This is a genomic window from Streptomyces sp. NBC_01320, from assembly GCF_035974375.1.
Lineage (GTDB): Bacteria > Actinomycetota > Actinomycetes > Streptomycetales > Streptomycetaceae > Streptomyces > Streptomyces yanii.
Genome location: NZ_CP108390.1, coordinates 11,788,098 through 11,844,959, shown reverse-complemented (window position 1 = coordinate 11,844,959; position 56,862 = coordinate 11,788,098). Strand labels below are relative to the sequence as shown.

The 56,862-nt window shown below is 67.2% G+C and carries 51 protein-coding genes and 6 pseudogenes (2 of these 57 running past the window's edge); 32 read left to right on the top strand and 25 right to left on the bottom strand.

The genetic code is table 11. The annotated features are described in order from the left end of the window. The 4 genes in view from OG395_RS54910 to OG395_RS54895 are tightly spaced (at most 53 nt apart) and all read left to right on the top strand, a layout consistent with a single transcriptional unit that may run on beyond the window. Positions 1-71: the final stretch of an ABC transporter ATP-binding protein gene (locus OG395_RS54910; protein WP_326793522.1), read on the top strand. 691 nt of this gene lie to the left of the window's left edge; only the last 71 of its 762 coding nucleotides appear in the window; the start codon falls outside the window, past its left edge; it ends in the stop codon at positions 69-71. Then, complete coding sequence (locus OG395_RS54905; protein ID WP_326793523.1) at positions 68-949, top strand: branched-chain amino acid ABC transporter permease; 882 nt, start codon at positions 68-70, stop codon at positions 947-949. The genes OG395_RS54910 and OG395_RS54905 overlap by 4 nt, the downstream gene beginning before the upstream one ends. Beyond that, positions 946-1,923: a branched-chain amino acid ABC transporter permease gene (locus tag OG395_RS54900; RefSeq protein WP_326793524.1), complete on the top strand. Its 978-nt coding sequence runs from the start codon at positions 946-948 to the stop codon at positions 1,921-1,923. The genes OG395_RS54905 and OG395_RS54900 overlap by 4 nt, the downstream gene beginning before the upstream one ends. Before the next feature lie 53 nt (positions 1,924-1,976). After that, complete coding sequence (locus OG395_RS54895) at positions 1,977-3,152, top strand: ABC transporter substrate-binding protein (RefSeq protein WP_326793525.1); 1,176 nt, start codon at positions 1,977-1,979, stop codon at positions 3,150-3,152. Here OG395_RS54895 and OG395_RS58940 read toward each other — a convergent pair. Continuing rightward, on the bottom strand, positions 3,129-3,929 hold the full coding sequence (locus OG395_RS58940) for a transposase (protein WP_442818487.1): 801 nt from the start codon (positions 3,927-3,929) through the stop codon (positions 3,129-3,131). The two genes, OG395_RS54895 and OG395_RS58940, sit on opposite strands and share 24 nt — an antisense overlap. A gap of 45 nt (positions 3,930-3,974) precedes the next feature. Beyond that, positions 3,975-5,372: an IS1380 family transposase gene (locus OG395_RS54885; RefSeq protein WP_327241114.1), complete on the bottom strand. Its 1,398-nt coding sequence runs from the start codon at positions 5,370-5,372 to the stop codon at positions 3,975-3,977. Between the two features lie 202 nt (positions 5,373-5,574). Between OG395_RS54885 and OG395_RS54880 the strand changes: the two genes are divergently transcribed. Continuing rightward, positions 5,575-6,753 (top strand): IS701 family transposase, encoded by a 1,179-nt coding sequence (locus OG395_RS54880; RefSeq protein WP_442818717.1) that lies wholly within the window; start codon positions 5,575-5,577, stop codon positions 6,751-6,753. A gap of 173 nt (positions 6,754-6,926) precedes the next feature. Here the strand turns inward: OG395_RS54880 and OG395_RS54875 are convergent, their stop codons facing one another. Further along, on the bottom strand, positions 6,927-7,985 hold the full coding sequence (locus tag OG395_RS54875; protein ID WP_327241115.1) for an IS630 family transposase: 1,059 nt from the start codon (positions 7,983-7,985) through the stop codon (positions 6,927-6,929). 104 nt (positions 7,986-8,089) lie between these two features. Between OG395_RS54875 and OG395_RS54870 the strand changes: the two genes are divergently transcribed. Beyond that, positions 8,090-8,710, top strand: a complete 621-nt coding sequence (locus tag OG395_RS54870) for a plasmid pRiA4b ORF-3 family protein (protein WP_327241116.1) — start codon at positions 8,090-8,092, stop codon at positions 8,708-8,710. A gap of 488 nt (positions 8,711-9,198) precedes the next feature. Here OG395_RS54870 and OG395_RS54865 read toward each other — a convergent pair whose 3' ends face one another. The 3 genes from OG395_RS54865 to OG395_RS54855 form a co-directional block, all read right to left on the bottom strand. After that, complete coding sequence (locus OG395_RS54865) at positions 9,199-9,615, bottom strand: CBS domain-containing protein (RefSeq protein ID WP_327241117.1); 417 nt, start codon at positions 9,613-9,615, stop codon at positions 9,199-9,201. A gap of 56 nt (positions 9,616-9,671) precedes the next feature. Then, a complete protein-coding gene (locus OG395_RS54860) occupies positions 9,672-10,151 on the bottom strand; it encodes a hypothetical protein (RefSeq protein ID WP_327241118.1) in 480 nt (159 codons plus the stop codon). 73 nt (positions 10,152-10,224) lie between these two features. Continuing rightward, positions 10,225-10,776, bottom strand: a complete 552-nt coding sequence (locus OG395_RS54855) for a hypothetical protein (RefSeq protein WP_327241119.1) — start codon at positions 10,774-10,776, stop codon at positions 10,225-10,227. 293 nt (positions 10,777-11,069) lie between these two features. Between OG395_RS54855 and OG395_RS54850 the strand changes: the two genes are divergently transcribed. The 4 genes from OG395_RS54850 to OG395_RS54835 all read left to right on the top strand — a co-directional run bounded on the left by OG395_RS54850 (position 11,070) and on the right by OG395_RS54835 (position 13,623). Next, positions 11,070-11,672: a hypothetical protein gene (locus OG395_RS54850; RefSeq protein WP_327241120.1), complete on the top strand. Its 603-nt coding sequence runs from the start codon at positions 11,070-11,072 to the stop codon at positions 11,670-11,672. A gap of 219 nt (positions 11,673-11,891) precedes the next feature. Further along, positions 11,892-12,125 (top strand): hypothetical protein, encoded by a 234-nt coding sequence (locus OG395_RS54845; protein ID WP_327241121.1) that lies wholly within the window; start codon positions 11,892-11,894, stop codon positions 12,123-12,125. A gap of 735 nt (positions 12,126-12,860) precedes the next feature. After that, positions 12,861-13,016: a DUF6131 family protein gene (locus OG395_RS54840; protein WP_266749788.1), complete on the top strand. Its 156-nt coding sequence runs from the start codon at positions 12,861-12,863 to the stop codon at positions 13,014-13,016. Positions 13,017-13,176: 160 nt separating this feature from the next. Beyond that, positions 13,177-13,623: an SRPBCC family protein gene (locus OG395_RS54835; RefSeq protein ID WP_327241122.1), complete on the top strand. Its 447-nt coding sequence runs from the start codon at positions 13,177-13,179 to the stop codon at positions 13,621-13,623. 91 nt (positions 13,624-13,714) lie between these two features. Here OG395_RS54835 and OG395_RS54830 read toward each other — a convergent pair. Next, positions 13,715-14,115, bottom strand: a pseudogene (locus tag OG395_RS54830) (IS30 family transposase); the annotation flags it as partial. Positions 14,116-14,623: 508 nt separating this feature from the next. Here OG395_RS54830 and OG395_RS54825 point away from each other — a divergent pair. The 3 genes and pseudogenes from OG395_RS54825 (at position 14,624) to OG395_RS54815 (ending at position 16,629) form a co-directional block, all read left to right on the top strand. Next, positions 14,624-14,867, top strand: a pseudogene (locus OG395_RS54825) (gas vesicle protein GvpG). A 7-nt stretch (positions 14,868-14,874) separates the two neighbouring features. Further along, positions 14,875-15,612, top strand: coding sequence for a histone protein (locus tag OG395_RS54820; RefSeq protein ID WP_327249213.1), 738 nt, complete (start codon positions 14,875-14,877; stop codon positions 15,610-15,612). 6 nt (positions 15,613-15,618) lie between these two features. After that, complete coding sequence (locus OG395_RS54815; RefSeq protein WP_327241123.1) at positions 15,619-16,629, top strand: SRPBCC family protein; 1,011 nt, start codon at positions 15,619-15,621, stop codon at positions 16,627-16,629. Positions 16,630-16,705: 76 nt separating this feature from the next. Here the strand turns inward: OG395_RS54815 and OG395_RS54810 are convergent, their stop codons facing one another. After that, positions 16,706-17,956 carry an IS110 family transposase gene (locus OG395_RS54810; protein WP_327241124.1) on the bottom strand — a complete coding sequence of 417 codons (1,251 nt, stop codon included), beginning with the start codon at positions 17,954-17,956 and terminating at the stop codon, positions 16,706-16,708. Positions 17,957-18,547: 591 nt separating this feature from the next. Here OG395_RS54810 and OG395_RS54805 point away from each other — a divergent pair. Beyond that, on the top strand, positions 18,548-18,949 hold the full coding sequence (locus OG395_RS54805; protein ID WP_327241125.1) for a hypothetical protein: 402 nt from the start codon (positions 18,548-18,550) through the stop codon (positions 18,947-18,949). A 141-nt stretch (positions 18,950-19,090) separates the two neighbouring features. On the opposite strand, the gene OG395_RS54800 is transcribed toward OG395_RS54805, so the two are convergent. Then, entirely contained in the window at positions 19,091-19,966 is an 876-nt protein-coding gene (locus tag OG395_RS54800) for an aldo/keto reductase family oxidoreductase (protein WP_327241126.1), read from the bottom strand. 139 nt (positions 19,967-20,105) lie between these two features. On the opposite strand from OG395_RS54800, the gene OG395_RS54795 reads away from it, so the two are divergent. The 5 genes from OG395_RS54795 (at position 20,106) to OG395_RS54775 (ending at position 23,677) form a co-directional block, all read left to right on the top strand. Next, positions 20,106-20,531 carry a winged helix-turn-helix transcriptional regulator gene (locus tag OG395_RS54795; protein ID WP_175262200.1) on the top strand — a complete coding sequence of 142 codons (426 nt, stop codon included), beginning with the start codon at positions 20,106-20,108 and terminating at the stop codon, positions 20,529-20,531. Between the two features lie 409 nt (positions 20,532-20,940). Further along, positions 20,941-21,102 (top strand): hypothetical protein, encoded by a 162-nt coding sequence (locus tag OG395_RS54790; protein WP_327241127.1) that lies wholly within the window; start codon positions 20,941-20,943, stop codon positions 21,100-21,102. 396 nt (positions 21,103-21,498) lie between these two features. Next, positions 21,499-21,972, top strand: coding sequence for a lamin tail domain-containing protein (locus tag OG395_RS54785; RefSeq protein ID WP_327241128.1), 474 nt, complete (start codon positions 21,499-21,501; stop codon positions 21,970-21,972). Positions 21,973-22,246: 274 nt separating this feature from the next. Then, a complete protein-coding gene (locus OG395_RS54780; RefSeq protein ID WP_327241129.1) occupies positions 22,247-22,624 on the top strand; it encodes a nuclear transport factor 2 family protein in 378 nt (125 codons plus the stop codon). Between the two features lie 75 nt (positions 22,625-22,699). Next, entirely contained in the window at positions 22,700-23,677 is a 978-nt protein-coding gene (locus OG395_RS54775; RefSeq protein ID WP_327241130.1) for a transposase family protein, read from the top strand. A 487-nt stretch (positions 23,678-24,164) separates the two neighbouring features. Here the strand turns inward: OG395_RS54775 and OG395_RS54770 are convergent, their stop codons facing one another. The 3 genes from OG395_RS54770 to OG395_RS54760 are packed head-to-tail and all read right to left on the bottom strand — an operon-like array spanning position 24,165 to position 25,761. After that, positions 24,165-25,037, bottom strand: a complete 873-nt coding sequence (locus OG395_RS54770) for a hypothetical protein (RefSeq protein WP_327241131.1) — start codon at positions 25,035-25,037, stop codon at positions 24,165-24,167. Next, positions 25,034-25,603 carry an RNA polymerase sigma factor gene (locus OG395_RS54765; protein ID WP_327241132.1) on the bottom strand — a complete coding sequence of 190 codons (570 nt, stop codon included), beginning with the start codon at positions 25,601-25,603 and terminating at the stop codon, positions 25,034-25,036. The genes OG395_RS54770 and OG395_RS54765 overlap by 4 nt, the downstream gene beginning before the upstream one ends. Further along, positions 25,600-25,761, bottom strand: coding sequence for a hypothetical protein (locus OG395_RS54760; RefSeq protein WP_327241133.1), 162 nt, complete (start codon positions 25,759-25,761; stop codon positions 25,600-25,602). Before OG395_RS54760 ends, OG395_RS54765 begins: the two co-directional genes overlap by 4 nt. Before the next feature lie 614 nt (positions 25,762-26,375). Here OG395_RS54760 and OG395_RS54755 point away from each other — a divergent pair. Then, entirely contained in the window at positions 26,376-27,455 is a 1,080-nt protein-coding gene (locus tag OG395_RS54755; RefSeq protein ID WP_327241134.1) for a hypothetical protein, read from the top strand. 200 nt (positions 27,456-27,655) lie between these two features. Here the strand turns inward: OG395_RS54755 and OG395_RS54750 are convergent, their stop codons facing one another. From OG395_RS54750 to OG395_RS54735, 4 genes are all read right to left on the bottom strand, one after another. Beyond that, entirely contained in the window at positions 27,656-29,137 is a 1,482-nt protein-coding gene (locus OG395_RS54750; protein ID WP_327241135.1) for an aspartate ammonia-lyase, read from the bottom strand. 290 nt (positions 29,138-29,427) lie between these two features. Beyond that, positions 29,428-29,589, bottom strand: coding sequence for a hypothetical protein (locus OG395_RS54745; protein ID WP_327241136.1), 162 nt, complete (start codon positions 29,587-29,589; stop codon positions 29,428-29,430). Positions 29,590-29,875: 286 nt separating this feature from the next. Beyond that, positions 29,876-30,883, bottom strand: a complete 1,008-nt coding sequence (locus OG395_RS54740; protein WP_327241137.1) for an arginase family protein — start codon at positions 30,881-30,883, stop codon at positions 29,876-29,878. A 21-nt stretch (positions 30,884-30,904) separates the two neighbouring features. Continuing rightward, positions 30,905-32,263, bottom strand: coding sequence for an MFS transporter (locus tag OG395_RS54735; protein ID WP_327241138.1), 1,359 nt, complete (start codon positions 32,261-32,263; stop codon positions 30,905-30,907). 248 nt (positions 32,264-32,511) lie between these two features. Here OG395_RS54735 and OG395_RS54730 point away from each other — a divergent pair, with 248 nt between their 5' ends. From OG395_RS54730 to OG395_RS54720, 3 genes are all read left to right on the top strand, one after another. Beyond that, complete coding sequence (locus OG395_RS54730; protein ID WP_327241139.1) at positions 32,512-33,303, top strand: FCD domain-containing protein; 792 nt, start codon at positions 32,512-32,514, stop codon at positions 33,301-33,303. A 207-nt stretch (positions 33,304-33,510) separates the two neighbouring features. Continuing rightward, on the top strand, positions 33,511-33,873 hold the full coding sequence (locus OG395_RS54725) for a hypothetical protein (RefSeq protein WP_327241140.1): 363 nt from the start codon (positions 33,511-33,513) through the stop codon (positions 33,871-33,873). A 161-nt stretch (positions 33,874-34,034) separates the two neighbouring features. Beyond that, positions 34,035-35,042, top strand: a complete 1,008-nt coding sequence (locus OG395_RS54720; protein WP_327241141.1) for a DNA-directed RNA polymerase subunit alpha — start codon at positions 34,035-34,037, stop codon at positions 35,040-35,042. Positions 35,043-35,190: 148 nt separating this feature from the next. Here OG395_RS54720 and OG395_RS54715 read toward each other — a convergent pair whose 3' ends face one another. Continuing rightward, a complete protein-coding gene (locus OG395_RS54715; RefSeq protein ID WP_327241142.1) occupies positions 35,191-35,910 on the bottom strand; it encodes an IS6 family transposase in 720 nt (239 codons plus the stop codon). Positions 35,911-35,947: 37 nt separating this feature from the next. Between OG395_RS54715 and OG395_RS54710 the strand changes: the two are divergent. The 4 genes and pseudogenes from OG395_RS54710 to OG395_RS54695 all read left to right on the top strand — a co-directional run. Continuing rightward, positions 35,948-36,207: pseudogene (locus OG395_RS54710) on the top strand (IS6 family transposase); the annotation flags it as partial. Positions 36,208-36,532: 325 nt separating this feature from the next. After that, a complete protein-coding gene (locus OG395_RS54705) occupies positions 36,533-38,158 on the top strand; it encodes a hypothetical protein (RefSeq protein ID WP_327241143.1) in 1,626 nt (541 codons plus the stop codon). A gap of 631 nt (positions 38,159-38,789) precedes the next feature. After that, positions 38,790-39,953, top strand: coding sequence for an ISAs1 family transposase (locus tag OG395_RS54700; RefSeq protein WP_327241144.1), 1,164 nt, complete (start codon positions 38,790-38,792; stop codon positions 39,951-39,953). A 437-nt stretch (positions 39,954-40,390) separates the two neighbouring features. After that, positions 40,391-42,277: an NACHT domain-containing protein gene (locus OG395_RS54695; protein WP_442818488.1), complete on the top strand. Its 1,887-nt coding sequence runs from the start codon at positions 40,391-40,393 to the stop codon at positions 42,275-42,277. Here OG395_RS54695 and OG395_RS54690 read toward each other — a convergent pair. The 7 genes and pseudogenes from OG395_RS54690 to OG395_RS54660 all read right to left on the bottom strand — a co-directional run. Beyond that, positions 42,228-43,415 (bottom strand): annotated as a pseudogene (locus OG395_RS54690) (IS110 family transposase); the annotation flags it as partial. The gene OG395_RS54695 and the pseudogene OG395_RS54690 overlap by 50 nt on opposite strands. Before the next feature lie 489 nt (positions 43,416-43,904). Then, positions 43,905-45,947, bottom strand: a complete 2,043-nt coding sequence (locus OG395_RS54685) for an alkaline phosphatase family protein (RefSeq protein ID WP_327241145.1) — start codon at positions 45,945-45,947, stop codon at positions 43,905-43,907. A 132-nt stretch (positions 45,948-46,079) separates the two neighbouring features. Further along, positions 46,080-47,030: an endonuclease/exonuclease/phosphatase family protein gene (locus OG395_RS54680; RefSeq protein WP_327241146.1), complete on the bottom strand. Its 951-nt coding sequence runs from the start codon at positions 47,028-47,030 to the stop codon at positions 46,080-46,082. Between the two features lie 468 nt (positions 47,031-47,498). Then, the gene (locus OG395_RS54675) at positions 47,499-48,584 is read right to left on the bottom strand and encodes an integrase core domain-containing protein (protein ID WP_327249214.1); all 1,086 of its coding nucleotides are present in this window, start codon (positions 48,582-48,584) and stop codon (positions 47,499-47,501) included. 90 nt (positions 48,585-48,674) lie between these two features. Beyond that, a pseudogene (locus OG395_RS54670) lies at positions 48,675-49,448 on the bottom strand (AraC family transcriptional regulator); the annotation flags it as partial. A gap of 330 nt (positions 49,449-49,778) precedes the next feature. Further along, positions 49,779-50,591, bottom strand: coding sequence for a phytanoyl-CoA dioxygenase family protein (locus tag OG395_RS54665; protein ID WP_327241147.1), 813 nt, complete (start codon positions 50,589-50,591; stop codon positions 49,779-49,781). Positions 50,592-50,977: 386 nt separating this feature from the next. Continuing rightward, positions 50,978-51,727 carry a carbohydrate ABC transporter permease gene (locus OG395_RS54660; protein ID WP_327241148.1) on the bottom strand — a complete coding sequence of 250 codons (750 nt, stop codon included), beginning with the start codon at positions 51,725-51,727 and terminating at the stop codon, positions 50,978-50,980. 154 nt (positions 51,728-51,881) lie between these two features. Between OG395_RS54660 and OG395_RS54655 the strand changes: the two genes are divergently transcribed. The 3 genes from OG395_RS54655 to OG395_RS54645 all read left to right on the top strand — a co-directional run bounded on the left by OG395_RS54655 (position 51,882) and on the right by OG395_RS54645 (position 55,288). Next, positions 51,882-54,056: a DUF3289 family protein gene (locus tag OG395_RS54655; RefSeq protein WP_327241149.1), complete on the top strand. Its 2,175-nt coding sequence runs from the start codon at positions 51,882-51,884 to the stop codon at positions 54,054-54,056. A 13-nt stretch (positions 54,057-54,069) separates the two neighbouring features. After that, positions 54,070-54,642 carry a hypothetical protein gene (locus OG395_RS54650; protein WP_327241150.1) on the top strand — a complete coding sequence of 191 codons (573 nt, stop codon included), beginning with the start codon at positions 54,070-54,072 and terminating at the stop codon, positions 54,640-54,642. Between the two features lie 70 nt (positions 54,643-54,712). Further along, positions 54,713-55,288: an amidohydrolase family protein gene (locus OG395_RS54645; RefSeq protein WP_327241151.1), complete on the top strand. Its 576-nt coding sequence runs from the start codon at positions 54,713-54,715 to the stop codon at positions 55,286-55,288. Between the two features lie 78 nt (positions 55,289-55,366). On the opposite strand, the pseudogene OG395_RS54640 reads toward OG395_RS54645, so the two are convergent. Next, positions 55,367-55,522 (bottom strand): annotated as a pseudogene (locus tag OG395_RS54640) (sugar ABC transporter permease); the annotation flags it as partial. A 392-nt stretch (positions 55,523-55,914) separates the two neighbouring features. Here OG395_RS54640 and OG395_RS54635 point away from each other — a divergent pair. Together OG395_RS54635 and OG395_RS54630 are read left to right on the top strand one after the other, a co-directional pair. Next, positions 55,915-56,490 (top strand): hypothetical protein, encoded by a 576-nt coding sequence (locus OG395_RS54635; RefSeq protein ID WP_327241152.1) that lies wholly within the window; start codon positions 55,915-55,917, stop codon positions 56,488-56,490. Positions 56,491-56,632: 142 nt separating this feature from the next. Next, positions 56,633-56,862, top strand: the start of a protein-coding gene (locus OG395_RS54630; RefSeq protein WP_327241153.1) for a hypothetical protein. Its footprint extends 256 nt past the window's final position; the window shows 230 of its 486 coding nt (coding positions 1-230); its start codon is at positions 56,633-56,635; the stop codon falls past the right edge of the window.

The following is a 56,862-nucleotide window of genomic DNA, read 5'->3' as shown; positions in this document are numbered from 1 at the left end:
GCCTGATCAGGCGCGCATACCTGGGCGGCAGCACTGAGGGTGGCGCGGAAGCGATCGGAGTCAAGCAATGACAGAACTGCTCCAACAGATGGTGGACGGGCTCAGCTCGGGACTGGTCTACGGCATCCTCGCGCTCGCGCTCAGCGTCGTCTTCCAGGGCACCGGCATGCTCAACTTCGCCCAAGGCGAGATGGCGACCCTCTCCGCCTACCTTACGCTCGTACTCCTCACTGCGGGCCTGTCCTTCTGGACGGCGGTGCCCCTGATCGTCGTCCTGTCCGCGGCAGGTGGAGCGCTCGTCGAGCGGGTGCTGGTCCGGCGCGTCGAGGGCGCGGGCGAGCTCCCGCTGCTCACCCTCAGCGTCGCCCTGCTGCTCGGTCTCAACGCCCTGATGACGATCATCTGGAGCACCAACCCGCGGACCTTCCCGAGCCCTTTCGGCAAGGGACTGATCGAGTTCGCGGGACTGCGGATGACAGCCCAGCAGCTGGGCTCGCTCCTCACCCTGCTCGCCGTCATGGCCGCCACCTCGCTCCTGTTCAACCGGACCAGCGTGGGCCTGCGGCTGCGCGCCGTTGCGCAGAACCCCGCCTCCGCCACCGTGCTCGGCCAGCACCAGGGGCTCTGGCTCATGATCGGCTGGGCCGTCGCCGCGGGCGTCGGCGCCTTCGCGGCCGTCGTCGCGGCCCCGGTCCTCACCCTCACACCGGGGATGATGACCTTCCCGCTGCTCCTGGCCCTGGCCGCTGGCACGCTTGGCGGCCTGTCGAGCCGCGTGGGCGCGGTCGTCGGCGGTGTACTCATCGGCATCTCCAACGGACTGGCCGGCCGGTACGTGCCCGGCCTCGATGGCGACCTCGCGGTCGTCGCCCCCTTCTTGCTGACCGCCGTCGTCGTGACGCTGCGGCCGGCCGGGATCTTCGGCAGGACGAGGACGGTACGGGTATGAACACGCTGCGCCGCTACGCCGTCCCCACAGGCTGGAGTGCCGCCCTCCTGACCGGACTCGTCGTCCCCTTCGTCGTGTCCGACTACGACCTCCTCGATCTCACCCGCGTCCTCACGATCGCCATGGCCGTAGCCGGACTCAACCTCCTGCTCGGTCACTCCGGCCAGATCAGCGTCGGCCACGGCGCCGTGTTCGGCCTCGGCGGATACGCGGCCTTCATCGCCGTGGCCGCATACGACTGGCCGTGGGCGGCCGCCGTGCTCCTCGCCGGTGTCCTGTGCCTGGTGTTCGGTCTCCTGATCGGCGTCCTCGCCCTGAAGATGGGCGGCGCCAATCTTGGACTGCTCACCATCGCCGTGGCCGCCGTCTTCCCCCTCGTCCTCATCCGACTGAAGTCCCTGACGGGGGGGACCTTCGGCCTCTCGCTCGCGCACTCCGGCATCGAGCCGCCCGCCGGACTCGGCCTCACCGCGGCGCAGTTCGGGTTCCTCGTCTGCCTGCTCATCCTCGCCCTGACGCTGCTCGCCCTACACAACCTGGTGACCGGACGGACCGGCAGGTCGCTGGCCGCCGTTCGCACCAGCCCCCTGCTCGCGGCGGCCAACGGCGTGAACGTCAACCGGACGAAGCTCATGGCCTTCGCCGTCAGCTCGGCCGCTGCCGGAATCGGTGGCGCGCTCTACGCGCTCGTCACGGCGATCGCCGTGCCGGACAGCTATCAGATCACGCTGTCCATCACCCTGCTCGCGGCCAGTGTCGTCGGCGGCAGCCGGACCTGGGCCGGCGCGGTCGCCGGCGCAGCGATCGTCGTTTACCTGCCCACACTCGCCGAGAACGTCGCCGGCGGCGAGACCGCGGGCAACTGGGCCCAACTCGTCTACGCCTGCGGTCTCGTCCTCGCCCTGGTCCTCGCGCCGGCCGGCCTCATCGGCGGCCTCACGGGCCTCGTCCGCCGGATCTCGCGCACCCACTGAGTGTCCCCACCTTCGATACGAATGGAAGTTCAATGAGGAACTGCCGAACGAGAGTGATCGCCTTCGTCGCCGTGGCCGCGGCCACCGCCTCGGCCTGCTCCGGCCGCTCGGCCGGTACGGAATCCGACACCGGCGACATCGTGATACGCGCCAGCTACCCCCTCAGCGGCGCTCTGTCCTCCGCGGGCGTCTCGGCCGATGGTGCCGCCGCGTACTTCAAAGCCGTGAACGCGGCGGGCGGCATCAACGGTCGGAAGATCGATTTCAAGGTGGAGGACGATGCTTTCGACCCCTCCCGGCTGGTCTCCAACAACACCCAGTTCGTCAAGCGCGACCACGCCACCATCGTCGTCAACTTCGGCGGTATCGCGGTCGCGGCCCGGCCACAGCTCAACGCGGCTGGCGTGGCCCAGATCGTGCAGGGCGGCGAAACCGTACTGAGCGACATCAAGAAGTTCCCCGAAACCCGAGCCTTCGTCCCAGACATCTCCTGGGAGGGCGAGCTCCAGGGCCGCTACATCGCGGAGAAGACCCCGAAGGCCGTCGTCGGCTTCATGGGCTTCAACAACGAGTTCGCCGACAGCCAGCTCGCGGGGCTGGCCAAGGCGGGCGCCCACCCGGTCAAGTCCCTCAGACTCCCGCCCGGCCAGGGCGACGTCGCCTCACAGGTGACGGAGCTCAAGGCGGCCAAGGTCGACACGCTGGTCGTCACCCTCAGTCCGCCCACTCTGGGCGCGCTGCTCACCTACATGGGCCAGATCCACTACAAGCCCAAGATCTTCATCGGCAGCGCCTACGCGGACTTCGCCAGCACCGTGAATCCCGCCGGCACCGCCAACGTCAAGGGCGCCCTGTCCTACCAGTGGTTCAAGGACCCCCAAAACCCGGCGGTGCACGACGACAAGGCGCTGGTGAAGTACCGCGCCGACATGGCGAAGTACGCGCCCAAGGCGGACGCGAACCAGTCGTTCGCGCTGACCGGCTACGGGCTGGCCGCTGCGATCGTTTCCGCCCTCAAGGAGACCAAAGACGTCACCAGCGGCAACTTCCTCTCTGCCTGGGACTCCCTGTCCAAGACAGCGAACCCGCTCCTGATCAACGGAGCGACGCTCACCAGCGAATCGGACGGCCGACTCGTGCACGAGTATCAGCTGCATGAATTCGACGGCACGAGCTGGGTGCCGCGCGGTGACATCATCAACGTCTCAAAGACCGGCATCACCGGCTGAGGCGACCAGTGCGACCGGGGCGCGATTCAGAGCCCGATCCGCCCCGGTGGGCCCGGCTGACAACGATAGTTGAGCGGTGCGGAGATGCCCGCGAGCCCGGCGGGTGGTGACGCAGCGTGTCCGTAGGCGCTGGTGGTCGGCGTTGCGGAAGCCGAACGCGTTGCGAGCGACGAGCTTGATCACACGGTTGACACCCTCGCTCTTGGTGTTGCTGTGACCGGTGTTGATGAACGCTTCGATCTCGGGCCACCAGCGGCCGGCGGTGGTGGCGAGCTGGCGGACTTCGGGGATGCCGGAGTCCGCGCAGCAGGTGAGAAACCTCCAGCGAGCCTGACCGATTTGGTAACGGTCGGCGCCGGTGCGGGCGCACGCGAGGAGGTTGCGGAGGTTCCCCTCGGCGAACCAAGCCGTCAGCAGTGTCTGTCCGATCTTTCCCTTGTCTAGCAGAGCGTTCCACAGCGTGGCGAACTGCTCGTTGGTGAGGCCCTCGCGGTTGCGTAGCAGGCGCCGCCTGGCTTTCCACTCCCGGTCACTGGCACGTCCGCGCCAGCCGCGGGTCTCTGCTGCATTGGATCTGCACCCAGAAGCAGACGTGGAACCCAGTCGGCAACGGCCTGGGCTTCCCGACCGACGATCCCCATGCGAGTGACACCAGGGCCTTAGCCTGAATCCACCGGCTTGGATTGAAAAGGATCTTCTAACGGTTTTCTGAGCTGGTGCCGGGTCGGTGCTCGGTTTGGGGCAGGTGGTATCTGCTGGTCTGCCCAGCTTTTCCACGGGTTCGGTTCCGGTCGGGCCTTGAGGGCGGGGTGGACAGGGGTGTCAGATCAGTCCCGGTGGGCCGTGCGTGATGGCGAACATATGCGTCCAGGCTTGCTGCCAGGGCCAGTTGTGGGGCAGGTGCAGGGTGATGCGCCGTGCTGAGCGGGCGATCCGGGCCGGGACGTGGACCAGGTGGGCCCGGAGTGTGGCGGTGGTCGCCTTGGCGTGGAAGGCCGAGGTGTGTGCTCCGACGGCCCGCAGCAGGTTGTAGGCCATCGCCCACAAGATGAGCCAGGCCGAGTTGGCGTGGAAGTGCCCGGAGGGCAGGTGGGCCAGAGCTCCGGCTTTGCTGTCCGCGATGACCTGTTCCACCACCGCGTGGTGGCGGTGTTCTCGTTCGGCCTGGAGTGTCCCGGCGGGGTTGTCGGTGAAGAAGGGGTGGTAGCGCCAGACGGGAAACAGCTCGCCCTGTTCTCCCACGACGGCGGGTTTGGCCAGGTCACGGACCCGGCGCACGATCAGCCGGGCCGTGACGCGCTCACTCTTGTTGCGGCTGGCGAACGCGGTGTATGCGGGTATCTCGGCGACCTCGGCGTCCGAGATGAGATCACCGGTGTCTGGATCTTCCACCGCGTTCGGGTAACTGATCTTCTGCCATGCCTGGTTGGGGATGCTGAGGACGGCCCGTTTGATGGACGGGTTCATGCCGGTGGTGATGGAGAAGCGGGCTCCGGCCCGGCGGCAGGCTGCGATCACACCGGCGTTGTAGAACTGTGAGTCCGCCCGCAGGATCCGCATGCCGGTGCAGCCCGCCTCGGCGGCGGTGGCCAGGGCCTCGCTCACGAATTTCGGGGCGCCTCGGGAGTCTGCTGCCTTGCCGCGTCGCATCCGGACCGCGGCGATCACCGGCCGGGAGTGCGGGGTGCAGATCGTGGCGAGCAACGGGTGCAGAGTGCGGATGCCCTTGAACCGGCCGTACTCCGCGCCCTGCTTGGCCCGCCCGTAAACCCGTTTATGAGTGGAGTCGACGTCGATGAACGCCGTCACACCGGCGCCCGGCAGCAGTGGCGTGTGTGCGGCCAGCGCGCCGAGGAACCTGCGGTGCACGGCGTGGAGTTGGAGAGCATGACCGTGGGTGAACGCGCGCAGGAACGTGCCCAGCGTGGACGGGGCCCGGATACCGTCGAACACGGCCGGCATCGCACCGTGCCGCAGCAGGCGAAGGTCGTCGATGCTGTCCGCGCCCGCGGCCATACCGCCCACGATGCTGGTGACCTTGGCGTCCGCCGCCGCACCCGCGCCGTTGCCCGCCCCGGGCAGCTTCACCTTCTCGGCCACCAGGCGCGAAAGACCGCACCGCTCGGCCAGCCGCATCACCGGGACCAGCCCCGCATACGCGATCAGATTCCGGTCATCGAACGCAGCGGAGACCGCCGCCGGGGTGTGAGAAACTTTCATCTACGAGGTGCCTTGCTGATAGCGCGTGATGGTGGTGTGGTAACTCCCATCTTCGCAGGTCAGCAGGCACCTCTCTTCATTTCTCTATCCACAGGACCCGGGACAGCCGGTGGATTCAGGCTTAGCCTTGGGCTAGTACTGCAACCGCATCTGCCGTGACAGGTGGCGGAGTGGCTCGTTGTTCCGTCTGTGCGATGAATCGTTGACGGTTGAGCAGGTCGAGTCGTGGTCCGAGGGGATAGCCGGGTTCCATGCCCGGTTCGCCCATCGTTTCGGCAGGTCGGAGCCCCGCGAGCGGGCGTCGGACTACCTGAACGGGTTGCTCGCGCCGCTTGAGAAGAAGAACGGGTGGACGCTGTCGGAGCAGGTCGGGCAGTTGCGCCCCGACGGCGTCCAGCGGCTGCTCAACCACTCCGACTGGGACGAGAACGCGGTCCGCGACGATGTGCGGGACTTCGTCGTGGAGACCATCGGTGCCAAGGACGCGGTGCTGATCGGTGACGACACCGGCTTCCTGAAGAAGGGCACCAAGTCCGCCGGCGTCCAGCGTCAGTACACCGGCACGGCCGGCCGCACGGAGAACAGCCAGATCGGAACATTCCTGGCCTACGCCTCCGCCAGGGGGCGGGCGTTGATCGACCGCGAGCTCTACATCCCTGTCTCCTGGACGGATGACCGTGACCGCTGCCGCGCGGCCGGGATCGACGACGGAGTTCCCTTCGCGACCAAGAACGAGCACTTCAAGTGGATGCTGCAACGCGCCATCGACGCGGGTGTCCCGTTCGCGTGGGTCACCGCTGACGAGGCATACGGGCAGGTCAAGCACCTGCGCGTGTGGCTGGAGGAACGTCGGGTCGCGCACGTGCTGGCCACGAAGGTCAACGACACCGTGATCACCGCGCGCGGAGCGGACGCGCGGGTGGACCAGCTGGTCGCCGTGCTGCCCCGCCAGCGGTGGAAACGGATCTCCGGCGGGGCCGGCGCGCACGGTGAGCGGATCTACGACTGGGCGCGTGTCGCGATCCGCCCGTACTGGGAGAACGGCTTCGGGCACTGGGTACTGGCCCGACGCAGCGTCAGCGACCCGAGCGAGATCGCCTACTACGTCTGCTACGGCCCGGTCGCCTCCCGACTGAAAGACCTGGTCAAAGTGGCTGCCGCGAGGTGGGCCGTGGAGGAGTGCTTCCAGACCGCGAAGGGAGAGTGCGGTCTGGACCACTACCAGGTACGGCTCTACCGGGCCTGGTACCGCCACATCACCCTGGCCATGGCCGCCCTCGCCTACCTGACCGCCATCCGCGCCGCAGAAGCCACAAAAGGGGCACTCTCGACGACGAGCAAGACCTCATACCCCTCAGCGTCCCGGAGATCCGCCGGTTGATGGGCCACATCGCCGTCACACGCCACTGCCACACCAACGAACACCATCTGCACTGGTCACGCTTCCGACGACGCAGCCAGGCCCGAGCCCGCCGCTCCCACTACAAACGCCGAGGCCACATTCTCCAGATGCGGTTGCAGTACTAGTGCAGCGCCGCACTGATCCTGCGGGGGTCAGGTGGCCTTGAGTGGGGTGCCGTCGTAGGTCCATCGGAAGGGGCGGGCTTCCTTGTCGTAGGCGAGGGTGAACTCGCGGATCTGGTCGATGAGGTCCTGGCGTGAGGTGAACTCGCCTCGTCGCAGCAGTCGGCGGGCCAGGATCGAGAAGAAGATCTCGACCTGGTTCAACCATGAGGCGTGCTTGGGCGTGTGGTGGACGGTGAACCTCGGGTGGGCCGCGAGCCAGGCCCGCGTGGCCTTCGAGACGTGTGACGATCCGTTGTCGAGGACCAGATGGATCGCCAGGGCAGGGTCGATACTCCCGTCCAGCAGTCGCAGGAACCGGATGAAGGTGACGGAGTCGTTGCGGGCGATGTCCTCGACCAAGACCTGTCCGCTGTGCACGTCCAGGGCCGCGACGATGGACGCGGTGCCGTGGCGTCGGTACTCGAACTCGCGGCGCTCGGCATGGCCGGGCCGTACGGGCCTGGTGGGGTGGCGACGCGAGCGGGCCTGCATGGCGGTCTTCTCGTCCACGCTGAGCACGACCGACCCGGGCGGGCGATGCAGGTAGAGGGCGCACACCTCGGCGGCCTTGACGTGGAAGTCCGGGTCGTCGGGGCGGGTGAGCCAGCCGCGGACGAGGTGGGGTTTGAGGTCCAGGTCGGCCAGGATCCGCCCGACCTGGGAGGCGGAGATCTCGTGGGCAGCAAGGGACTTGGCGATCGACTTGTGGGTCCATTGACTGTCGGGGGCCGGTTTGGCGGAGGTGACCGTGGCGACGATCGCAAGGTGCACCTCGGGCCCGTACCGACGCGGGCGGCCCGGCCTCCTGCGGTCGTCCAGAGCGGCCATGCCCTCGTGGTGGAACCGCTTGCGCCAGCGTCGCACGGTGGCGATGTGTAACCGGTGGCTGCGAGCGATGGCCGCGTTGGAGACACCGTCGGCGGCGGCCAGGGCGACCTCGGCTCGCTGGATGCGCCGCAGCGGCGCGGTGCGCGAGCGGGCCAACTGCTCCAGAACCGCGCGCTGGCTCTTGTCCCAGACCACCGTGAACGGGCTGTGCGCTGGCATGACCCCACCCCTGGATTCGACGAGCGGCGGTCATTGTCGCGCGGACGAACGGGGTCAGCGGCGGACGGCCTCGCGGGAAGGGGGCCGGTGGCAGGATGACGGCCATGGCGAATACCAGGCGCGCGAAGCCGATCTCCCGCTCCCGGACGGCACCCGGAAAGGTCGTCCACAAGATCAAGGTCACCCTGCGTGGCTCCCGGCCCCCGGTCTGGCGCCGCCTGGAAGTGCCGTCGGGCACCACGCTGCAGCAGCTTCACCACCTCATCCAGGCGGCCTTCGGCTGGGAGGGCTACCACATGTGGGCCTTCGAGACCCCGCAGGACCGCTATGGAGTCGCCGACCGTGAGTTGGGGATCCGCAGCGCGGCATCCAAGCGACTTGACCAGGTCGCCCCGAGCGTCGGCGACAAGCTCAGCTACACCTACGACTTCGGCGACGACTGGGAGCACGACATCCTCGTCGAGGCCATCACCGACGCCGAAGCGGGTACCCCCTACCCACGCTGCCTCACCGGCCGCCGTGCCTGCCCGCCCGAGGACTGCGGCGGGATGTGGGGATACGAGTACCTCATCGAGATCCTCGCCGACCCCGGCCACGAAGAACACGACGAACGGCTCGAATGGCTCGGCCTCGACACCGCAGACCAGTTCGACCCCGCCGCCTTCGACCTGGCAGAGGTCAACAGCGCACTGTCCGGCTTCGCAGCCATCCTGATCGAGAACTGACGCTCCACCATGCAGCATCGATCGCCCCAGCCACCACGGCAGGGGCGATCCTGACCCTCGCAGGATCAGTGCGGCGCTGCACTAGGCCTGGTCGATCGTGCCCGCGACTTCATCACCGGCCGCGGCGAATGAAGGCACCACGCGCAAACCAGACCGGTCCCGGCCGCGAAACAGTCTCCGCGTGGTTGAAGGGCGACGAGGTATCCCCGGTAGGCGGCCGCGGGGAAACTTGCCGGCGCCTTCAGATTTCGTGATCGCCTTCGCAGCTCAGGTGCCGTTCCTCCTCCCGCCAACAGGCTTGGGTTCGGTAGGAGGGTGTGGCGGCGGGGGAACAGGGTCCGGTGGAGAGGGCATTGGGCCTGGTACCGGGTCCGGCGGGCTCGGCACAGGGCCAGGCGACGGAGGGACGGGCTCGGGGTGCGGGCCGGGTGGTCCCGGCGGTGGTGTTGTCACAAGGCCTCCTCGATTGGCGCACAGCCCAGAATTGGTCAGGCGGCGGATAGTGCTTCGAGGAGGTCGCCGACGGCCGGATCGGGCAGTGCCCGGGCGACATCGGCCTGGGCGACCATTCCGACCAACACGTGTCCGTCGATGACCGGCAGTCGACGCACCTTGTGTTCACTCATCGTGCGGAGAATCTCCGACGCATCGTCGTCCGCGCCGATCGTGACGGCCTCACCCTGCGCCAGCTCGCCCGCCTTGATCTCAGCGGGGTCCTTGTCCGCCGCAAGCACCTTGATCACGATGTCACGGTCGGTGAGTACGCCCTTGAGACGTTCGTCCGCTCCGCAGATAGGCAGAGCACCCACGCCCAGTTCGGCCATCTTGTGGGCGGCCAGGAGCGCGGATTCGTTCGCGCCGATGCACTCGGCGTCCGGCGTCATGATGTCGCGCGCCGTAGTCATCACACACTTCCTTTCCGATGGATTTCGGTTCGGACACTGGTGTGGTCTTCCCGCGGTCAGGTGGTGAGCAGGCGGTTGAAGAACGAGCGGTAGCGCTGAAGTGCTATGCGGAGATCCTCGGTGAGGACCTCCTCGCCCCGGCCCCACTGGCTTTCGAGCCCTTCCTTGCGGGATGCGAACGACCCGGCCAGCGTCTGCATGACCTCGGCGACCAACGCGTCGGCCGCACGGACGGCTTCCTGCGGATCGTCGACGAAAGCTGTCTGGACGGCCTGCCATTTGGACTGGAAGGCCTCGGCTTCCTCGGGACCGAGAAGCGGCTCGTTCGCCTGGGTGTCTTCCGGCGCCGATCCATGCGGTGCGCCTGCCGCCGGCTCCTGGGACGCCGCGTCCGCAGTGGCACCCTCGGCGGACGGGGGAGCGTCATCCGCCGCTGCCGGCGCCGTCCCACGATCTGCGTCCTGGTCCTCCCGGGGCCGGGCAAGATCCTCGGTGCTCAGGCCCATGTCGCCCGCTTCACTGTGTTCGCGCTGCATGCTTGTCCACCTCGTCCGAATCAATTTCGGCGGGCTCTTCATCCGCGGCCCGCCGGCATACGCGGGGTCCGGGTCAAGCGCGTTGCTGTCCCGGCCTGTCGCCGTTGGTGAGCAGGTCGTCGAAGAGCGCGCGGTAGTGCACCATCGCCCCCCGCAGTTCCTCGGTGGTCGTCTGCCGGCCGCCGGCTCGTGCATTGACTTCGTGGGCGGCGCGATAATGCTCCAGCGTGCGCCCGTGCTCGACCGACAGGTCCTTCACCTGCTGCTCGTACCCCTCGGTCGGGTAACCACGTTCCTTCATGAGCCGGGTCACCAGCTGGTCCGCCTCACCGACCGCCTCTTGCGGACGGTCCACGAAGTGCTCCTGCACGCTGTTCCAGTCCTGCGCGTACTGCTGACGGGCAGTCGAGGCCAGCGGCTTCAGATCGAGGTCGTCATGCCGTTCCTCGCGGGCGCGCAGATCACGTTCTGCCGCCCTGTGACCACCCTCGGCTTCCACCGCGCGCTCGTACTCGGCGCCGAAACGGTCCCTCAGGTGACGGCGACGAACTGCCGTCCACAAGCCGATCGCGAGGACAATGACGACGACCGCGACAATGATCGCAATGACAATTCCTGACGACATCGCACGCCTCCCTTGATGTCGCTGCTCAGATCCCTGTCATCCGGCCCCAGGCGCGCGGCAGCCCGGGAGGCGATTCCCGCGCCCCGCACGCCTTGCCGGGCCGCCGCATGCACTCCACCCATACGCCCCCAACGCCCCGCCCGCCACCCGGGACAGCGCGGTGAACACACAGGGCACCGGACCAGAAGCGGTGGGTAGTGCGGCTGCGGGCACTGCTGACGGTCAACAGGGCAGACCCAACCAATCACTGCCCACGCTGCGCGACAGCCCGGCGCCGGCGCAGACTGGGGAGCATGAACCCCTGCGAGGGGCTGGCCACGGTGGAGCGCACGGACGGGACCCTGGTCCGCGTCTGGGCAGAGGTCACCGTCGCCCAGGAGCACAGCCCGGCAGACACGGACCGGCCCTGGACGGCCCGGCTGACCGCACCCGGTGGCGAAGCACTCCTGCTGCGGGGCACCGTCACCCTGGTCCTCGACTCCGGGACCCGCTGGCCCGCCGAGGTCACCCACACCCAGTTGTCGTCCGGACCGCACTCCCCGAACTGGACCGAGATCAAGGGGACCGGGCCCGCAACCACCCGGCCAGACGCGATCACCGGCAGCCACGCCGAACGCGGAGACGGACCACAGCCTGGCATCGCCGGCCCCGGCGAACGCAGAGGAACAGTTCACCGGCCCGAACCGGACCACGACCACAACCACGACCACGACCACGACCACGACCACGACCACGACCACGACCAAACCGTCGAGCACCCGAACCAAGGCCGCATATCGGGCATACAATTTCGGGGATGCGGGACATCCGAGGAATCGCCGAGTACACCCGAAGGTCGCCGCAGGGATATCCCGCACCGCCACGCAGACGGCCCCCGGCACGCGGCATTTTTTTGACTGAGTGCCAGGGGGCCGCCGCACAAGCGGGCGTCCACAGAACAAACGCCCACCCCGCCACGTCGCCGCGCAGCTCACCCGTGCCTGGGTGCAGGAAAAGCGGCACACCCGCTGGTCTGCGCACACGGCGCGGGCATCTGACCCGATGGCCGATGCCGAGCCTGACCGCCCGATCGTTGAGCCTCACGCTGAAACCAGGAACAAGAGAAGAGACGGCGAGTGGAACGGCGCCCCCTCCCCCAGCCCGCACGCCACGCTGACGAGCCGCTCAATGAGCACGGGACAGGGCCGCTCGGTGCGGACGGAGCGGGAACGGGTCTCTACACCGCCGACCGGGCAGCGGTGGTGGCCACAGCGCTCGTCTCCCAGATCCACGCCGCGGCAGCCGAGCTGGCCGGACTCGCCGAACACCTCCTGGTACTCCAGGAGCACCGATACCCCGACGGGCCATAAACACGAGGCCCGTGAGACCTCCCGCCTGGTCGAAGAGGCAAGACGCCGCGCCGTGGCCGTATCCTGCCACGTTTGACCGTCAGCAGTGCCCACAGCCGCACCCCACGGCTTCTCCGCGAGTGTCCTGCATGTGTGCCCGTGCTCGCGGTGGCGTGCAGGGTGCTGTGGGCGTATGGGTGGAGTGCATGCGCAGCCCCGTAAGGGATAGCGCGCCGGGCGCGGGAATCGCCTCGCCCGGCGTGCGCGCATGACGCATACCGCCTTCCGGTCGTGCGCAGCCAGCGGACGCGCTTCAGTGCGGCCTTCGTTGGGGAAGTGACCGCGTGCCTTGACCGCCCGGCAGAGGCTTCTGCCGCTGGCGTACGATCCTCGGCTCGAACGCGCCTTCACGGTCCCTGCGCACGGTGATCTCCATAGGGCGACGTCGGTCAGTACGGTGTCTTGGAGCGGGTCCCACTGCGGGAGATGCCGCCATAGAACCTCGTGCAGACGGGGCCATACCCATATCGGGACCGCGCTTTTTAAGGATGGTTGTCGGAAGCTGATGGTTTGCGTCACGACACCGATGGTGCCGAGCGCACTGGCGATGATGACGACCAGGCGGAAACGCAGGATGTGCCTGCCCTCGCGGCAAGGCCCTCTCCCGGTTTGGTGGACGATCGCCTCGCACGGTCTGCATCGCCGTGTGTATATGCGAGGCGCATACTGAAAAGACCTGGGAGAACGGAGGACGCCATGATCATTCTCGGCGTCATTCTGCTGGTCATCGGTCTGGTGGCCAGCATATCGATCCTATGGACCATCGGTATCGTGCTCGTCGCGATCGGTATCGTTCTTTGGATCCTGGGTGCCGTCGGGCATGCGGTGGGCGGTCGACGGCATTACTGGTAGGGCTGCTTGTTCCGGCTCCCCGTGCACGCGGCCAATGTGATGGCCAGCGGCGGCTGTGATCTCGGTGTGTTCGGGTGCCGCGTGCTCGATGTGGATTTCGGTGCCGGCCCGCAGATCGCTGCCAGAGTCGGGAATTCCAATATCCCGGATGGGAGCACACATGGCTGTACGTCATCAGCTCATCGCCCGGGAACCGTCCGTACTCTGGGCGGTTCTGGAGGATGAGAGCCGTTACGCGGACTGGGTGGTGGGGACCTTCGACTCCACCCCGGGTAACGGGCGTTGGCCGGAAGTCGGATCGTCGATCACATACACGGTACGTGTGGGGCCGAAGGAGTTCCACGGCCGCACGACGGTCCGCCGCCTCGACGCGCCGCGCGCGCTGGAACTCGAAGCGCACGGAGGGCCGTTGGGTACGGCACGGATCGCCTTCGACATCCGGCCGTGGGGCGACAAGACCCTGGTCATTCTCGACGAGCATCCGCTGCGCGGACTGGGAGGGAGTCTCCACAACACAGCCCTCGACGTCTTTGCGCAGATCCGACACCGCAGCATGCTCCGGCGACTTGCGGAAGTCGTCGAAGGAATGCCCCAAAACACACAGTGAGCGGCAGGACGAGAGGACCAGCCCCAACAGTTCATCCTCCCGCCCATGCCTGGTGTCCGGCAAATTCGAGGGGTCGTCGCAACACTGCTGGTCAGCTGACTGGGTCCACCAGCTTAGCGAGACGCTCGGCCGGGGTCTCCCAGCCGAGCGTCTTTCGTGGTCGGCTGTTGAGTTCGGCGGCCACCACCTCCACCTGCTGAGGGGTGTGGGACAGAGGTCAATGCCTTTTGGGAACTACTGGCGCAGCAGGCCTTGGCGTTCTTGTCCGAGCCGCGCTGCCAGGGCTCGCCAGGTTGCAGAAGTAGACCGGAATGTCCGTGGCCTTGGTGAACGACTGGTGGGCCGCCATCTCCACGCCCTGGTCCCAGGTCAGGGAACTCCACAGGTGCGGCGGAAGAGATTGGACGGTCGCGGCGAGGCGTTGCGGGTGGCCAGGATGCTGTGGCCACGCGGCAGATGTACAAGCATCAGATAGCGGGTGGAGCGCTCGACCGCCAGGTGGCGACGAGAGTGGTGCTCCTGGCTGCAACGTCGCGCGCCGCATTACACGGAGCGTCTTGCCCTTGCCCGGCGTGGACTCGCGCACGCCGCAACCACAGACGTGGAACAGCCCTTCGTGCACCCGGCCGACACCGTGACCGCACGACCGGCACCTGGACCCCGCAGCCATGAAAAGGATGGGCTCGTGCACCGTCGCCCGCTACACCGCCAAAACATCGATCACCACAGCAGCCGCCCACCCCGGTTGGTGCGCCCGATAGCTCCTCAAGGTGCGAGGCACCCGATACCGATCAGACTTGAATGCATGGCAGAAGAACGTCGGCCGCGCGGCGGGAAATCCTCGACGACAGCCGCGCGGCGAAAGCGACGTCTCCCGCAGCGCGGCGGAGCGATTCGGAAGCGTGCACCGCGCACGTCAAGCTGCGTTTTGCGGGCCCGCTGCCCTGTTGCAACTTCGTCGCCGCTGCAGGCACTCACGTTCAGGCTGTCAGAGTCTGACATGGGACTGCTCACGCTCCCCAACGCACCGGTCCGCGGTGTGATCTGGGTGGCGGAGAAGCTCTCCGATGCTGCCGAGCGCGAGTTGCACGCCCCAGGAGTGCACCGTGCCCAGCTGGCTGTACTGAACCGGGAACTTGAAGACAGAGATAGCAGCACGGAGGAGTTCGAACCGGGAAGAGGAAAGGCTGCTGGACCGGCTGCATGCTGCACATGTCGGCCCCGCACCGAACGATCGAAGGTGACGCACTCATGGATGACACAGCCAAGGTGACCCTCGCGGCCGCAGTAGTGGGCGGCTATGTGCTGGGCCGGACGAAGAAGGGCCGGCTGGCGCTGACCATTGCGACGTATCTGGCTGGGAGACGATTCGGCCTTGAACCCCGACAGCTTGCCGCCGAAGGGATGCGCAGACTCGGAGAGATTCCCCAGTTCGCCGAGCTGCAGGAGCAGCTCAAAGGGGAAGTCTTCGACGCGGGCCGTAAGGCAGTGGCTGCCGCCGCCGACCGGGGCATGAGTTCGCTGGCCGATGCCCTCAGCGACCGTACGGCCCGGCTCGGTGAGAAGCAGGATGAGGCGGAGGAAGAGGGGGACGAGGAGGAGTACGAGCCGGAAGAGGGAGGTGCGGAGTACGAGGAAGAGGAAGAGCCGGAGGCCGAGCACGAGGAAGAAGAAGAGGAAGAGGAGGAACAGCCGGAAGACGAATACGAGGAGGAGGAAGAGGAAGAGGAAGAGCCGGAAGAGACGCAGCCGAAGCGACGCCGCGGAGAGAAGTCTCGGACGGCCAAGAAGTCCGCAGCCCGGAAGACAGCTCCGGCGAAGAAGACAGCTGCGAAGAAAACTGCTCCGGCCAAGAAGTCCGCAGCCCGGAAAACCGCTCCGGCGAAGAAGACAGCTGCGAAGAAAACTGCTCCGGCCAAGAAGTCCACAGCCCGGAAAACGACGTCCTCGAAGCGAGCAGCGTCCAAGCGCGCCGATCGTCGGAGGTAGTCAGTCATGACCAGGACGGAATCAGACCAGCCCACGGCACAAAAGTCGGGTGCGGACCGGCTTCGCGAAGAGGCGTCCAACTTCCTCAGTGCACAGGTGGAGAGTCTCGCCGAGAAAGCGGGCGACAAACTGACCGATGTCACTGGGCAGCTCACTGATGTGGCCGAGAGTGGATCGCTTCCCGCGATCGCCTCCCGTATTCTCCAGGGCGAATCCCCGCTGAAGGCATTCGTCGGGGAGAAAGCCAAGGGCGTCAAGGACAAAGTCGTGGGGAAGGTCAAGGAAGCGTTCGGCGGCGGAAAGGGGAAACGCAAGTCGAGCGGCGGCAAGGTCATGAACATCATCGAGGTTCTCGATGTGGGAGTGCCCCTGCGTGTCGCGTACGACCACTGGACGCAGTACGACCAGTTCAGCAGCTTCGCGAAGGGCGTTCGCGACGTCTCGAAGAGCGACGAGATGTCCAGTGCCTGGAAGGTCAAAGTCGGACCTTCCTCGCGCAGCTTCAAAGCGACTGTCCAGGAACAGATTCCCGACGACCGCATCGTTTGGACATCCGAGGGAGCCAAGGGAACTACCCGTGGTGCGGTCAGCTTCCATGAGTTGGCACCCAGCCTGACTCGAATCGTCCTGGTCGTGGAGTACTACCCGTCCGGGTTCTTCGAGAAGACGGGCAACCTGTGGCGCGCTCAAGGGCGCCGAATGCGACTCGACTTCAAGCACTTCCAGCGATACGTGTCCCTCGCTCAGGAAGAGCCCGAGGGCTGGCGCGGTGAAATCCGGGACGGTGAAGTCGTCGTGTCCCACGAAGACGCCATGGAAGAAGAGGCCGCTGAGCAGGAGGACGCACAAGGCGAGGAGCCCGAGGACGAGGACTACGAGGACGAGCCCGAGGACGAAGACTACAAGGACGAAGACGAGCCCGAGGACGAGGAAGGAGGCGAATACGAGGAAGATGAAGAGGAAGAAGGAGAGGAAGAGGATGTAACCCCCTCCAGGAAGCAAAGAGGACGGGGGTGAGGTTCCCCCGAGATGCGGAAAGAAGTGACAGCGGGTCAGATGGGACTCATGAGAGACATCTCACGTGCCTAAGAAGTCAAGCTGCGACGGTCAACACCGCTGCCGAGGAGGTGAAGGCATGCTGTTCGTCGAAGAGTTGTCCGGTCTGCAAGCAGTGGTAGAGCTGGCCGATCATGCGGTTGAACAGGTGCCGCTGGGCCTGGGCATGCCAGTCCCCGTGCTCGCGTCGTCGGCGGTAGTGCGTGTCAGCCCCAGAAGAGGCTCTCAGCGAGGAGAAGGCCCAGAGAAATCCAGCGGTGATCAGTCGGTCGTTCTTGATGAAGCGCCGTCCGACGTAGCGTTTCTTGCCCGAAGCGCGAGTGATGGGAGCCGATCCCGCGTAGGCCTTCAAAGCGCGGGCGTCAGCGAAGCGGCTGCGGTCGTCTCCGATCTCGGCGAGCACCCGGGCGGCGAGCTGTACTCCCAGGCCGGGAAAGCTGAGGAGGATCTCAGCGTCCGGGTGCCGGCGAAAATGTTCCTCCCCCGCCGTCGTGAGTTCCTCGGCGGCCAGGCAGGCTGCGTGCAACTGGCGTATCAATGCCAGAAGTTGATAGCCCATGGCATCCTCGACGGCCTGCGGCTGGTGGGCGTAGTCAGCGCGGAAAATGGTTCGCAGGCGATCGGCCTCGGCGTCGATGCCCCGGGTGCGGCCCGCGCGTTTCAGTGCCGCCCGCAGTTGGGCCGGGGTGAGTCTGGCGGCCCTGGCCGGGGTCGGTGCCGAGGTCAGCACCGCGCGGGCCTCGGGGCGGGCCAGGCCGTACTGCTTGCCCAGGAAAGCGTCCAGGGCGGCAGGGAAGAACTCCCGCAGCAGCGAGCGGACCTGGTTGACCAGCTGCTGACGCGCCCAGACCGCGTCTTGCTGGGCACGGGCGAGGACAGTGATCGCCCGTGCGAGATCGGTGTCGGCGGGCAGCTGGCGGTGCGCGTGTCCATCGGTTCGCAGGATGTTCGCCAGGACCAGGGCATCGCCGGCGTCGGACTTCTTGCGCGAGACACTGTGGCGGTCGCGATAGCGGGCCGCGGCGAGGGGGTTGATCGCGTAGATCGGCCGTGTTCCGGTGTTCAGGGCGGCAACGAGCAGACCCCGCCCGGTCTCGATGGCCACGGGAATCGGTTCCTCGGCGGTGTCGCCGTACTCGGCGAGCAGGTCCAGCAGCAGCCGGTAGCCCGCCGTGTCATCCGTGATGCGGCGCTTGGCCAGCAGCTGTCCGGTGTCATCGACCAGAGCCACGTCATGGTGACTCTCGGCCCAGTCGATCCCGCAGAACACGGTCACACGGTTCTCCATTCACTTGTTGTGTGCGCAGGTGGTGAGCCTGTGCGGGCCACGCGGCGACCTAATTCCAGGACTCTTCGGTCCGCCATCTCACTAGCCGTTCGCGGCACCAGCGCACCGCAGGGGCCTCCGTCTTACGAAGAGCTCGGCGGCTCGGGAGGAAGCGAAGAGGTCGCCCTGCGACGGGCTCACACCACAACGATCTACGTACGGGAGGCCGGGTTGGGTTCCGCAGCGGCCCGAAGACACCGGGCGCCACCGTTCTCTCATAAGGCCTCGACGGGCCGGGAACCGACAGGAGTCTGCCCGGTGCCCACGCGGCCGCTACGAACCCAACCCGCTTCAACAGTCCAGCAGCTCACCCACGAGCTGATCTGGAACCGCCTACACACGAATTAGGAACATCGACCATGTGGCTTCGTTCATCTCTAGGGACAGCGATTATCGACGCGTTCGGGAGTCAGTTGGTGATCAACAGAGTCGTGGATGTCGACGAGAAGTGACGGCACTACCTGGGCGGGGGCCGGCAAGGCGCGCTCTGAGCATGTAGCTGCGTGGCTCGCCCGGTGCTACTGAGACCTGCGCGGCTGAGCGGTCACCGGGATGGCCTCTGTGATCCGAGGATGCCGCGACCAGGAGCACACCTACTTGGCGGTCAACCAGCACCCCTTCGTGCTCCCGCCGAAGCTCGCCCGTCTTATCGACGATCAGCTCCAGCACGGCCCCCGGCACAGCAACACGGCCAGGCGCCGATATCTCTTGCCTGGTCACAGCCCCGGACGCCCGCGCAACCCCCTCGGCCTCGCCGACACCCTGAGACACCACGGTCTGCCCGCCCGCGCAGCACGGAACACCGCCATGATGGACGCCCTGGTAGACCTGCCGCCCATGGTCATCGCCGACCTGCTCGGCATCCACCCCAAGACAGCCGAACGCTGGGCCACCCTCGCCGGCGGGAACTGGTCCGACTACTTGGCAGTGCGACGGGCCGCACCGCAGGGGTAGGCCGTTTCGTTTAGATCATCGGATCGTTGCCGCGATCACCTGCGGAAACGCAGCATCCGCGCTGTGATCATATTCCTATGGTCTGCCCGATAGTCCGAGTGGAAGGAACTGCCTGGTCTCGGTCGGTGACCTGTGTGTTACTCAGTGGCCGATGCTATCCAGTTCGGCCAGATCCTCGTCGGAAAGGGAGAGTCCGGCGCCTGCGATGTTTTCGCGCAGGTGGGCGGTGGACGACGTACCGGGGATGAGCAGGATGTTCGGCGAGCGTTGCATCAGCCAAGCCAGCGCGACCGACATCGGCGTCGTCCCCAGCCGACTCGCGACCTTCGAGAGGGCCTCGGACTGTAGCGGCGTGAAGCCTCCCAAGGGGAAGAACGGCACATAGGCGATGCCATCGGCGGCGAGGCGGTCTACGAGGTCGTCGTCATGGCGGTGGGCGAGGTTGTACATGTTTTGCACGCACACGATCGGGGCGATACCGCGTGCCTCGGCGACCTGCTCCGGCATGACATTGCTGACGCCGAGGTGTTGGATCAGGCCCTCTCGTTGGAGGTCGACAAGCGTCTCGAATGCTTCGGTGATCGAGCCGGGCTGGGGGCCCTGAGCATCGCCCATCCGCATGTTGACCAGGTCGAGAGCCTCGACGCCGAGGGATTCGAGGTTCTCGTGGACCTGCTTGCGCAGGTCCTCGGGGCGCCGGGCCGTGGGCCAGCCGCCCTGTGCGTCGCGGGTCGCGCCCACTTTGGTGGCGATGAACAGCGACTCCGGGTACGGGTGCAGTGCTTCGCGGATCAGCTCATTCGTGATGCGTGGTCCGTAGGCGTCGCTGGTGTCGATGTGGGTGATCCCGAGACTGACTGCCTCGCGCAGGACGGCCAGGGCGCCGTCGTGGTCGGCGGGCGGACCCATGACCCACGGGCCGGCGAGCTGCATCGCGCCGTATCCGAACCGGGTGACGGTCGAGTCACCCAGCGTCCAGATTCCGCCCGGAAGAGGTGATGTGGAGGGCGTGTTCATCACAGTGCCTTTCGCTTCTTGCCAGGGGTGGTGTCTCCGACCCCTTGCATCAGTGTTGGGGAGTTACTTCCTTACGGGAAGTAGGCACTATGAAGTGCGTAACCACCCCAGAGAGTGAGAGGCGACCTCAGTGACGACGATGAAGGCCGACAAGAAGGCGCAGGCCAAGGCGGAGTACAACGCGTTTCTAGCGATATGCCCCAGCCGTCAGCTTCTCGACCGGATCTCGGACAAGTGGGTCGTCCTGATCCTGTGCGCGCTGGGCGGTGACGCGTCCGAACAGTCCGGCGCGTCGCATGTCCCAAAGGCGATGCGCTACTCGGAGCTCGCCCGGCTACTGGCCGGCGTCAGCCAGAAGATGCTGACTCAGACCCTACGAGCCCTCGAACGCGACGGCTTGCTCACCCGCACTGTGACGCCGACGGTCCCCGTCACCGTTACCTACGAGCTGACTGACCTCGGCCTCTCACTCCACCACCTGACGCGCGGGCTCCGTCAGTGGGCGCAGACTCACATGGACCAAGTCCTCGCCAACCGCGAGAAGCACGACGCACGAGCTTGCTAGCGACGACGGAGTTCTCCTGTCTCGGCTCTGCAGGCTGAAATGTGCCTGGCCTTGAGTGCCGACGACGAACAGCACGGCCTTCTGTGGGGAGATGGTCAGCCGGTCGACGCCTTGTTGAACGCCAGCAGGTTCGGCGTGCCCTCTGGCAGACATCCGGCGTCTTCGCGGACAGCGCCTGTTGGGCGAGAGCTGTACGCCTTGTCACCGCTGACGTGACCGGGCCGGGTGCGGAGCTGCTCGCCCCGCGGGCGAATACTGCAACTCTCGAGTACCGACACTCCACCAGTGTCACGCCGACACCATCGACGCCGCGGTCGTCGGCTTCACTGGCCCCCGGAAGCGGCCCCGCAACCTCGCCCTGGTACCCGAAGGTGAGAGCACACCACGGCTGTCGGCGCGGATCGACCCGGTGCTGTCCGTACGGATCGGCGCCGCAGTCGCCGAAGCTGGCGTCCTGGGACAGGCCGAGGCCGGTGGCGAGTCCTCCACAAGGCTGGACACCGGCCTTGTGGTTGAGGTCCTGGCCGGGGCAGGGCGCCACGGCACCCTCACGATCACACGGATCCACTGATCACCTCGGGGCGAACAATTCTGCGAGCAGATGTTCGACCCGGCCATCCGTGTCTGAATTGCGGGGTCTTATGACTGTTACCGATGAGTGTGCTGTTCGATGGGTGACTGACGGGGTGGTGCGGTGGGGCGCGCGGGCGAGCTGATAGGGCTTGTTCCCAGCTGTGGGGCGGATGCGTGCATCCAGCAGTCGATGTCAGGACACGCTCGGGCGGGGTCTGTGATCAACACAATCGCGAGTTACGGAAATGTCCGCATTAAGTAACACGAAACGATGTCGCTGCTGGTGATGGCGGAGGTACTCCAGGCTGTGGTTCTCGGCCTGAGGGGCCGGGACCCGCACCGCGCAGCATGGCCCCTGACCGGGTCCTGGGCGCCCTTACTTGAGGGGACATCAATGTCTGCTTCTCGTACCGTCCGCCGCATCGCCGCTACCGCTCTGGCGGCCGGTTCCGTCGTCGCCGTGGCGGCGATGCCGGCTGCCGCCGACAGCGGCCACGGACACGGCCGCCACCAGTCGTACTCCAACGTCGTGCTCGGCGACATCCAGTACGACAGCCCCGGCCGTGACGACTGGTCGAACCGGTCCCTGAACAGGGAGTGGGTGGAGGTCACCAACACCGGCCGCCGCGCGGTCGACCTGGACGGATGGACGCTCTCGGACCGCGACGGCAACCTGTACCGCTTCGACGACCTGCGCCTGGCCGGCCGTGCCACCGTCCGTGTCCACACCGGGCGCGGCCATGACACCCGCCGGGACGTCTACCAGGACCGCCGGAACTACATCTGGAGCAACAACGCCGACAAGGCCACCCTGCGCGACGACCACGGCCGCACCGTGGACACCCACACCTGGGGCTACCGCCGCTGACCCACTTGACCTTGCCCCGCCACTGACCAAGGGCGCACCTTCCGCCCCCGGGGTGCAACCCTTGTGAGCCGGCGTGCCACCACCCACACAGGGTGGTGGCACGCCGCTCTCGTACGTCAACAGCCTCCGGGTTCTTACCGCTTGGCACGGTGCACACCCTTACGACCTTGGGATCTATTAGCGGCAGTGAGGGGGCTGCTGCTTTGGGGTCGGCGTGCCAGGTCGCCCGGGGCCCCAGGGCCGGGATGTCAGTGGCCCGTGCAAGGGTGCCCCCATGGACTCTTCAGGAGTGGTCGAGGCATTGTGGGATCGGATCCAGGCGCGCGATTGGTCAGCTGTCGCCGACTTGGTCGCGGAGGACGTCGTGGTCGAGTGGCCGATCAGCGCGGAGCGCATCGTCGGCAACAAGAACTTCGTCGCGGTGAACAGCGAATACCTGGGGGGCTGGTCGATTCGGGTACTGCGGATCGTGGCTGACGGCAACGAGGTGGTCTCCGAGGTCGAGGTGCCGCATGACGAGTTCGGCGTGTTCCGCGCGGCCTCATTCTGGACCGTCCAGCAGGGACGGATCGTGCGTGGCCGGGAGTACTGGACGAGTGTTGGGGCTGATCCGCGCCCGGAGTGGCGGGCGGCTCTGGTTGAACCCATGTGAAGCGGCTGCCGCTCGCGGCGACGTTCCGGCTGATTTGGCCGTGACATGAGAAGGGCCGTGCTGGTTGGGTGAGTTGTGAAGCTGACCTGGGCCCGCGCGGCCTGTTCCCATCCGGCCCTGTCCGGTGTCTCCCGCGCACACTTCGGCGAGTTGTTCGCCGAACTCGCCGCCCCGTGGGAGGCGGCACGTCAGTCCGGACTTCGCGAAGCCAGGGGCGGTGAACGCCGCAGGGCGGCTGGTGCCGGGCGCAAGCCGAAGCTGGTCTTCTGCGACCGGCTGCTGCTCACCCTGGTACACCTGCGCCATCAGCTGCCGCACGAGGTCCTGGCCGAGCTGTACGACGTCGACCGCTCGACCGTTTCGACGGCGATCCGACAGGTCCGTCCGTTGCTCGCGGCCCGCGGCTTCGCAGTGCCCGACCGGCCCGGAATGAGACTGCGGACACTGGAGGATCTCTTTGCCTACGCCGAGGCCGAAGGCATCGAGCCTCGACTCGATGGCGCCGAGACCCAGGTCAGGCGCCCACAGGCGGGCCGACCCGGGCGCCGGGCCTTCGTCTCGGGCAAGCGCCGCCAGAACACGATCAAGACCACCACATTCAGCGACGGGCAGGGCCGCATCCTGCTGTCCGGGGTCGTGCGACCCGGCCGGATGCACGACCAGACTGCCGTACGCACCGAGGGCATCGCCGAACAACTCCGCCTCCACCCATCGGTGAAGTCCCAGGCCGATGCCGGGTATGCAGGACTGGCCAAGGAGTTCCCCGACCAGGTCACCGCCCCGCCGAAGAAGCCGAAGGACGACGCGTGCGACGGCGACAAGCGGGCCTGGAGCGAAGCGCGGCGGCGCCAGTCCTCGGCCCGGATCTGCGTCGAGCACACCAACGCCGAGCTTCGGCAGTGGGCACCCCTGCGGCGCTTCACCGGACGCCGTGAAATCTACGCCGAGACACATCTGGCGATCGCCGGGCTGGTCTCCGACCGGTCCGCGCAGCGCCCCACCCGACGCCGGACAAGCACCGAACTCGTCCTCGTCCGCAACAGCACCTGCTGATCACACGCCAGCCGAACCGCCAGGCCAGCACGTCCCGACCTCAATTTTCCCCGAGGTCGTTAGCTCCTGGAAGAAGCTGAAGGGCCCTGGCCTGAGGGTCCAGGGCCCAGGCGTACGCATCCCGAGGGGTCGAAGGTACGCACACCACAGGGCCCAACAGCCGCGACGAGCGGCAAGTCACGGGTGCCACAGCCCAAGCCCGGTGACGCCAGCTGGCCATCGGGCGACGATGGCAGCCAGGTAAGGCTGTCGGCCCGCCTCGAGCCGGTCCTCGCCGCACACATCGGTGCCGCCCTGGCGGGCGCGGAGGTGATGAGTGAGCGGCGGACGGAAGGCGAGCCGTACACCCGGATCCAGACCGACCTGACGGTGGAGTCCTGGCGGGATCGGGCCAGCACGGAACGCTCACGGTGGTGCGGATGCGGTGACCCCGTCCCTCAGTCTGCTGCCACCGGGGCAGGGGAAAGCCCTTGCGGGCCATGGCTGTTCACTCGCGGGGCAAGGTTTCGCGCAGGGCGTGCCGACGCGCTGCGGAGATGCCGGGCCCAGCTTTCTTGGGGCGGCGTTCCAGGTGGGTGGGTGTGGGGCGGGTGGTGCGGGCGGGCTTGGTGTCGGCGGTGAGGGTGCGGATGTGGTCGGTGAAGTCGGGGTCGGTGAGGGGGAGGTCGATTCCGTCGACGTAGCCGACGGCGGCGGGGACGTAGTCGATGACGGCGCCGACGGCGGCGGGCATGGGGGTGGGCTCGGTTTTGAGGGCGCCGAGGATACGCAGGGCGGTGGGCAGCAGGCTCGCGTCGGTCGTGGTCACTTGCTTGAGCGCGGCGGTAACAGCGGAGGGGACGTCCTCGGCGGGCGGGATGGGGGTGTTGTCGGTGCTGTCCGTGGCGGGCAGTGCGTCCTGGACGAGTTCGGTCTGGTCGTGCCACCAGCGCGCTTCGCCCTGTTCTCCCAGGGCCAGGTGGTGGAGGTAGAGGCAGTAGGAGGAGGCGGGGTCTCCGGCTCCTGCGGCGTATTGCCACCAGAAGCGGGCGTTCTCCTCGGATTCGGCGAGCTGCAGGATGCAGCCCAGCACCCGCGCCCCGGGCGGTTCGGGAAGCTGCGGGGTGATGAAGTCGTCCAGGGTCTGCAGACCGGTCCGGGCGACGACGGTCTCGCACAGGGTCTGCAGGCTCTGCGCGGCTTCGTGTTCCGGGGTCTCCGGGATCACCGGGTGGGCCGCGGGCGCCGGGACGGGCAATGGTGTGGAGGGATTTTCGAGCCGCGCGAGGACGCGTGCCTCGGCGGCGTCGATGTCTTGCTGGGTGTAGGGCGTGGCGGTGAGCCGGGCCCGGGACAGGAATGCCTCGATGTGGGGGGTCATCGCAGTCCTTCCATGGTGGTGCGGTCCGGACCGAGAATCTCGCTCAGGCGGCGCAGGCAGTGGCGGACGGTGGAGCGGACGGTAGCGCTGGTCATGCCGAGGACGGAGGCGACTTCGGTCGCGTTCAGTCCGTGGAGGAAGGTCATGACCATCACGTCGTGCTGGCGTTCGGTGAGCTGACGTAAGGCACTGAAGAGAGCAAGGGACTCGGTGACTTGCCCCATGGGGTCGACAGCATCGTGCAGGGCGACGGTGTCGAAGGCCGCGTCGTCGATCATCGGGCGCCGCTTGCTGGCCCGGGCATGGTCAGTGATCTTGTTGCGCAGGACGGTCCAGGCATACGCGGCCGGGCTCTCCTTGAGCAGCACCTGGTCCCACTTGCGGTAAAGCTGCTCGAACGCCGAATCCGCCGCCTCTTCCGCATCGTGCCGGTTGCGCAGCAGGGTCTGCGCGTAGCGGACGTACTGCGGCCGGTACATCTGGTGGAAGGCCTTGAACGCAAGATCCGGTGACTGTTTCGCCACGGGCGGCGCGACGGGCTTGCTGCGGTTACGGCTCTGGGTCACCGGCCGTCCCCGTCCGCCTCGTGACGGCGGCTCATCTCCGATACGCCGGCCCGCACACCGGCGGCCGCGAGACGGCGCAGGAGAACGACCGCGTCGCGGCCGAACACCCGGAGCGTAACGGCCAGGATCATCAGGTCACCCGCGAGTCGAGTGGTCACAGACGACGGCTCCTTCCTTGTGAACCACCGGGCTCCCCCACTGCCGGAGGCTCCCGGGAGTGCGCCGTTGTGCGCCTCCACCCAGAACGACGTCCGTCAGCACCCATGTGTGCAGCGGCAACCACAGGAAGATTACCGAGAGCGAAAACCTTGGCGACGCACACGCGTTCGCCATCGCTTATCCAGCACCTTCAGCCACCCCTCGCCACCCCTTACGCCACCACCCCCACCAGCACGCACCCACCCGCGTTCATCACGCAACATAAATTTGCGCAAAGTCAGCAAACGGACCGCATCACGCGGAAGTGACCCAGATCACCTAACGGGGCCGGCTTCGCCGCCCTTCGGCTCCGGCGCTCAACTGCCGCGCACCGGGCGGCCAGCCACCCGGGCACGGCAACTCCGGCACGCATGCGCGCCGCCGGGGCCGTATCGGTGAATTGGAGCTGCGCAGCCGGCGCACGGGCCGATGTTCCAGTCGGCGCACCCGTAGAGAGCCCCAGTGGCCCTGTCCACGAGAACCGACAGCGGATGTTCACCGATTTCGACAGCACAGAGCGGTCCGGAAGATTCGAACGGTGACGCCTGTCAGCCCTTGGGCCTAAGGTGTGCCAGTGATCTTCAAGAGGAAGCAGAAGGCCTCGGACCTCGACGCCGTCATATCCGAGCTGGAGCAGGCCGTTGACGCTCGCGACGGTGCCCGCACCGAACATGCCTTCACCGCCGCGCTGAAGGCTCTGCAGCAGGCGACAGACACCGAACGCGTCCTGGCGGGGCCCCGGCTGGCCGCGCTGCTCCCCACTTTCCCGCCCACCGGCCCGCGCCCGCTCCTGGCATCGGCGGCCGGCTTTTGCGTCGAGAGCGGCGCCGATCCGGCGGCCTGCGCGGAGCCGATCCTCGGCGGCATCCACCGAGACCTGCTCAACGCCCTGGAGTTCGCCCGCCGCTGGACCGCCGCCGGCGAAGCCGCGGACGAACTGCCGGAGCCCGACGAGAAGATCATCGATGATGCGCTGCTGGCCCGCCTGGGCGGCGACGCGTACGAGACCACGCGGTTGGCGCTGGCCTGGTGCTCGGTCGAGGAATGGCAGCCGCCCGCGCTGGCCGTACTGTGCCGCAGCACAAAGGTGCGCCGTCGGCACGCATCCACGCTCCTCCCCGCCTGCCGCGACCTGGCAGCCCTGGAGCGGCATGACCTCAAGTGCCTGGCCTACGCGCTGGCGGTCCTGGACGACGAGCCCCTGGTGGTGCTGCACCGGCCCACCGGGAGCGGGTTCGAGGTACGCATCGGCGGCATCGGGGACAACTTCCAGTTGCACACGCTGCTCGCCCACGTACTCGTCGGCGGCGGCCACGTGCCCGGTACCACCCCTTCGGCTGAGAGCGTCCGCCTGGCCACCGACCCCGAGCCCGCCCGAGAACGCACCGAGGCCGTCACGACCGGGGCCTTCGAACTCCTCGCCCCGGACGGCGAACGGATCTGGAACGAGGGGCTGCCCGACGACATCCCCGTCGTGGAGGGATACCGCCTGCTCGTGCTGGACGAACCGCTGTACCAACGCAGCTGGAACGCCAACCGGTTCTTCCCCCATCTCCCGGGTACGGCCGAGCTGACCCGCGTCCTGTCCGACGACGAGGCGCGAACCTGGTTCGCCCGCACCTCGTCCGGCAACGGGACCTCTCAGGCTTCCTGACTCAATGAACCGGCCGCCACTGCGAGGTGGCCAGAAGTCGGAGCCCGGACCCGGTACCCCTATCGAACACGGAGTGCGCCGGGGTGCTGTCGGAACTGCTGAACATCTGCTGCCGGTTCTCGTGAGCAGAGCCACCGCCGAGGCGGTGTCCACAATCGCATGCGCTGGGCATAGCAGCTGGGTCAGCAGGCATGACCGGATCAGACATCCCTGGCCTCGACGGCGTGTTCACTTTGCAGGGTCGGGATGAGGGCCTCCGGGCGGAGGATGTCGGCGATTTGCTGTTCGGTGAGCAGGCCTTGCTCGACGACCAGAGCGCGGACACTGCGCCCGGTGGTGAGCGCGGCGGCGGCTACCTGGGTCGCAGCGGCGTAGCCGATGTGGGGGTTGAGAGCGGTCACGACTCCTATGGACTGTTCGACGACACGGCTCAGGTGCGCCTCGTTCGCCGTGATTCCGGCGATGCAGCGACTGGTCAGAGTGCGGCAGGCACTGGTCAGGTGGGTGATCGACTCGAACAGTGCGTGCGCGATGATCGGCTCGAAGGCATTGAGCTGCAGCTGCCCACCCTCGGCGGCCATGCTGATGGCGACGTCGTTGCCGACGACCTCGAAAGCGACCTGGTTGACGACCTCGGGGATCACCGGGTTGACCTTGCCGGGCATAATGCTCGATCCGGCCTGTACCGCAGGGAGATTGATTTCCGAGAGGCCGGTGCGGGGGCCCGAGGACAGCAGGCGCAGGTCGTTGCAGATCTTCGACAGCTTCACGGCGGTGCGCTTCAGTACCCCGGAAAGTTGCACGAATGCCCCGACGTCCTGCGTGGCTTCCACGAGATCGGCGGCGGTGGTGACCGACACACCGGAAATCTCCCGCAAGTATCGGCAGGCGAGCCCGGCGTAGCGGGGATGGGCGTTGATCCCCGTGCCGATCGCTGTGCCACCAAGGTTGATCTCGCTGATCAGCTCTGCGGCTTCGAGCAGGCGCTCGGCGTCCTCGGCGACCATGACACCGTAGGCGCCGAATTCCTGTCCCAGGGTCATCGGAACCGCATCCTGCAGCTGGGTTCGGCCCATCTTCACCACGCCGGCGAACTCGACGGCCTTGGTGTTGAAGGCCTCGGACAGCTCGGCCATCGTGCCGTGCAGGCGACGGGTGGCGAACTGCAAAGCGATCTTGACGGCGGTTGGGAAGACGTCGTTGGTGGACTGGCTCATGTTGACGTGCTCGAGCGGGTGTATCACCGCGTAGTCCCCGCGGTCGCGGTGGAGGTGCTCCAGGGCGCGGTTGGCGATGACCTCGTTGGCGTTCATGTTCGTCGAGGTACCGGCTCCGCCCTGGATGACATCGACGACGAAGTGCTCGTGGAGGGAGCCTGCCCGGATGTCTTCGCAGGCGGCAGCGATCGCGTCGGCCTTGTCGGTGTCGAGTAGGCCGAGTTCCGCGTTACTGCGTGCCGCGGCCTGCTTCACGCACGCCAGCGCGACGATCAGGTCGGGATAGGTACTGATCGGGATCGCGGTGATCGGAAAGTTCTCGGTGGCGCGCAGGGTGTGGATGCCGAAGTATGCGTGGTTATCAACAGACCGGTCGCCGAGCAGGTCGTGCTCGACACGGATCCGGCCTGGCCGGGAATTGGCGTCCGCGTTGCCGGTGGTCGTGTGGGTGGTTGGGGCAGTCATGGTGCTTCGCTTCCTCGATGCCGATCAGAGGTGGACGGACAGTCCGCTCATGCGGCCGTGTCAGGGCTGATGAATGTGAGGCCACGGGCGAGGATGCCGCCGAGCCGGCCCACCTGGCCCGCTGGTGTGGTCCATATCGAGCGACTCCGCAGCCCGTCGCGGACTGGGGACAGCCGGACATCGGCCCCGTGTTGTGGTTACTTTCGGGCCGGTTCAGCCGGTCAGGTCGAACTCCGGAGAGCCGAACGTGGCAAACCATTCGCGCACCTGCTCCGGATCATCGGTGAATGTCAGGCCGAGCTGAAGCAGTACCGAGCCTTCGACGGCTGCAGGTCAGCGCCGACGACGACGCCCGGGGTGCCGTCGTCGTAGACCGACCCCGACCCGGCGCGAGTGGTGGAGACGAACACCCCGCCCTTGTCGACCGCCCGCCCACGCGCTGCCTGTTGCACAACGGAGATGTCACCGGCACCGTGCCGGCTGTGACGATCCCGTCCACCTTGCACTGGTCGGCCTAGGCCTTGATCGGCAAGGCGTCGGCTTGGGCATAGCTGGAAACGATCTCTGCCGACGCCATGTCCACGGCGTCCACGGTCGACAGGTCGAACGGGGTCACCCAGTCCTCGGTACCGGCTGTCGCCTGCGCGCGAGGTCCGCACCCGGTGCTCAACGACCATGCCGAGCGCGCCCAACCGGCCGCGCCTGGGAGCGCGGCCGGGTCCCGTGGACTGGGTGGGCTCAGCTCGCGTGCGAGGGCTCGGCAGCCTCGAGCCGGCCGTTCCTGCGCAGGTACGGCTCGCTGTCGGCCACTCGCGCCATGAACTCCACGCCCAGCTGGGCCCCGAGCAGGGACGTGTTGTTGGACCGGACATCGATCATCGGGTTGATCTCGACGATGTCGAAGCCGACCACATCGGCGTGCCGGGCGATGCCGAACAGCGTCTGCTTCATCTCCTCGTAGCCGAATCCGTCGGGCTCCGCCGAGGCGCATCCCGGGACGAGCGGCATGTCGAGGACGTCGATGTCCATGCTGACGTAGACGGCGGCACCCGCAGGGATCTTGTCCAGAAGCCGCTCCAGCCCGTGGCGACGGTACTGCTTCATGGTGATGACGTCGTTGCCGTGGCGCCGGGCGTCAGCGAGGTCGTCCTGGCTCATCCGCATGCTGCGCATGCCGACCTGCACCATCTGGCCGACCTGGTTCAGGGAGGACATCTTCCGCACCGGGCTGCCGTTGCCGTACTGGGCACCGTGCACAAACGGCCTGAAGTCGAGATGCGCGTCGAAGTGCAGCAAGATGACGGGCTGGTCGTAGGCGCGGACGACGCCGTAGGAGATGGCGTGGTCGCCGCCGTAGATGACCGGCAGCGCGCCGGCGTCCAGGATCTTGCGGACCGAGCGGGTGACGTTGTTCATCGTCTGCTCGGGGTTGGTGTAGACGATGTCGACGTCGCCGCAGTCGACGATGCGGTTGTTCTTGGTCTCGTGCACCAGGTACCGGCGGTCTTCATCGAGGTCGTAGTAGCCGCCGTGACGCTGGGTGGGGCCGTACTCGGCGTACCGGACGGACATCTCGCGGATCTGGCGCGGTGCCATGCGGGCACCGGGGTACCACGGCGAGCCCTCGTCGCTGGGAACACCCAGGATGGCTATGTCGGCGTCAAGTTCGTCGAGGTTGCCCACGATCGGCGCCCGCATGAAGGACGGGATACCGGTGAACGGGAGGTTCAGCTTGGCTTCGGACATTGTGCTTCTCCGTTGTGCTTGTCAGCGAATCTGTGTGGATGTCAGCGGACGGGTGGCTGCGGCGGGGTCCGCTTTGATCTCGAGTGGCTTGATGTCCCCGACCATGAAGAGGTAGATGAGGCAGCCGACGATGGCGATGCCCGCAGCGGCAAGCAGTCCGCCGACGAACGAGCCGGTGCTGCTGTAGATCAGGCCGATGACGAACGGGCTGGCGACGCCCGCGAGATTGGACACCGAGTTCTGGACGCCCTGGATGGTGGACGCCCACGACCGTGTCGAGAGCGGCGCGATGTCGGCGGGCAGCGTCACGATGCTCGACGTAGCGAAGGTGACCCCGCCAAAGGACAGGGACAGCAGGGCGAGCGCCACGATGCTGCTGTCGACCACGGCGGCCAGGCCGATGAGCGCGGACACCAGCATGCCGGCGATGATGCAGGACTTACGGGCGAACGTCAGGCTGTGGCCACGCCGGACCAGTGCGTCCGAGGCCCAGCCGCCCGCGAAGTTGCCGATGAAAGCGACGATTGCCGGGATCATGCCGAACACGCCCAGCGAGAGCAGGGAGAAACCGCGGGCCTCGACGAGATACGACGGGAACCAGGTGATGAAGAAGTAGATCACGAAGGACTGGCAGGAGAACCCCAGCGCCATCCCCCATACCGTTCGGTACCGCAGCAAGTCGCGCCAGCGCAGCTGCGGCGCGTCGTCGGATTCGTCAGCGTCCTGGTCTTGGCCAGCCTCGATGTAGGCGAGCTCCGCCTCATTGGCCTTCGGGTGCTTGCGGGGATCGCGGTACATCTTCAGCCAGAACACCACCCAGATCAGGCCGAACGCACCAGTGATGAGAAACGAGCCGCGCCACCCGAAAGCCGCGATCAGCGCGGTCACCACCGGGGTGGCGAGCAGTGTGCCGCCTCGCGCTCCGCTGTCGTAGATCCCCGAAGCTGTGCCCCGCTCCTGGCGGGGGAACCATCTTTCCACGACCTTGGTGCAGGCCGGGAACGCAGCTGCCTCGCCGACGCCGAGCAGCAGCCGGGCGCCGATCAGCGAGCCGGCCCCGCGGACGGCTGCCATGGCGACAGTGATGAGCGACCACCACGCGACGGCTACGGCATACAGCATTCGGCTGCCGAAGCGATCGACGAGCCAGCCCATCGGTATCTGGAAAAGGGAGTATGTCCAGAAGAAGGCGCCGAGCAGTAGACCCGAGAGCGCTGGATCGATGTGCAGGTCCTTGGTCATGTACGGAAGCGCGACCGAAATGTTGGCCCGGTCCACATAGGCAATGGTCAGACCGGCAAAGGCCAGCCAGATCATGACCCACCTGACACGGGAGCGGCGCTCCGTGGGAGGGGCCGCAGCCCCAGTAGAAGTGGTCATCACATCTCCTCTTGGAGAGACGTCTGAGCCGCCACGTATGCGTACCGACGTCAGGCGGTCATCCGGTCCGCCGCCTCCGCAAGGTTGGCGGCGCTCACTCGATGGCGAGGAGTCTGCCCCGAGCGACAGATGTCCGTCAATAGTGACTGACTACTGTCTCCTTTGGTGGTCAGCAATCAGAAATGGCATACTGACTACTGGACTCTTGAGACTGCACAACGGTTCAAACCGCCGCAATAAGGAGCACTGTGAGCGAAGCGGTACACGACGCACCCTCTATGCCGAGCTGGCTGGACGACAACACCAGCGACGCACTGCTCATCGCCATCGACGAGGTCGGCAGCCCGGTGGGCGCCCGGCAGATCAGTGCCGCGCTGGCCGAGCGGGGACGGCACCTGTCCGAATCCACCGTTGCACGACGACTGCGCCACCTCGATGCCGAGGGCCTGACCCTGCAGATCGGGGTCAAGGGCCGCGTCCTCACCGATGCGGGAAACCGAGCGGTCGAGCGTCTGCGACGCACCTCCCGCAGTGCAAGCCTGGTGTCGGCGTCCGAGGTGCGCACCGCTCAGGACGTGGTCAACCTACTCAAGGCCCGGCGGGCGATCGAACCCGAGGCCGTACGGGACGCCACTACGCACATCTCCGATGCCGAACTCGCCGCCCTGAGCACGGTCGTGGCCGAGCATCGCAACCGGGCCAGCGCCAAAGAGCGGCCTCCCCGGGACATCGCGCTCACATTCCACCGCCTACTGAGCGCGCCCGCACAAAACCCCCTGGTGCAGGCAATGGTCGGCATCGTGCTCGATGACAGCCATGATCACGTCGAGGCGGCGCTGGACGTCATCCTGGAGGCGCATCACCACAGTGCCGTCAGCGTGTCCGAACACGAAGCCATCATCGAAGCCATGGCCCAGCGTGACGCAGAGCGCGCCGCCGACCTGATGCGAGCCCACCTCGACCGGCTACTCGAAGAGGTCGACACCTTCATCACCCGCTACGACTCTGAGCTACTCGAACGCCTCCTTCGCCTGCCTTGAGATCTCCTCCCCGTCCACTGGACGGGGACGTGCATCTTCACGCCGAAGCGGGAGCGGATCACCTCGCGCACCCGCTCCCTGGTCCACAGACCAAAGTCCAACTCGAGCTGTCGGGGGTCCTGGTGCGCGATCAGGCGTGACCAGATCATGAGCAGGAGAAGATCACGGCGGCACCGCCGCCCCGTCCCCGTCGCTGAGGTGGTCCCCGTGCAGCAGCCGTTTTCGATGGACGACCTCAAGCACGTACGCCTCGCCGCGTGGCAGGCAGGCAACCCGTTCTTCGAGCAGGGCCTGGTCGACGAGTCGTACTCCCGCACCCTGTTCTGCGGGCGCGGCGTGCTCTTGATCGCCCATCGCATGGCGCCCCGGCCCGGATGGCGCCCCTATCTCGCGTGGTTCGCGCCAGCCGGCGACGGCGCCCGGTTCACGGTCCTTGGACACGCCGTAGAACACGCGGACGCAGGCTCGGCCCGCAAGGCGGCGGAGGCGCTGGCGGCACGGATGTGCACCGGCCCGTGGCAGCAGGCACTCGGCCTCTTCGTCTCACCACCGCGCTGGTCTGCGGCCTGACGGCAAAGGTGCCGCGCGCTTCGGGCAACTCTCCTGTCCCGCCGACTGAGCCGGCACCTGGCGGCGTCGGGCGGTGCGGCCTCTTGTGAGGTCGTATTGCCGATACTGTGCGGTGTCTATGGCGTCAAATAGCGGGCGCCGAAATCTGGAGGCGCCACCCCATGCTGATTGCTCAGCGTCCCGCGTTGACCGAAGAGGTCGTCGACGAGTTCCGCTCCCGGTTCGTCATTGAGCCGCTGGAGCCGGGCTTCGGCTACACCCTCGGCAACTCCCTGCGTCGCACGCTCCTCTCCTCGATCCCCGGCGCCGCTGTCACCAGCATCCGGATCGACGGTGTCCTGCACGAGTTCACCACCGTGCCGGGCGTCAAGGAGGACGTCACCGACCTCATCCTCAACATCAAGCAGCTGGACCTCTCCTCGGAGCACGACGAGCCGGTCGTGATGTACCTGCGCAAGCAGGGTCCCGGCCTGGTCACCGCTGCTGACATCGCCCCGCCGGCCGGTGTCGAGGTCCACAACCCGGACCTGGTCCTCGCCACGCTGAACGGCAAGGGCAAGCTGGAGATGGAGCTGACCGTCGAGCGCGGTCGCGGCTACGTCTCCGCCGTCCAGAACAAGCAGGCGGGCCAGGAGATCGGCCGTATCCCGGTCGACTCCATCTACTCGCCGGTGCTCAAGGTCACGTACAAGGTCGAGGCGACCCGTGTCGAGCAGCGCACCGACTTCGACAAGCTCATCGTCGACGTCGAGACCAAGCAGGCCATGCGTCCCCGCGACGCCATGGCGTCGGCCGGCAAGACGCTGGTCGAGCTGTTCGGTCTGGCCCGCGAGCTCAACACCGACGCCGAGGGCATCGACATGGGCCCCTCCCCGACGGACACCGCTCTCGCTGCCGATCTGGCCCTGCCGATCGAGGAGCTCGAGCTCACCGTCCGGTCGTACAACTGCCTCAAGCGCGAGGGTGTCCACACGGTGGGTGAGCTCATGGCCCGCTCCGAGGCCGACCTCCTCGACATCCGCAACTTCGGTGCGAAGTCGATCGACGAGGTCAAGGCGAAGCTGGCCGGCATGGGCATGAGCCTCAAGGACAGCCCGCCCGGATTCGACCCGATCGCCGCCGCCTTCGGCGACGCGGACGCGAGCTTCATCGAGACCGAACAGTACTGAACGCTGCGCCGGGTCGCACGGAACCGGGGGTCGCTGCGCTGTCGGCAGGGATGAGCTACGGACCACCGTCCGGGACACGGACGGGTGCTGTCACGTTGTCGGGCGCGTGATCGTCTGACGGTGTGCCGAGGTGTGGTGGGACCCTGGGTCAGGCCGCGGTGGGCCGGACGGTCGCGCCGGTGATGTGGTCCCAGAGAGTGAAGCGGAGGGTCATCTCGAAGCGGTACTGAGTGGCGGTCAGAAGATGGCGTCGGGGCCGGAAGTGGGGCGAGATGCCGCTGAACGCGGACAGGAACCGCTGGGCCGCGCCGGGTGAGCGGAAGTACTTCATGGCCCGCTCGCGTTGGCGGGTGGGTTGGTGGCTGTTCTCGGCCCGGTTGTTCAGTCCCTTGTGGGAGCGGTGCTCGACCGAGGCCATGAGTTCCCGATGGGCAGCGCCGTAGCTCTTCAGCTTGTCGGTGACCAGCACCCGCGGGACGCGGCACTGCTTCTTCATGAGCTTGGCCATGAACCGCTTCGCGGCCTTCGCGTCACGCTTGGACTGCACGAGAATGTCCAGGACGTCGCCATACTGATCGACGGCCCGCCACAGGTACTGCCGCTCGCCGTCGATCTTCACGAAGACCTCGTCGAGATGCCACTTATCGCAGGGCTGGGGCCGGCGGCGCCGCAGCCCTGCGGCATATGCCTGGCCGAACTTCAGGCACCAGCGGCGCACGGTCTCGTAGGAGACGATCACACCGCGCTGGAGCATCAGCTCCTCGACCTCGCGGTAGCTGAGCGGGAAGCGGAAGTACAGCCACACGCAGTGCGCGATGATCTCTGCCGGGTAGCGATGGCCTTTGTACGACGGCGACGCGCTTTCCACGACAGGCCCCTCCCAGCCACGATCAACCTGAAGATCATCTCACCCACCGGTCAACGCGACAGCACCCTCCCATCAGCCGACGAGGCAGCGCGAACGCGCGATGAAGGGCTTCCGCACAGTCGGCATAGCCCAGAGGTTCGTGTCCGCGTTCAGCCAGATCTCACCGCACTTCCGGCCCCGCCGCCACCGGATGACCGCCACCGGATGACCGCCACCGGCTACCGCACCGAGAGGCGCCACCGCTTCGGAACCTGGAACGAGACCACCGGCACTACCGCCATGCCCACCGAGGCCTGAACCAGAGGCGGAAACCAAGCCCAGCACACCCCCGCACACCCTCAAGTAACCGCACACCAACAAGTTGACAATGCCCGTCCAGGCACACCTCACGCTGCTGGTAGCCGCACCACGCGGCGCGGCTGCTCCGGCCTCGCGGAGGCAAGCCCGCACAGCTGGAAGGGATCAAGGGTGCAACGGGCCTCGGTGTGTGGACGGTCGACGGGCAAGAAGTACGTGCCCTGAGTCTTGCGCCGCACGTTGGGCGCTGGCAGCCTGTGCGCAACAGCAGACGTCTTACGTCTGCTGTCCGAGTCATCCCTTTGCGTCAGGGCAAGGAGAGCACATGAGCGACGAGACCTTCAGACCGATGACGAGGCGGGGTGTATTGCTCGGCGGCCTGGCTGCGACGGCGATGGGCGCTGCGGGCACCCTGGCCGCAGCAGGACCGTCAAGTGCCGGGCCACTGGTCGCAACTCCCACAGCCAGCGGTTCTCCGCTGGCTGACCCGACGAGTCGGCCGCACAAGTACTTCGCGTTCGACACCGGTATATGGAACGGCCACCGGGGAATGGCGAACTGCCAGATCAAGATGGGCAGTTTCGTCAAAGACGTAGACCACAATCCCCTTTTCAGGGAGGGGATCTTCGAGAATCCCCGACTGCCTTGGGAGCCGCGCTTCGACAACGGATACCCGAACGTCTTCTGGGACCCGGAGCACAAGAAGTTCCGCTGCTACTACACGCTCTTCCTCCGCGATCCGGCGTCGCTCAACACGTCTCCGGAGGAAAGGTCCGGGCGGGACTACGTCATAGCCAACAGGGAGACCGGCTGCTGCTACGCGGAGTCCACCGATGGCGTGCACTGGGCGAAGCCCAAGCTGGGTCTGGTCAGCTTCGATGGCAGCAAGGACAACAACATCCTGTTCGAGCACGTCCAGGGAACGTCCGTGCTCTACGACCCCGCGGACCCGGACCCAACCCGCCGGTACAAGCTGATCACGTTGCGCGAGGCGGGGGGAACGTCGCTGTGCGTGGCCTTCTCCTCCGACGGCATCCACTTCAGTGATCTCAAACCCTGGCCGGCCAACAGCCCGTCCCCTGGTGCGGACTGCCACAACCTCGTCTTCCGCGACTCGCGCACGAATGAGTACGTACTCATCACACGGCTGTGGGACAGCAACATCCGCGTGTCCGCGATGTCGCGGTCCACCGACTTCATCAACTGGTCCAAGCCGGTCGAGGTCCATCGGGGCAACGGATTCGACTCTCAGATCTACTCGATGCCGGTCTTCGAGTACGGCGACCTCTATGTCGGGCTTGCCTCGCTGTACCGCGACGGCGACACCACGCTTCCGCACTACGACACCGTCGACCAGGCACTGCAGTGGTCCATCAATCTAACTGAGTGGAACAACGTCGCACCCGAGGACAGCACATTCATTCCGCGTGGCAAGGGCATGGGGAAGTACCCGCGCGGCGACTTCGACAGCAGCGTCATATTCTCCTCGGTCCCCGTAGAGATCGAAGACAAGCTGTACTTCTACTACATGGGCGGGAAGGGCCAGCACACCGGCTGGCGCGAGTCCGCACTCGGTAGGGGCTATATCGAGAAGGACAAGTTCGCTTGCTACGGCAGCCGAACAGGGAACAGACCCTCCTCCCTCACATCGCAAGGCTTCAACTTCTTCGGCGAGAACGTCGAGCTGCTCGTCGACATCGAAGACGGCGGCTGGGTCAAAGTGGACCTGATGAACCAGGGAGGCACCGTCGTCCAAAACGGCTTCGAAGCCGACAACAGCACACTCCGAGATCTCGGCAATGGGTGGCACCAACTCACCTGGCACAATTCATCCGTCATGAATCTCAATCGTGAGTCCTTCTACGCAATGAGGATCACGATGCAAAAGGCGAAGCTCTGGGCAATCCAAGGCGACCTGTACGTTCGCCCATTGAAGTACGTCAAGCCGTAACCCGCACCCATCGTTTCTCACCAGATCTGGTCTCGCAACGATCAGCGACGGCGCGTAGCGAGAGGAGTGACCGATCGGCTCTTGGCCCAAGAATCGCGTGGCGCAGGGCCTCGATCTGCCAGTGCGAGCGGATCATGTTCGCGAGCTGAGCGGGTGTGGCCTGCTCGGCGCTCAGGTTGACAACGGCCCCTGCCACCGCTTTCACCGGCGCAGCAGTTCGGGCAGCACATCCAAGGGGCCGTGACACACGGGCATAGAAGAAATCGGACACGAACGATCCGCTCCCCCTCCGTCCTGGTTGTTCGCCCCTCTCCTATAAGAATGTCTCGGAACGCATTCACGTTCCGAGACATTCTTATAGGAGCTCAGAATTGCATTTAAGCAGTCAGTTCCCTGGCCACGGATGCGGCTACAGCGGAATCGACACTAATCTCAGCGGCTACTCCATACAGTTTTTCGGTGACGCCCATCATCCTGGAGGAAATGACCTTGTTCCACGCCTTGACCCACCAGGGCTGCCGCAAAGTCCTGCGTGTACGCGTTTCCGCTGGTGAGAGGCCCGTGCCTGGAAAGACCGAAGCTCCGTTGGGGTGGGTGACCTCGCAAGTCGCCCTGACCCAACGGAGCTTCGGTGAAACGTCAGTCTGTCACGTCCGTGCCCCGGTCGGAGTCGCTGTCGCTGGTGTCGGCGCAGGTGGCGTTGTGGCAGCGGCTCGGCGAGGTGAGCGATCCGCGCAAGGCACGGGGGCGTCGTTTCCCGTTGTCGGTCCTGCTCGTGATCGCGTTGTGCGCGACGGCGGCGGGTTTCGGGTCCTGGCGGGCAATGGCGCAGTGGGCCGCTGCCGCGGAGCCGCAGGAGAAGTTGCGGCTGGGGCTGGTGCCCGTCGGCGCGTTCGGGCTGGTGAGGGCGCCGGGGGCGGACACGTTGCGGAGGGTGCTGTCGGCGGTGAGGCCGGGTGAGCTGGAGGTTCTCTTGCGGGTGCGGGAGGTGGCCCTGGAAACGGTGGCGGCGGACGGCAAGGCCCTGCGGGGATCACGGCGGGGAACGGAGAGCGCGGTGATGCTGATCGGCGCGATGGCTCAGGACGGCACGCTGGTTGCTCAGCAGCGAGTCGCGGACAAAAGCAACGAGATCCCGGCCCTGACCCCGCTGCTCAGCGTCCTGGACCTGCGGGGTGTGGTGGTCACGGCCGATGCCCTGCACACCCAGGCGGAGACCGCGAAGGTGCTGGTGGAAGAGATGGGCGCGCACTTCGTTCTTACCGTGAAGCGGAACCAGCCGACCTTGTGGGAGACGTGCCGCTCGATCCCGTGGCACGAGGTGACGGCCGTGCACAAGGAGAGCGGGCGAGGGCATGGCCGGCTGGAGACTCGGGTGACCAAGGTGGTGACCTGGGGCGATCTGGCCTTCCCTTATGTGCGGCAGGTCGCCCGTGTCGTCCGACACCGCACCGTGGAGGCGTCGGGGAAACGGACCCGCGAGATCGTCTACCTGATCACCGACCTCACCTCGCAACGGGCGGCTCCCGAGGTCGTCGCGCGGTACGCGAGGGGCCACTGGGGAGTGGAAAACAAGATCCACTATGTGCGGGATGTGACCTTCGGCGAGGACGCCGCGCGGATCCGCACTGGCCACGGCCCGCAAAACGTCTCCACGTTGAGATCGATCACCATCAACTTCCTGCGCTGGACCGGTAGTTCCATCGCCGACGCGCAACGACGCCTCGCACTGGCACCGCACAAGGCCCCACTCGACCTCTTCGGAGTGCCCGCTGACCAGCAGCTTTCCTCATGAAATGCGACTTTGCGGCAGCCCTGCTTGACCCACTTCTCTTGGTGCTGCACGCAGCTCGCCAACCTCGGATACGACTGGGCGGTGTACCCAGGTGCTACGAACCTGGGGTCGGCAGCGGGGTGGGCGAACTAGGCTGGTGGTCTTTCTGGTGATGTGGGGGAATGCGGTGTTGATCGAGGGACTCATCGCTGCGGCGGCCGCTGGTGGCGGCGCGGTCGTGCAAGCCGCGGGAACGGACGCGCAGAACGGGATCCGCAGCGGGGTGGCCCGGCTGTTCGGTCGCGGCGACGCTGGGCGTGAAGTGGGCGTAGTACACCGAGTTCGGATGTCCAAGAGGCCGCCCGGTCGGCAGGGCGATCCGCATCCTGGCGATCTCGCCAATCGATGCCGGTCATCTGCCTACGATTCCGTCTGCGGGATAACGGGGAGGTCGGGGAATGCACGGGCTCGAAGCGGTGGTCGTCCGGCTGGCGTCGACGGTGGTCCAGACAGTCGCGAAGTCGATGCTGACGCCGAAGCCGGGGGCGGGTCTAGTGACCGATCCGGTACGGCCGCTGCCGAAGCCGGCGGGGCCGGAGAAGCTGGCGCGGGTCCTCGAGCAACGCATCGTGTCCGGGTACGCCTCGGTACCGGAGCACGAGAGGCTGGCGGCGGTAGCTGCTGTCCAGGACACGTTCGCCGCCGCGGGCCCGCTCGACGCGGAACGGTTGTTCGCCACGGACCTCGATCCGGAGCGCCTGGTCAACGAGCTGCGGCGGCCTGTGGCGGACCTGGCGGACCGCGCCCGCGACCTGTACGAGGAACTGCTTCGGCTGTGCTGTGCGCACCTGGTGGAACAGCTCACGGCCCATCCGACGTTCCCGGCGCGAGCGGCGGTGGAGCACACACGGCGGACCGGGGCGTTGATACGGGCACAGGTCGTTCCGGGACCAGCGGAGAGTGCCGCGCTCGGCTTCGAGCAGCAGTACGCCGACTTCGTCGCCAGCACGCACTGCCGCCTGGAACTGTTCGGGGTCACCCTGGGCGGCCGACGCCGTGCCGAATGGCCGCTGGACACCGCGTACATCAGCCTGGCGGTGAACAACGAGCGTGCTTATGAGCCGCACCGCGAAGGACTCGGTGTCCCAGGCGCCACGCGGACCCCCGTGAAGGTGGAACAGGCTCTCGCCGGCTGTGACCGGCTGGTGCTGCGAGGACCGGCCGGGTCGGGGAAGTCGACGCTGGTGCAGTGGCTGGCACTGAACGCGGCTCGGCAGAGCTTCGGCCCGGAGCTGGCGGACTGGAACCGGTGCGTACCGTTCGTGCTGCGGCTGAGGTCCTTCAACACCCCAGAGGGACTGCCCATGCCGGAGGACTTCCTGACGGTGTCAGGCGTACCGTTACGAGCGCCTCGGGGCTGGGTTGAAGAACTCCTCGCCCGCGGCCGGGCGCTGGTGCTCGTGGACGGTGTCGACGAGGTGCCGCCCCGGTTGCGCAACCGCACGGAGCAATGGCTGAAGTCACTGATCACCGCGTTCCCGCAGACACGGTACGTAGTGACCACACGTCCGTCCGCTGTGCCGGAGGACTGGCTGGCAGCGCAGGGCTTCACCGTGCACACGCTGCAGCCGATGGAGCGGGACGACGTCCGGGGGTTCATCCGGCACTGGCACGACGCGGTCCGCCAGGAGTGTCCTCCGGACGCCGAGCTCGAGTCGCTGGACCGCTACGAGGCGAGCCTGAACCAGGCAGTGACGACGCGCCGTGACCTGGGCCGGCTGGCGACCAACCCGCTGATGTGCGCACTGCTGTGCGCGCTGAACCGCGACCGGCGCATGCAGCTGCCCCGGGCCCGCAAGGAGTTGTACGACGCGGCGCTGGACATGCTGCTGGTCCGCCGGGACACGGAGCGGGAGATCACCTCGGTAGAGGGCGTGTCGCTCTCCCGGGACGAGCTGACGGCGCTGCTCCAGCGGCTGGCGTACTGGCTGATCCGTAACGGCCAAGCGGAGGCCGCCCAGGACGAGGTCGTCGCGATGCTGGACGAGTGGCTGGCCGCCATGCCACAGGTACGGGAACAGGGCGACGCCGGCCAGGTCTTCTCCCACCTGTTGATCCGCAGCGGCTTGCTACGCGAACCAGTCCCCGGCTACGTCGACTTCGTGCACCGCACCTTCCAGGACTACCTGGGCGCAAAAGCGGCGGTAGAAGCCCGCGACTTCGGCGTCCTGGTCCGCAACGCCCACGACGACCAGTGGGACGACGTGGTACGCATGGCGGTCGGACACGCGCGCGTCGAGGAACGGACCCGGTTCCGTCGCGGAGCATGGCGAACAGGACGCTGATGCGTTGGCGTGCGAGGCGGAGGAGGGCCTGGGTGTGGGTCTTTCCGCGGGCGCGTTGTTTGTCGTAGTAGGTGCGGGAGGCGGGATCGGCGTTCATGCAGGCGAAGGCGGAGAGGAACATGGCGCGTTTGAGCTGCCGGTTTCCTCCTCGTGGCGCGTGTTCGCCGTGGATCGAGGTGCCGGATTGTCTGGTGGTGGGGGCAAGTCCTGCGTAGGAGGCGAGGTGGGCGGCGGTGGGGAAGCTGGTGCCGTCGCCGACGGTGGTCAGCAGGACTGCGGCGGTCCTGACGCCGACGCCGGGCATCGAGGTCAGGACCTGGGAAAGAGGGTGGGCCGCCAGCAGGGTGCTGATCTGCGTTTCCAGGGCCCGACGCTGTTCGTGGACGACTCCCAGCGAGTGGGCCAGGGACGGGATCACGGTGTCCAGGGTGCCGGTGCCGGGGACGATGACGGTCCGCTCGTCCAGGGCGTCGAAGACGTCGTCGATCAGCCGCTGGGCCATGCGTGGCGCCTTGGGCCGGATCACTTCGACGAGTCGACGGCGGCCCGCCTTCCGCAGCGATGCCGGGGACCCGTAGCGTTCCAGCAGCCAGGTGACGGCCTGGTGGTCCAGGCGCGGGCCCAGGACGCGTTCGAGGCTGGGGTGGAACTGGGTGAGCAGGCCGCGTATCCGGTTGGACGTGCGGGTTGCCTCGGCCGCGAGGTCCTGGTCGAAGCCGGTCAGGACGGTCAGTTCGGCGGTGATCTCGTCGGTCAGTTCCAGGGAGCGCAGGGTGTGCGGCATGGTGCGGGCGGCGTCCGCGATGACCGCGGCGTCTTTCGCGTCGGTTTTGGCCTCGCCCGGGTAGAGGTCGGCGATCCGCCGCATGGCCAGGCCGGGCAGGTAAGCGACCTTGCAGCCGGCGTCCCGGGCGACGGTCAGCGGGAGGGCGCCGATGGAGGCGGGCTGGTCCACGATCACCAGCACGGTGCCGAACTTCGCGGCCAGCTTGTCGAATACGGCCCGCAGTTTCGGTTCGCTGTTGGGCAGCGGCTTGTCGAAGACCTTCTTCCCCGCCGGGGTCAGCCCGTGCCCGTGATGGGCGCTCTTGCCGACGTCCAGCCCCAGGAAGACGCCCACCTCGGTCGTGTCGAACATCGTCATTCCCTCTCCCCAAGGGGTGTTCACGGTGCCGGCCTCGGCGTTGGTGTCGTGCTCGCGCATCCACGTTATGCAGACCTGCCGCCCGCAAGCCGTCCGGCGTTGCGCCGGACCGGGCGGTGGCCGGACCTCTCATCAGCGTCTGTGACGACACCTCCAGGCCCGGTGACACCACCCCCAGGTCATCCGTTCGACAGGGGGCAACAGTCATGCCGGGCCCGGAGGCCAGCGGTCCCGTTGCAGGACCGCGAAAAACATAACGGGGGGAACGTTGCCCAGGTCCGCGCTGACCTGCCTGGGAATCAAGCCGAGCAACTCCGAGGCCGCCGCGAGCACCGGGCGGGGAGATTCAGATATCGCCATCAGGGAAGCCGGGCGGGGGTTGTCACGTTGTTGGGACCGTACGGACTCCAACCGCCGAGGAATGACCTGAGATCGTCGGAGGGGCCGCCCCGCCGCGTGCGGCGGACCGGCCCTTCCAGGTGGTCAGCGCACTGCTCGGGTGACGTTCAGCTCGGCGGCCGTAGTAAACGGTCCAGCGTGAGAGGACGTGGCGACGAGCTTGAGGTAGCGGGCCGGCGTGCCGTTCAAAGTGACGGTCTGCTCGGCCGTGGTGTTCGCGAAGGTCCCGGTAGTGACCTTGGTCCACGCGGTGCGGTCCGTGCTCACCCAGACCTCGTATCCGGCTATCCGGCCGTTGGCGCTGTTCTGGCGGGGCAGGTAACGCAGGCCGGTGACGTCGAGCTCTTCACCGAGGTCGAGCACGATGTGGTGAGGCAGCGGGTCGGCTGCTCCCGACCAGCGGGTGTGCCAGAAGGTGGCCGGGTCACCGTCCAGGACATTCGCTGCGCGGCCGTCCTCCCCGACGGTCTCCTCGCTGTCCACCTCGACCACCCGCATCTGGCTTTGGGGGACTATCGCCGGGTGGGACGTGGTGCCGGTGCCCTTGTCGGTGCTCTTGGCGTTCTTGTAGGTGGCCTGTGCGGACAGTGTGTAGGCACTGGGCTTTGCGTCCGCGGGAGCGGTGACCGCCCAGGTGGTCTTCACCGACTGGTCGGGCTTGACCGTGGTGAACGTGGCGGGCGAGGTGGCCTCGGCCGTCCAGCCGCTGGGCACGGTGAGGCTGACGGAGGCGTCCGAAAGCGCTGCCGGGCTGCTGTCGTTGGTGTAGGTGGTCGTCACGGTGACGGCGGAGCCGGGCTTGAAGACCGAGGGCGTGTCGACCGTGAGCGAGTGGTGCACCCCCATGAAGCCGGGCACCTCCCACCTTTGGTGGAGCTTGCCGTCGCAGTTCCGGAGTTCCGCGGGGGTTCCGTTGGCGATGTCGGAGCCGGGGACGGTCAGGCAGCGGCCGGACGCCGGGTTGAGCAGGGAACCGTTGGCCTTGGGCCGCCAGGTCTGCGCGGGCGTGCCGTCGCAGTCGGCGAGTCCGGTCTTCCCGTCCGCGGTGGCGGTCAGGCACTTGTCGGACTGGCGGATCGTGCCGTCCGCGTGCCTGATCCACTGCTGGTTGGCGGCGGCTTCACAGGGCCACAGGCCGAGCGCGCCCGCCTTGGCCGGGTCGGTCTGGTGGTTCTCCAGGCATCGCCCGGCCATGCCGCGCAGGCGCTCGGTCTTCGACGTGTCCCACACGTCGGTGATCGTCGAGACGTTTGCGTCGGCCGTGTGGTTGATGTGGTCCAGGCCGTACATGTCCAGCAGTGTGCGCAGGACGTTGTAGTGGTTGATCTTCTCGCTGTACTCGCCGGCCCTGGCCATCGGCCCGACCATGATCGTCGGGATGTGGTTGGCCGGGGTGAAGTCGTCCTCGTCCCAGGTCAGCACGAACAGGCTGTTGTGCGTCTTGGCCCACTGGATGTACGACTCGAAGGTGTTCTTGACGAAGGCGTCACCCTGCGCGAGGGAGCCGTCGTGCATGCTCTGCTGGCCGTTGCCCACGTAGAAGGAGACGGTGGGCAGCTTGGCGAACCCGTCCGGCGTGGTCGGGAACTCCTCCTGCCGCTTGTCCATCGGGTTCAGGTTGCCCGGTACGCCCGGGATGTTCTTGTAGCGGAGCCACTGGGTGGGGAGGCCCTGGTTGGCGTAGTCCGCGAAGCTGTACCCGTGAGTGGTCAGCTGGTTGGGCAGGTTGTCGGTGTCGACGGACTGCGGCTCCGGCCAGTCGCTGGACTTCACGATGTCCGAGGCGGACAGCAGCGCATAGTAGTTGGGCAGGCTCGGGTGCGTGACACCGTACGAATTGGTGAACGACGCGCCCTGGGCCTCCAGGGACTTGATGTACGGCACCTGGTCCTGAGGTTTGGTGGACGGGTTCCGGAGGATGTCGTCGTAGCCCTTGTTCTCCATCATCACCATGACCACGTGGTCAGGCTTGGGAACCGCGGTGGATCCCACGACAACCGAAGTCTTGGTGTCCGAAGACCCGGCGTCCGGGGTCGCCGCGGCCGCGGAGACCGTACCCGGAAGGGCGATACATGCCAGCAGGGCCGAGGCCATCAGGCCACGGATGCTTGGGCGCGGAATGCGCATGCTGGTGCTTCCTTGTTAGTGCGACTGGGGTTCGAGCGGTGTGACAATCTCGTCGTGACCGCGTGTCTAGAAGATCAGCTCGCCTGAGGCGTATCCGCTGCCCGCGTGCTGATCCAGGGCATCGCCGACTGCCTAGCTGGACAGGCTGCCGGTGGTCTGGCCGCTGTGCTTCCAGGTTGCTGCACCGCGCAGCAGCTTGTGGTCGGAGACCTTGGTGTCCATCGGCAGCACGTCGGCCTTGGGGTTGGCGAAGTACTTGGCGCTGAGGAAGACGTAGTCGATCTTGCCGCCGTCCTTGCTGTCCTGACCCGAGCGGCACTGAGACACCTCCGCCGAGAGGCAGGCGGGGGTGAAGTAGTCGCGGTCGGTCTCGTCGACCTCGATCATGGTTCCCTTGGCGCCGCCACCCAGGGCGGGCTCGTAGAAATACGAGGCCATGGTGCTGGCGGGCGGGGCGTTGAAGTCCCCGCCCAGCACCACCGGGATGCCCGCGTCTTCCCATGCCTTGGCCTGCGCGGCGAGCTCACGCGCCTCGGCGTCGCGCAGCGTCGGCGAGGCCGACCAGTACAGGTGGATCGAGCAGGACCAGGTGATCCGGCCCTGCAGCCGGGACTTGATGCAGGGGTTCTTGATCGGCTCCGACTCGCCGCCCTGGGTCAGGTCCAGGACGGTGGTCTCCAGCGCCGGCCCCTTGACGAAGGCCGCCATTCCGTAGTCGCTGCCGTGGCAGATCGTCGGATAGCCCGACAGCGTCGCGGTGTACAGGCCGCTGAACCCCTTGGGGGCGAGCTTGGCCAGGATCGCGTCGTACTGCGAGCGGCACACCTCCGACAGGAAGATCTGGTCCGCGCCCCACACATCCGCCGACGTCTCGGCGACCACCTGGTCGATGCGGCGCTGGTTGTCGTAGTGGTTCGGGTTGCCGCACATGTTGCCGCAGATGTTGTAGCTGGTGAACCGCAACTGCGGCGCCGTCACCCGTGTCACGGTGTCGGCGCTCGCGGACGACGGCGCGATCAACACACCGGTCAGTGCGAGCACAGCGCAGCCTATCGCCGCGAGGAGGGATTTGATCGTTTTCAAGGTTTCTCCGCTGGGGGTGGGAAAGCCCTAGTCGTAGGGCTGGTGGCGCGTGCGCGCCCCGCGGAGCTTGTCCGGGAAGAGAGACCATGAAACAAAATGTGCGTGAACATGTTTGATACAGTCGCTTTTAAGTCATGACTGCGCATCAGATCACGCATCAAGGCGCACTCATTGACCGCTGCACGACGGCTGCGCCGCCGGTGGGCCAGGTCCCGCTGTCACCGGGCGGTCGGCGAAGACCTGACAAGCAGCCGGCATGCCGCCCGCCGTTGGTCGTGGCCAGGAAGGCCCGTAAGGGGGTCTTCAAAGTTGAGCGGTGCGGAGGCGTCCGCGGGCCCGGGCGGACAGCAGGATCAGGTCCGGCAACGTCAGACGCGACAGATCCGTCACCTTCTCCTCGGCCAGTTCCCGACCCTGTCCCGTCCGAAAATACGATTCGGTGCAGTGAGCTGTGGAGATGTCGCTCGGTCAGGCGGCGCGGTGATACTGGTTGATCAATCCTCCGAGGATTGATTCTCGTCGGATCCGGTGGTTCTGGAGATCGGTGACGGTGGCCGGGGCGGGTGGTTCGGCGCTATCGGGGGATAGTTGCCGTCGGGACTGGTGCGGCCGGTGCTGGTTGTAGTGCTGGATGTACTCGGTCAGCACCTTTACGGAATGGGCCTCGTTGTAGATCAGCACGCGGTCGAGGACCTCGCGGCGCAGGGTGCCTACGGCTCTCTCGCAGATCGCGTTCGCTTTGGGTGCCCGCGGTGGACTGAGTAGGACCTCCACGTCGTCGGCCTCGAAGACGGCGTCAAAGGCGCTGGTGTACCTACTGTCCCGGTCGCGGAGAAGGAAGCGCAGGGAATCCATGCGGCGGTCCAGTGCCATGGCGAGGTTCCTCGCCTGTTGAACGGTCCACTGGGCGGTCGGGTGCGCGGTGACACCGGCGAGGTGGATTCGTCTGGTGTCGTGCTCAATGAAGACCAGGGCGTACAGGCGCTTGAGGGAGATGGTGTCGAGGTGCAGGAAGTCGGCAGCGAGGATGCCGTGGGCCTGGGCGGTGAGGAATTCACGCCAGGGCGGGCCGGAGCGCTGCGGAGCGGGATCGATGCCGGCGGCGCGCAGGATCTCCCAGACCGTGGACGGGGCGATCGAGTAGCCGAGGCGGGCGAGTTCGCCTTGGATCCGGCGGTGGCCCCAGGCGTGGTTCTCCTTCGCCAGGCGCAGGATGAGTTGCTTGACGGTGGGCGCGGTGGAAGGCCGTCCTGGGCGGCTGCGCTGAGGATGCGTCCACTTCCGGGCGACGAAGCGCCGGTGCCAGGCCAGCAGCGTGGTAGGGGTGACCGCGAACACCTGACGCCAGCGCTCGCGTGGGACCAGCCGGGAGAGCACGGCGAGCCAGATCCGGTCGGCGGGCTCGTAGCGAACCCGGGCGATCTGGCGGCGCAGCACCGCTTTCTCGTGCCGCAACGCCATCACCTCCGCATCCTTCGCTACGCGGCTGCGCAGTACGGCAGCGGGCACCGTGATCAGATTCCGGACCAGCGCGGTGACGACGGATAGCGGCATCGAAGGATCGTCGCAGATGCTGTGCCGGCCAGTCCTGTGATCTGGGAACTTCCAGGTCAGGCCCCAGAATCGTGTTTCCGAGCGGGACAGGGTGCGCAGGATCTCAGGGCCGGTGCGGGTGCGGTACGGGTTCGACGGGAACCACTCGGTGAACACGTCCCGCCACAGCTCCTGGATGGCCTGCGGCGCCGGCCCGGAGGTGGTGAAGACTGCCCAGGTGCCGGCCGGGACGGCCAACGTGGTCGTGTCCTCCGGAGCGGCCGCGGAGGTGATCACACCGTGGTGGTAGTCGAGTTCGGTGCCCTCGGCGCGGCTGGGGTCCAGGTCGTCGCAGACCGCGACGATGCCGTGCGGCTCCTGGTCCGACAGTTTCTCCAGGCGCTCCAGGGTTTGCGGGTCGATCCCGCGGACAAAGTCCGTGATCGCCTGGTTCGGCCCCGCATGCACCAGCGGTACCCGGGTCTTGAGCCCGACGACGGTGAAGTCCGCCTTGCCCACAACGCGGTATCGCATACTGCTACTCCCTTCGATGGTGAGGCGGAAGGCCATCCGGGACTGGGAGTTGAGCGCGGCGCCGGTACGCCGGGCCTCGCCCGGTCCGATGCCGTGCATGGCACGGAACGCCCGCGCGAACGCCTCGCCGGAGCTGTAGCCATAGCGCACCGCGATCTCCAGCAGCGTCTCACGTCCCGCGAGTACTTCGGCGCCCGCGAGGGTGAGCCGACGGCGCCGGATGTACTCCGACAGCGGTATGCCCGCGAGCGCGGAGAACATCCGACGCAGGTGGTACTCCGAGGTGGCCGCGATGCGTGCCAGCTCCGCCACCTCGACGGACTGGTCGAGATGGCGCTCGATGTGCTCCATGGTTCAGCCGCTCCAGCATGCCCGGTCTCCTTCCTCTTGACGACCACCACGCCAGGCAGCGCCCACCATGCCGGACCCGACATTGACGGCGCTCTTTATTTCGGCCGTTGGTACTCGGGGAGTTGGTGAGACCTGCTCTGTGGATCTCACCGTCCTTCGGGTGACGGTGTTCGGTCTCTTCCTGTGATCTTGTCCGGCATGTCGTCGTGAGGCCGGTGTGTTGTGGACAGCACTTGCCCGATGGCCAATAACGGCTGGCACGGCGCTGCCGGATGTGCCGCTGCCCGGGCACTGGTTCTCCGCCCGGTTCCAGGAACGGATGAAGCATGTCTACCCGGCGCTGCAGTCGGCGCCGTCCCCGTCCGGACCGGGCGTGTCCTGTCCCAGGCCCCGACGGATCGCGATCTCCACGGGTGAGTACGCGCCGTCGGCCCGCTCCAGTTCGTACGGCGCGGCCGGCATCAGCGGCGGCTGGGCCATGAAGCGCGGCCGCACCCCATGGTGCGGTTGCGCCGCGTGCACCAGGAACGGATGGCACAGGAAGACGTCGCCCGGGGACCCGGTGGCCAGGGCGAGTGGCCGGTGGTCGGACGCCGCCACCAGATCGGGCGCAAGGGCCAGCCCGCTCGCCCCGTCCTCCCCGTACTTCTCCAGCACCTTCGGCACGTCGAGGTGTGAGCCGACCCGGATCCGGGTCGGGGCGTCCTCCTCACCGACCTCGCTGAACAGGAACAGCATCAGCAACGCCCGGCCCCGGGAGCGCAGATTTGTGAAGTACCAGCTCTCGCCCTCCGGCAGATAGCTCCCCTCGATGTGCCAGCCCGCGTCGTCCGGCTCCTCCTCGTGCGGGAAGCGCAGTGGGAACGTGCCCAGCGAGTAGCGCGGCTCCCAGCATCCCGCGCCGACGAGCAGGTCGTACGCGCGCTGCAGGGACGGGGAGTTGGGCGCGGCGGCGAACGGCCCCTGCGCCATGCCGGCCACCCAGTGCACGGGCTGCGTCCACGTCGCTGGATCGTCCGGGTCGCATCCCGTCTCTCGCCACAGCAGCCGCGCGCAGTCCGCGGCCACGCGCGGCGCGACGGCGCCCTCCAACTTCACGAAGCCGTCACGGAGGAAGCGGGATACCAAGGTCGTGTCATCCATGCCCCCATCGTGCGGCGACACCGGTCCCGATCACCCGACATTCTCCGCACCGCCTTTGTCGGGTGTTCACCGAGCCCCTTCTTGCCCCTCTGAGGCCGGAGGCAACCGCCCTGCGGTCACAGGACCACATTGCCGACGACGGGCAAACACTCCGCGTCCTCCTGCCCGATCAAGTCGGGTGCACGAGGCAGCCCGGAAAGCCGAGCGGCAGCGGTCGGCCCGGCTCGCTCTCCCTTTGAAGAGCAGCAGCCGGTTGCCACTTCTCGTCGGCCACGCCCGGCACTCAGACGGGCCAACTGCTCAGAGACCAGCTGAAGGGCGCAGTCACACTCGAACCGCGAAGCCCCCAACCAACCACTCAACCTTCAGTGAGAATCGCTCAATCTTCACTGCGAGAGGTCACTCAGCAGGGACGCCGTGATCAGACAGGAAGGCTTGATCAGTCCGTCTCGAAAAGGTGATGCGTTGCCGAGGTGACCCGCCGTCGGCCTGTGGGAGAGGGGAGGTTGGATACGGGCCGGACGTACTTGTCGTAGACCAAGAACGCGATGACCGGGCGCCCGAGACGGGACGCGTCGTTCTCCTTCCGCAGCCTCCAGTTTCCGCCCGGCAGCACGCCGCGGACCTGTGGCTCCTCGTACCGCTCCACTCGCAGAAAGCCCGGCCGGTCCTTGGCGGCCACGAGCCTCGTGGAGCTCGTCCGGGATGCCCTGGAAGAAGGCCCGTACGACCACGATGTTGAAGGCGTTGAGCATGATCGGGGCGATCAGCGCCCCGTATGTGTCGATCATGCCCAGCTCCTGGATGACCAGGTAGTTGGGGATGATGCCGGGGGTGAAGAGGAAGGTCCCGAGGACGATCATCAGCAGCGGCTTGCCCGCCACCGTGCCCGGCCGCGACAGCCCGTACGCCAGGGCCACCGTGCAGAGCAGGCTGAGCGCCGTGCCGACCAGGGTGATGACGACGCTGACCACCGCGGCCCGCGTGACCACGCCGCCGGAGAGGACCACGTTGTAGGACTCGAAGGTCGGATTGCTCGGGAAGAGCACGTAGCCGCCGTTGGCCGCGAGCTCCTCCTTGGTCGCCAGGCTGGTGCCCAGGCAGAGCAGGAACACAAGCGGAACAGGGCTTACCAATCTCCCAAACGTCTCAATTTCGCCTCCACCACACCTTGGGAACCATCCCCCACGTCTGCTAGCTTCCCCGTTCGATTCCGAACTGCCGTGACACAACGGCAGCTTCGAGACAACAGGCATGTCTTCAGACATGGCTTCAGACATGGGAGGCCCCATGAACAGAAGCGCCGCCGTGCCCCTCGGCGCGGCCTTACTCCTTCTCCTCGGCACGGCCGTGCCCGCCGCCGCGGGAACCCCCGGCGACGGCGCGGCCACCGACGGGGCGACGCTCTACCGCGACAACACGGTCGACGTCTCCTACCGCCAGGTCGCCCCCGGCGACGCGGCGTGGAGCCAGGTCCCGGCCGCCCTCCGCGGCAGAGCGACGGAGGGCTCGTACGTCGCCCGGCTCCAGCTCGAGAACGTCTCCGATCACCCCGTCTCCAAATGGTCGCTGACCTTCGAGCTCTCTGACCGCATCACGGACACCTCCGCCGCGAAGCTCGCCGCCCCCCAGGACGCGCGCACGACGCTCCAGGGCGTCGGCCCCACGAACACCCTCCAGCCGGGCAGGACCGAGACCGTCTGGTACCGCGCCGAGCCCGGCGCCAAGGCCGATACCCCGACCTGGGCGTCCTTCGCCAAGCACGGCATCTCGCCGACGGAGGACACCGACGGCGACCGCCTCCCCGACGACCTGGAGGTGCGCGCCAAGCTCGACCCCAAGTCCGAGGACACCGACGGCGACGGCCTCTCCGACTTCGCCGAGCTCGGCTACCGCTTCAGCAGCCCGCTCAAGGCCGACACCGACGGCGACGGCACCAAGGACGGCGCCGAGGACCCCGACAAGGACGGCCTCACGACCGCCCGCGAGCTCAAGCTCCGCACCACGCCCACCCGCGCCGACACCGACCAGGACGGCCTCGCGGACGCCCGCGAGCTGAAGCTCCGCACGGAGCCCACCAAGGCCGACACCGACGGCGACGGCGTCCAGGACGGCGAGGAGACGAGGCTCAACGCCTCCCCCCGCGCTAAGAACTCCGCCTTCGACGTGACCCGCCGCGCGGACGGCGGCGCCACCGCCGCCGAGGCCACGCTCAAAGGCCTGCGCGCCAAGCAGGTCGGCGGCTTCCAGGTCACCAGGCTCCCTGCCAAGCAGCGGGAGTTCCCGGAGTCCACTCCGGGCTACCTCGGCAACGGCTTCCAGGTCTCCGCCCCCGCGGACGGCGCCGCAAGGCTCACCTTCCGCCTGGACCCCGACCGTACGGAGGGCACCGCACCGGCCCTCTACCGCTACGACGAGAAGGCCCGCCACCTCGTCAAGCAGTCGGGCCAGCAGCGCAGCGGCAGCACGATCACGGCCACCGCCACGGCCGACGGCTCCGCCAAGTACGTCGTCCTCGACAGCCACGCCTTCGACAAGGCAGGCCCCAAGGCCCCTGGCAAGCGAATCCTCTCCGACGGCCCCGGCGACGGCGGAGACCCGGGTGACCCGGGCGACCCGCCCCCGACCGACATGCTGATCCACCAGTCGTCCTTCCGCGAGGGCCGCCGCAAGGCCCCCGACCCCCAGCAGCCGCCCGTCCCGGCCGACCCGCGCGTCGCCGACGACCTCACCTTCAACGACTACAACTTCGACGAACTCACCGACCTCGGCTGGGAGTTCTGGGTCGCCCGCATCACGCCCGAGTCCTGGATGTGGGCCGAGTTCAACGACATCATGAACTTCGGCAAGCTCGGCGCCGACGCCGACTACGCCCAGTCCGTCGACGACCTCCGCAACGCCTTCCGCTACGGCCGCGGCGGCCAGAGCGCGGGCACGGTCACCGTCGACGACAACTTCGACCCCGGCCGCTACCTCTACCGCGGCTCCGGCACGGCCCTCTCCCGCGCCGTCGGCGCCTCACCACAGGAGAAGACGTACACCGACAAGGCCGGCCAGATCATCAAGCAGTCCCTCATCGACAACAAGGGCCGCACCGATCAGCTCAAGGTCCAGGAGGACCTCTCCAAGAACCTCCTCTTCCAGGAGTTCCTCCGCCAGGACGTGAAGTACCCGGTGTACGACTTCTCGCTCTGGGACGCCAACCAGCGCGCCCTCTCCATCGCGATCCACCAGTTCCAAGGCCACACGATCGCGCTGAAGGACTACAAGGTCGAGGGCAACGCCTTCTCCGGCAAGCTCGTCTTCCACTCCTACGACCACTTCGGTCTCGACCCGGACGACGAGATCACGGAGTACGGCTTCATCGACTGGTTTACGCTCCAGCACTATGACCGGTTCGACGGGAAGTACCCCCCGCCGATCGCGCAGGCGGACATCGAGATCCCCATCAGCGGCACGTTCTGACCTCGCCGACCTGATGCCCCACAGGCGCTCGCCGGGCCGGGTCCTGGTCGTCACGCTGCTCGTCGTGACGGCCGGGTACCTGGCCTGGCGGGTCGCCGTCCTCGCGGGCCTGGAGGCCCACTTCGGCAGCGGCTTCGACGAGCAGCGCTTCAACCGGCTGCAGCAGGAGTACGACCGCCGCGAGGGCGCCTTCGCCCGGGCCGACGCCCGGATGCGGAAGCTGATCGCGGAACACCCCCGCGCCGAACGCATCGACTGGAGCCGGTACCGGACCTGCGTCCGCGAGCCCGGCCGCCCCTCCGACACGTGCACGACGACGCCCCCGCGCGACCAGAAGGTGTACGACGCCCTCTGGGGCGTCAGCGTGATCCTCTACCAGCCCAAGGACGAGGGCCGCACGTTCTACCGCTTCTACCACGAGGACCCCCCGCGCTACACGATCATGCGCGCCCCCGAGGACACCGCGGAGGAGGCCGAGGAGTACGCGGACGCCCACGGCTTCCGCTCCACCCGCCCCCTCGGGCCCGGCTGGACGATCCTCGGCCCGATCGACGACATCGGCCGCGAGGAGAAGCAGTTCCCGTAGGAGGGCTCGCGGAACGCTTCGCCGGGAAGCAGCAGGGAAGCAGCAGGCACGAGAGGAGACCCCCACCCCCGTGAACACGTTACTGATCACCGCCGACCGTGTCATCGCAGGCCCCGCGGACCGGGTGACCGCCGACGGCGCCGTGCTCGTCGACGAGAGCACCGGCGCCGTATCCGCCGTCGGCCCCGCCGCCGAGCTGGACGCGACGGTGGACCCCCAAGTGCCCCGCCTGCGCTGCCCGGGCGCGACGGTGCTGCCCAGCATGACGGACTGCCACGTCCACCTCGCCTTCGACTCCGGCCCCGACCCCATCGGCACGACGGCGCAGGCCACCCCGGCAGAGCTCTCCGCAGGCATGGCGGAACGCGCCCGGCAGCTCCTGACAGCCGGAGTGACGACGCTGCGCGACCTCGGCGACCGCGACGCCCTCGCGGCCTCCCTCCGCTCCGCCATCACCTCCGGCGCCCTCCCCGGCCCCCGCATCCTCACCGCGACCGCCCCCCTGACCTCGCACGGCGGCAACTGCGGCTTCCTGGGCGGCGAGGTCACCACCGACGACGACATTCGCGCCCGCATCGCGCACAACGCCTCGCTCGGCGCCGACGTCATCACGACGATGACCGGAACTTCAGCCCCTGCGCCGTAACGCTCGGGCGCTCCATCCAGACCGGGCGCTCGGCGTGGCGGCGGTCGCGGCGCAGCAGAGCCGTAAAGGAAGCGGTGCTCATCGATAGACCCCCTGCTCGCCGAGGCGGTGTGCGACCTTGTTCGCGAGGTAGATGAGGACGAAGCCGATGACGCCCTTCATCAGGCCGGCCGCGGTGGACATGCCCCAGTCGCCATCGACGACGCCGTGGAAGTAGAGGTAGGTGTCCACGACCCGCTGGAACAGCTCCCATAACTCATCCGGCACCAGCCGCTGAACCAGGTCCATGCCCCGCAGCGTAGCGACGATCACACCAAATGAGACCAGCTCTTAGTGCTGTCATCTGCCATGACACCGGATGGTGTCAGCTCTGCGGCAGACAGCGCGGCTTCTTTTCCGCGGAACGATCGCGCCGATCTGCGAAGCAGGCCGACGAGCCGGGTGGGCAGCGCAGGGATGCTGCCGCTCTTTCGGTTGAAGTGAACGAAGCCAAACCCACGGGCTACTCTGCCTCAAGAGGAGGAACCTCCCTCCGGTTCCCTGGATTTCTCCTCCAGGAATCCGCGAACCCGTCGGCCTGACGGTGGGAGGAGCTGCGGCAGGTCCCGCAGGCCGGGTGGCACGGCATGGCCAACTGGATCAAGGCGCTGCTGGTTCTCGCCGGAGTGTGCGCGGTCATCATCCTGCTGGACACCGCGGGCGACATCTTCGATGCCGCCCTTCACCGCCTGGCCGACGCGGTTCCCGCCACGCAGGTTGGCACCAGCGGCTCAGACGATTTCTGGGGTGTGGTCGACAACCCGATCCGCTCCTACATCGCCCAGCACACCGCCGGCCTCACCGATAGCGGATCCGCCGTCTACACCTTCTGGCAGCTGACGGGCCTGTTCGGCCTGATCGGCGGCCTCATCGGCAGCACCGGCGCCCGCATCACCTGGACCGTGTGGGGCGCGGCCAGCATCGCCGCAGTGTGGGGCGCCACCCCGGCCGACGACCGCACCATCGCCACCGGATTCGCCGTCCTCGCCTGGACCCTCGCCTCCACCCGCGCCCTGCGCGGCCTGAGCCTGCGCCCCGTCATCCACAACTTCCCCCCGACCTCCCCGGCCTTCCAGCCCCAGATCGAGATCCGCATCCCCGCCCAGGCCACCCCGCCCACCGACGACACCCCCGACAACATCCACCCGCTCCACCAGCGCTGACCTCCGGCCGCTCTGCCTGGTCCTCGCCCACCCGTTCGCGGTTGGCGAGGACCGGACAGACACCTCAGGGCTTTAACTCGTCAAGCTTGGGCGCTCAGGCCGCTATGTAATCTGGCGATCTGTTCGAACGGGAGGGCGGGACGTGGCCAAGCTGGTAGAGAGGGCCGTCATGGAGGTGCTTCGTGACGGGGGCAGCGAGACGATCTGCCTGTACGTCGCCGCCTGCACCGAACGCATGGCACCACTGTTCATGGGCTTGCGAGCGAACACACCGGGGCGGGAATCCGACCTGGACTTCTACGCGGAGTCCGTACGCGACCTCTGGCATGCCGACCGGCCGCTCGCCGACACCGCCGAGCGCGTACGCCTGCT

What these genes read in the sequence shown, in the direction of transcription:
- OG395_RS54855 (WP_327241119.1), bottom strand. Translation starts at nt 10,776, where the DNA reads ATGTCGTCAGGAATTGTCATTGCGATCATTGTCGCGGTCGTCGTCATT.
- OG395_RS54850 (WP_327241120.1), top strand. Translation starts at nt 11,070, where the DNA reads ATGAACCCCTGCGAGGGGCTGGCCACGGTGGAGCGCACGGACGGGACC.
- OG395_RS54705 (WP_327241143.1), top strand. Translation starts at nt 36,533, where the DNA reads ATGAGCGACGAGACCTTCAGACCGATGACGAGGCGGGGTGTATTGCTC.
- OG395_RS54870 (WP_327241116.1), top strand. Translation starts at nt 8,090, where the DNA reads ATGGCGAATACCAGGCGCGCGAAGCCGATCTCCCGCTCCCGGACGGCA.
- OG395_RS54750 (WP_327241135.1), bottom strand. Translation starts at nt 29,137, where the DNA reads ATGACTGCCCCAACCACCCACACGACCACCGGCAACGCGGACGCCAAT.
- OG395_RS54650 (WP_327241150.1), top strand. Translation starts at nt 54,070, where the DNA reads ATGCCCCACAGGCGCTCGCCGGGCCGGGTCCTGGTCGTCACGCTGCTC.
- OG395_RS54675 (WP_327249214.1), bottom strand. Translation starts at nt 48,584, where the DNA reads ATGCCGCTATCCGTCGTCACCGCGCTGGTCCGGAATCTGATCACGGTG.
- OG395_RS54820 (WP_327249213.1), top strand. Translation starts at nt 14,875, where the DNA reads ATGGATGACACAGCCAAGGTGACCCTCGCGGCCGCAGTAGTGGGCGGC.
- OG395_RS54635 (WP_327241152.1), top strand. Translation starts at nt 55,915, where the DNA reads ATGGCCAACTGGATCAAGGCGCTGCTGGTTCTCGCCGGAGTGTGCGCG.
- OG395_RS54685 (WP_327241145.1), bottom strand. Translation starts at nt 45,947, where the DNA reads ATGCGCATTCCGCGCCCAAGCATCCGTGGCCTGATGGCCTCGGCCCTG.
- OG395_RS54875 (WP_327241115.1), bottom strand. Translation starts at nt 7,985, where the DNA reads ATGCCAGCGCACAGCCCGTTCACGGTGGTCTGGGACAAGAGCCAGCGC.
- OG395_RS54835 (WP_327241122.1), top strand. Translation starts at nt 13,177, where the DNA reads ATGGCTGTACGTCATCAGCTCATCGCCCGGGAACCGTCCGTACTCTGG.
- OG395_RS54665 (WP_327241147.1), bottom strand. Translation starts at nt 50,591, where the DNA reads ATGGATGACACGACCTTGGTATCCCGCTTCCTCCGTGACGGCTTCGTG.
- OG395_RS54735 (WP_327241138.1), bottom strand. Translation starts at nt 32,263, where the DNA reads ATGACCACTTCTACTGGGGCTGCGGCCCCTCCCACGGAGCGCCGCTCC.
- OG395_RS54770 (WP_327241131.1), bottom strand. Translation starts at nt 25,037, where the DNA reads ATGACCCCCCACATCGAGGCATTCCTGTCCCGGGCCCGGCTCACCGCC.
- OG395_RS54865 (WP_327241117.1), bottom strand. Translation starts at nt 9,615, where the DNA reads ATGACTACGGCGCGCGACATCATGACGCCGGACGCCGAGTGCATCGGC.
- OG395_RS54800 (WP_327241126.1), bottom strand. Translation starts at nt 19,966, where the DNA reads ATGAACACGCCCTCCACATCACCTCTTCCGGGCGGAATCTGGACGCTG.
- OG395_RS54740 (WP_327241137.1), bottom strand. Translation starts at nt 30,883, where the DNA reads ATGTCCGAAGCCAAGCTGAACCTCCCGTTCACCGGTATCCCGTCCTTC.
- OG395_RS54780 (WP_327241129.1), top strand. Translation starts at nt 22,247, where the DNA reads ATGGACTCTTCAGGAGTGGTCGAGGCATTGTGGGATCGGATCCAGGCG.
- OG395_RS54785 (WP_327241128.1), top strand. Translation starts at nt 21,499, where the DNA reads ATGTCTGCTTCTCGTACCGTCCGCCGCATCGCCGCTACCGCTCTGGCG.
- OG395_RS54720 (WP_327241141.1), top strand. Translation starts at nt 34,035, where the DNA reads ATGCTGATTGCTCAGCGTCCCGCGTTGACCGAAGAGGTCGTCGACGAG.
- OG395_RS54885 (WP_327241114.1), bottom strand. Translation starts at nt 5,372, where the DNA reads ATGAAAGTTTCTCACACCCCGGCGGCGGTCTCCGCTGCGTTCGATGAC.
- OG395_RS54795 (WP_175262200.1), top strand. Translation starts at nt 20,106, where the DNA reads ATGAAGGCCGACAAGAAGGCGCAGGCCAAGGCGGAGTACAACGCGTTT.
- OG395_RS54815 (WP_327241123.1), top strand. Translation starts at nt 15,619, where the DNA reads ATGACCAGGACGGAATCAGACCAGCCCACGGCACAAAAGTCGGGTGCG.
- OG395_RS54905 (WP_326793523.1), top strand. Translation starts at nt 68, where the DNA reads ATGACAGAACTGCTCCAACAGATGGTGGACGGGCTCAGCTCGGGACTG.
- OG395_RS54810 (WP_327241124.1), bottom strand. Translation starts at nt 17,956, where the DNA reads ATGGAGAACCGTGTGACCGTGTTCTGCGGGATCGACTGGGCCGAGAGT.
- OG395_RS54695 (WP_442818488.1), top strand. Translation starts at nt 40,391, where the DNA reads ATGCACGGGCTCGAAGCGGTGGTCGTCCGGCTGGCGTCGACGGTGGTC.
- OG395_RS54805 (WP_327241125.1), top strand. Translation starts at nt 18,548, where the DNA reads ATGGCCTCTGTGATCCGAGGATGCCGCGACCAGGAGCACACCTACTTG.
- OG395_RS54840 (WP_266749788.1), top strand. Translation starts at nt 12,861, where the DNA reads ATGATCATTCTCGGCGTCATTCTGCTGGTCATCGGTCTGGTGGCCAGC.
- OG395_RS54655 (WP_327241149.1), top strand. Translation starts at nt 51,882, where the DNA reads ATGAACAGAAGCGCCGCCGTGCCCCTCGGCGCGGCCTTACTCCTTCTC.
- OG395_RS54860 (WP_327241118.1), bottom strand. Translation starts at nt 10,151, where the DNA reads ATGCAGCGCGAACACAGTGAAGCGGGCGACATGGGCCTGAGCACCGAG.
- OG395_RS54900 (WP_326793524.1), top strand. Translation starts at nt 946, where the DNA reads ATGAACACGCTGCGCCGCTACGCCGTCCCCACAGGCTGGAGTGCCGCC.